Annotated in this window: 49 protein-coding genes (1 of these 49 only partly in view); 36 read left to right on the top strand and 13 right to left on the bottom strand. The window is 67.2% G+C overall.

The window, feature by feature from the left end; genetic code table 11:
* Positions 1 to 53: 53 nt before the first annotated feature.
* The gene (locus DIE22_RS12095; RefSeq protein ID WP_124501532.1) at positions 54 to 350 is read right to left on the bottom strand and encodes a hypothetical protein; all 297 of its coding nucleotides are present in this window, start codon (positions 348 to 350) and stop codon (positions 54 to 56) included.
* Between the two features lie 50 nt (positions 351 to 400).
* On the opposite strand from DIE22_RS12095, the gene DIE22_RS12090 reads away from it, so the two are divergent.
* The 13 genes from DIE22_RS12090 to DIE22_RS12030 all read left to right on the top strand — a co-directional run bounded on the left by DIE22_RS12090 (position 401) and on the right by DIE22_RS12030 (position 13,916).
* A complete protein-coding gene (locus tag DIE22_RS12090) occupies positions 401 to 1,477 on the top strand; it encodes a sugar transferase (RefSeq protein ID WP_124501531.1) in 1,077 nt (358 codons plus the stop codon).
* A 187-nt stretch (positions 1,478 to 1,664) separates the two neighbouring features.
* The gene (locus DIE22_RS12085) at positions 1,665 to 2,846 is read left to right on the top strand and encodes a polysaccharide biosynthesis/export family protein (protein ID WP_124501530.1); all 1,182 of its coding nucleotides are present in this window, start codon (positions 1,665 to 1,667) and stop codon (positions 2,844 to 2,846) included.
* Positions 2,843 to 3,277, top strand: a complete 435-nt coding sequence (locus tag DIE22_RS12080) for a low molecular weight protein-tyrosine-phosphatase (RefSeq protein ID WP_124501529.1) — start codon at positions 2,843 to 2,845, stop codon at positions 3,275 to 3,277. Before DIE22_RS12085 ends, DIE22_RS12080 begins: the two co-directional genes overlap by 4 nt.
* Before the next feature lie 53 nt (positions 3,278 to 3,330).
* Positions 3,331 to 5,568 (top strand): polysaccharide biosynthesis tyrosine autokinase, encoded by a 2,238-nt coding sequence (locus tag DIE22_RS12075; protein WP_124605177.1) that lies wholly within the window; start codon positions 3,331 to 3,333, stop codon positions 5,566 to 5,568.
* 66 nt (positions 5,569 to 5,634) lie between these two features.
* Positions 5,635 to 6,867: a lipopolysaccharide biosynthesis protein gene (locus DIE22_RS12070; RefSeq protein ID WP_124501527.1), complete on the top strand. Its 1,233-nt coding sequence runs from the start codon at positions 5,635 to 5,637 to the stop codon at positions 6,865 to 6,867.
* A 28-nt stretch (positions 6,868 to 6,895) separates the two neighbouring features.
* The gene (locus DIE22_RS12065; protein ID WP_124605176.1) at positions 6,896 to 8,095 is read left to right on the top strand and encodes a capsular biosynthesis protein; all 1,200 of its coding nucleotides are present in this window, start codon (positions 6,896 to 6,898) and stop codon (positions 8,093 to 8,095) included.
* A gap of 1 nt (position 8,096) precedes the next feature.
* A complete protein-coding gene (locus DIE22_RS12060) occupies positions 8,097 to 8,627 on the top strand; it encodes a serine O-acetyltransferase (RefSeq protein WP_124501525.1) in 531 nt (176 codons plus the stop codon).
* Positions 8,624 to 9,592, top strand: a complete 969-nt coding sequence (locus tag DIE22_RS12055) for a glycosyltransferase (RefSeq protein WP_124605175.1) — start codon at positions 8,624 to 8,626, stop codon at positions 9,590 to 9,592. The genes DIE22_RS12060 and DIE22_RS12055 overlap by 4 nt, the downstream gene beginning before the upstream one ends.
* A 54-nt stretch (positions 9,593 to 9,646) precedes the next feature.
* The gene (locus DIE22_RS12050; RefSeq protein WP_124605174.1) at positions 9,647 to 10,729 is read left to right on the top strand and encodes a glycosyltransferase family 4 protein; all 1,083 of its coding nucleotides are present in this window, start codon (positions 9,647 to 9,649) and stop codon (positions 10,727 to 10,729) included.
* A gap of 93 nt (positions 10,730 to 10,822) precedes the next feature.
* Entirely contained in the window at positions 10,823 to 11,668 is an 846-nt protein-coding gene (gene kdsA / locus DIE22_RS12045; protein WP_124605173.1) for a 3-deoxy-8-phosphooctulonate synthase, read from the top strand.
* Positions 11,665 to 12,216, top strand: coding sequence for an HAD family hydrolase (locus tag DIE22_RS12040; protein ID WP_124605172.1), 552 nt, complete (start codon positions 11,665 to 11,667; stop codon positions 12,214 to 12,216). Before kdsA ends, DIE22_RS12040 begins: the two co-directional genes overlap by 4 nt.
* Entirely contained in the window at positions 12,200 to 13,003 is an 804-nt protein-coding gene (gene kdsB, locus DIE22_RS12035; protein ID WP_124605171.1) for a 3-deoxy-manno-octulosonate cytidylyltransferase, read from the top strand. Before DIE22_RS12040 ends, kdsB begins: the two co-directional genes overlap by 17 nt.
* Positions 12,981 to 13,916, top strand: a complete 936-nt coding sequence (locus DIE22_RS12030; RefSeq protein ID WP_124501518.1) for an SIS domain-containing protein — start codon at positions 12,981 to 12,983, stop codon at positions 13,914 to 13,916. Before kdsB ends, DIE22_RS12030 begins: the two co-directional genes overlap by 23 nt.
* A gap of 63 nt (positions 13,917 to 13,979) precedes the next feature.
* On the opposite strand, the gene DIE22_RS12025 is transcribed toward DIE22_RS12030, so the two are convergent.
* From DIE22_RS12025 to galU, 4 genes are all read right to left on the bottom strand, one after another.
* Entirely contained in the window at positions 13,980 to 15,116 is a 1,137-nt protein-coding gene (locus DIE22_RS12025; RefSeq protein WP_185640604.1) for a sialidase family protein, read from the bottom strand.
* A 62-nt stretch (positions 15,117 to 15,178) separates the two neighbouring features.
* A complete protein-coding gene (locus tag DIE22_RS12020; RefSeq protein ID WP_124605169.1) occupies positions 15,179 to 16,372 on the bottom strand; it encodes a hypothetical protein in 1,194 nt (397 codons plus the stop codon).
* Between the two features lie 253 nt (positions 16,373 to 16,625).
* A complete protein-coding gene (locus DIE22_RS12015) occupies positions 16,626 to 17,213 on the bottom strand; it encodes a phosphatase PAP2 family protein (RefSeq protein ID WP_124605168.1) in 588 nt (195 codons plus the stop codon).
* A 25-nt stretch (positions 17,214 to 17,238) separates the two neighbouring features.
* On the bottom strand, positions 17,239 to 18,123 hold the full coding sequence (gene galU / locus DIE22_RS12010; RefSeq protein WP_124501514.1) for a UTP--glucose-1-phosphate uridylyltransferase GalU: 885 nt from the start codon (positions 18,121 to 18,123) through the stop codon (positions 17,239 to 17,241).
* A 353-nt stretch (positions 18,124 to 18,476) separates the two neighbouring features.
* On the opposite strand from galU, the gene DIE22_RS12005 reads away from it, so the two are divergent.
* Both DIE22_RS12005 and DIE22_RS12000 read left to right on the top strand, forming a co-directional pair.
* Complete coding sequence (locus DIE22_RS12005; RefSeq protein WP_124501513.1) at positions 18,477 to 18,710, top strand: flagellar transcriptional regulator FlhD; 234 nt, start codon at positions 18,477 to 18,479, stop codon at positions 18,708 to 18,710.
* Positions 18,711 to 18,827: 117 nt separating this feature from the next.
* Positions 18,828 to 19,136: an H-NS family nucleoid-associated regulatory protein gene (locus DIE22_RS12000; RefSeq protein WP_124501512.1), complete on the top strand. Its 309-nt coding sequence runs from the start codon at positions 18,828 to 18,830 to the stop codon at positions 19,134 to 19,136.
* A 17-nt stretch (positions 19,137 to 19,153) separates the two neighbouring features.
* On the opposite strand, the gene DIE22_RS11995 is transcribed toward DIE22_RS12000, so the two are convergent.
* Positions 19,154 to 20,227 (bottom strand): DNA topoisomerase IB, encoded by a 1,074-nt coding sequence (locus DIE22_RS11995; RefSeq protein ID WP_124605167.1) that lies wholly within the window; start codon positions 20,225 to 20,227, stop codon positions 19,154 to 19,156.
* 287 nt (positions 20,228 to 20,514) lie between these two features.
* On the opposite strand from DIE22_RS11995, the gene DIE22_RS11990 reads away from it, so the two are divergent.
* The 5 genes from DIE22_RS11990 to yjfF all read left to right on the top strand — a co-directional run bounded on the left by DIE22_RS11990 (position 20,515) and on the right by yjfF (position 26,600).
* Positions 20,515 to 21,597, top strand: a complete 1,083-nt coding sequence (locus DIE22_RS11990; RefSeq protein ID WP_185640602.1) for a serine hydrolase — start codon at positions 20,515 to 20,517, stop codon at positions 21,595 to 21,597.
* Between the two features lie 225 nt (positions 21,598 to 21,822).
* Positions 21,823 to 22,785 carry an ABC transporter substrate-binding protein gene (locus DIE22_RS11985; protein WP_124605166.1) on the top strand — a complete coding sequence of 321 codons (963 nt, stop codon included), beginning with the start codon at positions 21,823 to 21,825 and terminating at the stop codon, positions 22,783 to 22,785.
* A 178-nt stretch (positions 22,786 to 22,963) separates the two neighbouring features.
* Complete coding sequence (locus DIE22_RS11980) at positions 22,964 to 24,478, top strand: sugar ABC transporter ATP-binding protein (protein WP_124605165.1); 1,515 nt, start codon at positions 22,964 to 22,966, stop codon at positions 24,476 to 24,478.
* A complete protein-coding gene (locus tag DIE22_RS11975; RefSeq protein WP_124605164.1) occupies positions 24,475 to 25,515 on the top strand; it encodes an ABC transporter permease in 1,041 nt (346 codons plus the stop codon). Before DIE22_RS11980 ends, DIE22_RS11975 begins: the two co-directional genes overlap by 4 nt.
* A complete protein-coding gene (gene yjfF, locus DIE22_RS11970; protein ID WP_124501506.1) occupies positions 25,512 to 26,600 on the top strand; it encodes a galactofuranose ABC transporter, permease protein YjfF in 1,089 nt (362 codons plus the stop codon). Before DIE22_RS11975 ends, yjfF begins: the two co-directional genes overlap by 4 nt.
* A gap of 168 nt (positions 26,601 to 26,768) precedes the next feature.
* On the opposite strand, the gene DIE22_RS11965 is transcribed toward yjfF, so the two are convergent.
* Both DIE22_RS11965 and DIE22_RS11960 read right to left on the bottom strand, forming a co-directional pair.
* Positions 26,769 to 29,108 carry a sensor histidine kinase gene (locus DIE22_RS11965; protein WP_124605163.1) on the bottom strand — a complete coding sequence of 780 codons (2,340 nt, stop codon included), beginning with the start codon at positions 29,106 to 29,108 and terminating at the stop codon, positions 26,769 to 26,771.
* Positions 29,101 to 29,934: a response regulator gene (locus DIE22_RS11960; protein WP_124501543.1), complete on the bottom strand. Its 834-nt coding sequence runs from the start codon at positions 29,932 to 29,934 to the stop codon at positions 29,101 to 29,103. The genes DIE22_RS11965 and DIE22_RS11960 overlap by 8 nt, the downstream gene beginning before the upstream one ends.
* A gap of 1,469 nt (positions 29,935 to 31,403) precedes the next feature.
* Here DIE22_RS11960 and DIE22_RS11950 point away from each other — a divergent pair.
* Both DIE22_RS11950 and DIE22_RS11945 read left to right on the top strand, forming a co-directional pair.
* Positions 31,404 to 35,540, top strand: coding sequence for a YadA-like family protein (locus DIE22_RS11950; protein ID WP_124605162.1), 4,137 nt, complete (start codon positions 31,404 to 31,406; stop codon positions 35,538 to 35,540).
* Between the two features lie 124 nt (positions 35,541 to 35,664).
* Complete coding sequence (locus tag DIE22_RS11945; protein WP_124497317.1) at positions 35,665 to 36,327, top strand: OmpA family protein; 663 nt, start codon at positions 35,665 to 35,667, stop codon at positions 36,325 to 36,327.
* A 217-nt stretch (positions 36,328 to 36,544) separates the two neighbouring features.
* On the opposite strand, the gene DIE22_RS11940 is transcribed toward DIE22_RS11945, so the two are convergent.
* Complete coding sequence (locus DIE22_RS11940) at positions 36,545 to 36,733, bottom strand: hypothetical protein (RefSeq protein ID WP_124497318.1); 189 nt, start codon at positions 36,731 to 36,733, stop codon at positions 36,545 to 36,547.
* Between the two features lie 327 nt (positions 36,734 to 37,060).
* Here DIE22_RS11940 and DIE22_RS11935 point away from each other — a divergent pair, with 327 nt between their 5' ends.
* The 12 genes from DIE22_RS11935 (at position 37,061) to DIE22_RS11880 (ending at position 48,318) form a co-directional block, all read left to right on the top strand.
* Positions 37,061 to 37,276: a DUF3820 family protein gene (locus DIE22_RS11935; protein ID WP_124497459.1), complete on the top strand. Its 216-nt coding sequence runs from the start codon at positions 37,061 to 37,063 to the stop codon at positions 37,274 to 37,276.
* 232 nt (positions 37,277 to 37,508) lie between these two features.
* The gene (locus DIE22_RS11930) at positions 37,509 to 38,018 is read left to right on the top strand and encodes a DUF1269 domain-containing protein (protein WP_124497319.1); all 510 of its coding nucleotides are present in this window, start codon (positions 37,509 to 37,511) and stop codon (positions 38,016 to 38,018) included.
* A gap of 291 nt (positions 38,019 to 38,309) precedes the next feature.
* Complete coding sequence (locus DIE22_RS11925; protein WP_124497460.1) at positions 38,310 to 38,825, top strand: hypothetical protein; 516 nt, start codon at positions 38,310 to 38,312, stop codon at positions 38,823 to 38,825.
* A 348-nt stretch (positions 38,826 to 39,173) separates the two neighbouring features.
* Positions 39,174 to 40,322 (top strand): c-type cytochrome, encoded by a 1,149-nt coding sequence (locus DIE22_RS11920; RefSeq protein ID WP_124497320.1) that lies wholly within the window; start codon positions 39,174 to 39,176, stop codon positions 40,320 to 40,322.
* A 13-nt stretch (positions 40,323 to 40,335) separates the two neighbouring features.
* A complete protein-coding gene (ctaD, locus tag DIE22_RS11915; RefSeq protein ID WP_124605161.1) occupies positions 40,336 to 42,096 on the top strand; it encodes a cytochrome c oxidase subunit I in 1,761 nt (586 codons plus the stop codon).
* A complete protein-coding gene (locus DIE22_RS11910; RefSeq protein WP_124605160.1) occupies positions 42,093 to 42,704 on the top strand; it encodes a cytochrome c oxidase subunit 3 in 612 nt (203 codons plus the stop codon). Before ctaD ends, DIE22_RS11910 begins: the two co-directional genes overlap by 4 nt.
* Positions 42,701 to 43,420 carry a heme-copper oxidase subunit III family protein gene (locus DIE22_RS11905; RefSeq protein ID WP_124605159.1) on the top strand — a complete coding sequence of 240 codons (720 nt, stop codon included), beginning with the start codon at positions 42,701 to 42,703 and terminating at the stop codon, positions 43,418 to 43,420. Before DIE22_RS11910 ends, DIE22_RS11905 begins: the two co-directional genes overlap by 4 nt.
* An 8-nt stretch (positions 43,421 to 43,428) precedes the next feature.
* Positions 43,429 to 43,770 (top strand): cytochrome C oxidase subunit IV family protein, encoded by a 342-nt coding sequence (locus DIE22_RS11900; RefSeq protein WP_124605158.1) that lies wholly within the window; start codon positions 43,429 to 43,431, stop codon positions 43,768 to 43,770.
* Positions 43,771 to 43,928: 158 nt separating this feature from the next.
* On the top strand, positions 43,929 to 44,243 hold the full coding sequence (locus DIE22_RS11895; RefSeq protein WP_124497324.1) for a high-potential iron-sulfur protein: 315 nt from the start codon (positions 43,929 to 43,931) through the stop codon (positions 44,241 to 44,243).
* Positions 44,244 to 44,488: 245 nt separating this feature from the next.
* Positions 44,489 to 45,403 carry a LysR substrate-binding domain-containing protein gene (locus DIE22_RS11890; RefSeq protein ID WP_124605157.1) on the top strand — a complete coding sequence of 305 codons (915 nt, stop codon included), beginning with the start codon at positions 44,489 to 44,491 and terminating at the stop codon, positions 45,401 to 45,403.
* Positions 45,404 to 45,586: 183 nt separating this feature from the next.
* Positions 45,587 to 46,861 (top strand): dicarboxylate/amino acid:cation symporter, encoded by a 1,275-nt coding sequence (locus DIE22_RS11885; protein WP_124605156.1) that lies wholly within the window; start codon positions 45,587 to 45,589, stop codon positions 46,859 to 46,861.
* Positions 46,858 to 48,318, top strand: a complete 1,461-nt coding sequence (locus DIE22_RS11880) for an amino acid racemase (protein WP_409410186.1) — start codon at positions 46,858 to 46,860, stop codon at positions 48,316 to 48,318. The genes DIE22_RS11885 and DIE22_RS11880 overlap by 4 nt, the downstream gene beginning before the upstream one ends.
* Positions 48,319 to 48,402: 84 nt before the next feature.
* On the opposite strand, the gene DIE22_RS11875 is transcribed toward DIE22_RS11880, so the two are convergent.
* The 3 genes from DIE22_RS11875 to DIE22_RS11865 all read right to left on the bottom strand — a co-directional run bounded on the left by DIE22_RS11875 (position 48,403) and on the right by DIE22_RS11865 (position 50,752).
* Entirely contained in the window at positions 48,403 to 49,299 is an 897-nt protein-coding gene (locus DIE22_RS11875; protein WP_260426654.1) for a D-alanyl-D-alanine carboxypeptidase family protein, read from the bottom strand.
* A gap of 290 nt (positions 49,300 to 49,589) precedes the next feature.
* Entirely contained in the window at positions 49,590 to 50,333 is a 744-nt protein-coding gene (locus DIE22_RS11870; RefSeq protein ID WP_124497327.1) for an SDR family NAD(P)-dependent oxidoreductase, read from the bottom strand.
* A gap of 11 nt (positions 50,334 to 50,344) precedes the next feature.
* Positions 50,345 to 50,752 carry a DoxX family protein gene (locus DIE22_RS11865; RefSeq protein WP_124497328.1) on the bottom strand — a complete coding sequence of 136 codons (408 nt, stop codon included), beginning with the start codon at positions 50,750 to 50,752 and terminating at the stop codon, positions 50,345 to 50,347.
* A 105-nt stretch (positions 50,753 to 50,857) separates the two neighbouring features.
* Here DIE22_RS11865 and DIE22_RS11860 point away from each other — a divergent pair, with 105 nt between their 5' ends.
* Together DIE22_RS11860 and uvrA are read left to right on the top strand one after the other, a co-directional pair.
* The gene (locus tag DIE22_RS11860; protein WP_409364624.1) at positions 50,858 to 51,244 is read left to right on the top strand and encodes a winged helix-turn-helix transcriptional regulator; all 387 of its coding nucleotides are present in this window, start codon (positions 50,858 to 50,860) and stop codon (positions 51,242 to 51,244) included.
* 184 nt (positions 51,245 to 51,428) lie between these two features.
* Positions 51,429 to 57,323 (top strand): excinuclease ABC subunit UvrA, encoded by a 5,895-nt coding sequence (gene uvrA / locus DIE22_RS11855; protein ID WP_124605155.1) that lies wholly within the window; start codon positions 51,429 to 51,431, stop codon positions 57,321 to 57,323.
* 89 nt (positions 57,324 to 57,412) lie between these two features.
* On the opposite strand, the gene DIE22_RS11850 is transcribed toward uvrA, so the two are convergent.
* Positions 57,413 to 57,671, bottom strand: the 3' portion of a protein-coding gene (locus DIE22_RS11850) for an amino acid ABC transporter substrate-binding protein (RefSeq protein WP_124497331.1). 683 nt of this gene lie beyond the right edge of the window; 259 of the gene's 942 nt are visible here — the last part of the coding sequence; its start codon lies off the right edge, out of view — the gene reads right to left on this strand; the stop codon is at positions 57,413 to 57,415.

Raw genomic sequence — 57,671 nt, 5'->3', positions numbered from 1 at the left:
CGACGTGCCTCCCGAGCGATTGAAATTCGAGCATGAATCGCTACGTGCGCACGTTATTCGTGCATCGCATATGGATCGCTTGATTCGTGAAATCGATCGAATAATTCGCGTGCGAAATCGGCCTTGATTTGTTCCGCCATCAACAAGGCGAATTCGGACGCGGGCGATAAAAGCACGAGTCGCGACGAATATGATGCACTGCGGAAACGTTGAAACGACGGTTTCGCAACGAGCGCGCCGCGTGGAATGCGCATCGCATCCGGCCGGGATCGTGATGCTTCGGAGCCGCGGCAGGCCGCCGCGGCGAAATCGAGTGGACGACCGGGCGACATGCGTGGCAGACGTGACATGCCGCTGCACCGCGAACGGACGTTGGATGATGAATTAGGAGTTCATATCAATGAATTCGTTGATCAATCGAGCGACCGATATCGGACTGATCGTGCTGGGCGCGTTCATTCCCGCGTTGATCGGTGCCACCGGCGGTGCGCGCGGAACCCTGTTCGACGGTGCGCTCGTCGCCTTTGCCGCCGCGCTGGCGCTGTCGGTATTTCCCGCGTGCGGCATCTACGAGGCCGCGCGCACGCGCTCGGCGCTGCACGTGCTCGGCCGAACGGTGCTGGCCTGGATCGTCGTGCAGGGCATGAGCACCGCGCTGCTGTACGTGCTGCATCGTGCGCACGTGCTGTCGAGCGAGTGGTTCGTGTACTGGACGCTCGCGAGCGGGATCGGCCTGATCGCGTTCCGCGCGCTGACGCTCGCGATCTTCGGGATGATCGAGCGCGCGGGCGACCAGGTACGTGCGGCAGCCATCGCGCACGCGGACTTGCGCGGGCAGCGCGAGATCGGCCACCGGACGGTCGGACGCATCAAGCGGATGGTCAAGCGCAGCTTCGACCTGGTAGGCGCATCGTTGCTGCTGGTCATGCTGGCGCCGGTATTGCTGGGCATCGCATGGACTGTGCGGCGCGACGGCGGCCCGGCGATCTTCGGGCACGAGCGGGTCGGCCGCAACGGCCGGCGGTTCAAGTGCCTGAAATTCCGCTCGATGGTGACGAATGCCGATGCGGTGCTCAAGGCGCTGCTGGAGCGCGACGCCGACGCCCGCGCGGAATGGGATCGCGAATTCAAGCTGAAGAACGATGTCCGCATCACGCCGATCGGCCGCTTGCTCCGCAAGACGAGCCTCGACGAACTGCCGCAACTGCTGAACGTGCTGAAGGGCGACATGAGCCTGGTCGGGCCGCGCCCGATCGTCGAGGCCGAACTCGAGCGCTACGGCGTCGACGTGCGCTACTACCTGATGGCGAAACCCGGCATGACCGGGCTGTGGCAGGTCAGCGGCCGCAACGACACCGACTATTCGACGCGCGTATCGCTCGACGTGTCTTATGTGCGCGAATGGTCGCTGCGCCGCGACATCGGCATCTTGTTCCGGACGATCAACGTGGTGGTGCGCGGCTCGGGTGCGTATTAGCGGCTGCCGCGCGCCCGTGCGCCGCGAAGGATGCGCGGCGGCGGCGCGTGACGACGGCAGGCACGGCGGTATTCAGCAGCAGGCAGTGGCAGCAGGCATGTCCGGTCTCGACAGGGGTGCTGTACTCGCGGTCGACACGACGCGGGGCGACCGGCGCAATTTCAAATTAAAAAAGTGCGAGGTAGTAATGCAGAGGTTGCGTCAAATGGAGTCGGCGCGCGCGTGCGCGCCGCGCCGACCGTCGCGTGTCGGTCCGCTCGTGATGATCCTGCCGCTGTGTGCCTTGCTGGGCGCGTGCGGCATCGCGCCGGGCATGCGCATGCAGCAGCCGGCGTCGATTCCGCTACAAAGCGGTGCCACGCCGGCCGACAGCGCCGCGCTGCCGGTTCCGGTCACGAACATCGACCTGACGCTGATCCGGCGCATGCGCGATACCGAACGCAGTACGCGCGGCGAAGTCCGCGATATCGGCGTCGGCGCGCCGCCGGACGCGTACACCATCGGCCGCGGCGACGTGCTGCAGATCACCGTATGGGACCACCCCGAACTCGCGGCGGCGCTTGGCGCGCCGGCGCAGGCCGCGCCGCGCGCGGCGGATGCGCCGCCCGGTTTCGTCGTCGACCAGGACGGCACGCTGCAGTTTCCGTTTGCAGGCCGGCTGGCGGTCGCCGGACTGACGGCCGAGCAGGTGCAGACGCAGCTCACGCGCCGCCTCGACAAGACGTTCAGGAATCCGCAGGTCACCGTGCGCATCGCGTCGTTCCGCGCGAAGCAGGTGTACATCGAGGGCGAGGTGCATACGCCGGGCTCGCAGTCGGTGAACGACATCCCGATGACGCTGTATGACGCGATCGGCCGGGCCGGCGGCTTTTCGGCGGCGGCGGACCAGAGCCGCATCGTGCTGGTGCGCGACGGCGTCGAGCGACGGATCGACCTGACCGAGATGGCCGAGCAGGGGCGCAATCCGTCGAAGATCGTGCTGCGCAACGGCGACCTCGTGCGCGTGCTGCCGCGCGACGAGAGCGGCGTGTTCGTGATGGGCGAGGTCAACAAGCCCGTGACGGCGTTGCCGATGCGCAATGGCCGGTTGACGCTGAGCGAGGCGATCGCGCAGGCCGGCAGCCTGAACGCGAACACGGCCGATGCCGCGCAGCTCTATGTGGTGCGCGGGATGCAGGACGAGCAGCCGCAGGTGTATCACCTCGATGCGCGCTCGCCGGTCGCGATGGTGCTGGCGAATCAGTTCCAGCTGAAGCCGAAGGACGTCGTGTACGTCGACGGCAACGGGCTCGTCCGCTTCAGCCGCGTGCTCAGCCTGTTGCTGCCGGCCATCAACGCCGGCCTGACCGCGGCGATCGCGACCAAATGATGGAATCGATCCTGATCGTCTGCGAGGGCAACATCTGCCGCAGCCCGATGGCCGAAGCGATGCTGCGTCAGGCCATGCCCGGGCGGCGCGTCGCGTCCGCCGGCCTGAACGCGCTGGTCGGCATGCCGGCCGCGCCGTATGCGCAGGACGTCATGCGCATGCGCGGATTCGACGTGTCGACGCATCGCGCGCAGCAGATCGCCCGCTCGCTGTGTACCGATGCCGACCTGATCCTCGTGATGGACCGCCGGCAGCGCACGTCGCTCGAGAACCAGTTCCCGTTCGTTCGGGGACGCGTGTTCCGTCTCGGCGAGTACACGGATTTCGACGTGCACGACCCTTACCGCCAGCCCAGATTCGTGTTCGAACGCTGCGCGCGCCTGATCGAACTCGGTGTGACCGAGTGGTCGAAGCGCCTGCGCATCGTCTGAAGCGGCCGTTGGTCGATGCCCCACTGGAACCCAATACGCCTCATATCGTTGCCATGACCCAACCCTCCGCCCCGCAGCAGCACACCGCCGAAGACGGCAGCGAGACCGATTTCGTCGCGGTGCTCGACATCCTGCTGGAAAGCCGCTGGCTGATCGCGACCATCACGTGCGTGCTGCTGGCCGCTGGCCTTGCGTACGCGATTCTCGGCAAGCCGGTGTTCGAAGCCAACATCATGGTCCAGGTCGAGGACAGCCCTGACACGTCGGCCGCCAAGTCGTTGCTGGGCGATGTGTCGGCGCTGTTCGACGTCAAGTCGTCGGCGGCCGCCGAACAGCAGATCCTCGCGTCGCGACTGGTCGTCGAGCGCGCGGTCGACAAGCTCAACCTGTTCATCGACGCATCGCCGAAGCGCTTTCCGATGATCGGCGACTGGATCGCGCGCCACCGCGACGGCCTGTCCGATCCCGGCCTGGCCGGCTTCGGCGGCTACGCGTGGGGCCGCGAGCGCATCGACGTGCCGCGGTTCGACGTACCGCGCAAGAACGAAGGCGACGCGTTCACGCTGACGAGCCTCGGCGGCAAGCGCTATCGGCTCGAAGGCGGTGATCTCGACGCCGCGGTCGACGGCACCGTCGGCGAGCTCGAAACGTTCCGCTCGCCGCGCGGCCCGATCACGCTGCAGGTCGCGTCGATCGCCGCGAAGCCCGGCACCGCGTTCGTGCTGGTCCGAAACTCGCGGCTGAAGACGATCGAGGACATCCGCGACCGCCTCAACGTGCAGGAGCGCGTGAAGCAATCGGACGTCGTCGTCGCCAGCCTGCAGGATACCGATCCGAAATGGGTCAGCGACACGATGAACGAGATCGGCCGCCAGTACGTGCGGCAGAACATCGAGCGGAAATCGGCGGAGGCCGCGCAGTCGCTCGAATTCCTGACCGCGCAACTGCCGCAGCTCAAGCAGCAGCTGACCGATTCCGAAGCGCGCCTGACGAAGCTGCGCAACGAGCACGGCACGGTTGACCTCACCGAGGAAGCGAAGCTCGCGCTGGCCCAGACCGCCGACGCGAAGACGCGCCTGCTCGAGCTGCAGCAGAAGCGGCAGGAGCTGATGTCCCGCTTCACCGAACGGCACCCGAGCGTGGCCGTGATCGACGAGCAGATCGCCGCACTGAACGGCTATCGGAACACCGCCGAGCTGCAGATCCGCCGCCTGCCGGACCTGCAGCAGGAAGCCGTGCGGCTGATGCTCGACGTGAAGGTCAACACCGACCTCTACACGGCGCTGCTGAACAACATGCAGCAGCTGCAGCTCGTGCAGGCCGGCAAGGTCGGCAACGTGCGTCTCGTCGATACGGCGGCGGTGCCGGAAGTGGCGGTGCGCCCGAAGAAGGTGCTCGTCGCGCTGGCGTCGCTGCTGCTCGGGCTGCTCGCGGGATGCGGCACCGCGATCGTCCGCTCGATGCTGTTCCACGGCATCTCGGATCACAACGAGATCGAGCGCCGTCTCGGCCTCGCGGTGTACGCGACGGTCCCGATCAGCGAGCATCAGCACGACCTGGCCGAGGAAGCCGCGCGCAAGAGCGGCCACAAGTCGATCCTGTCGATCGACTTCCCGAACGAGCCGGCCGTCGAGTGCCTGCGCAGCCTGCGCACCGCGCTGCAGTTCGCGATGCTCGAGGCGAAGAACAACATCGTGCTGATCGCGGGTCCGGCGCCGGGTGTCGGCAAGACCTTCCTCTCGTCGAACCTCGCGGTCGTGATGGCGAGCGCCGGCAAGCGCGTGCTGCTGATCGACGGCGACATTCGCAAGGGCCGGCTGCACGACTATCTCGGCTTCCCGCGCGGCCACGGCTTCACCGAGCTGATCGCCGGCAGCGCGCGGTTGGAGGACGTGATTCACCGCGAGGTGGTCGACGGCCTCGACTTCATCTCGACCGGCACGATGCCGAAGAACCCCGCGGAACTGCTGCTGAACCGCAATCTCGCGGCGCTGGTCGGCGAGCTGTCGTCGCGTTACGACATCGTCGTGATCGACTCGGCGCCGGTGCTCGCGGTGCCGGATACCGGCATTCTCGGCGCGGTCGCCGGCACCGCGCTGCTCGTCACGATGGCGGGCAAGACGAAGCTCGGCGAGATCAGCGAATCCGCGAAGCGCTTCGCGCAGAACGGCGTCCGCCTGAACGGCGTCATCTTCAACGGTGTCAATCCGCGGCTTGGACAGTACGGGTACGGGTCGAAGTACGGCGGTTACCGCTACGTCGCCTACGAATACGGGGCGCAAGATGCGTGATGCGCGCAGCGCCGCCGGCGGCGGCCCGGCCCGTGCATCCGGCCGCACGCGGCGCACGGAGGCGAGATGATCAATCCGCGGGATTCGATCGTGTCGCTGGCCGGCGTCGTGGTCGGGCAGATCGCGCTGTTCGTCTGCATCTTCGTGATCGGACGACGCTTCGGGCCGGCGTCGCTCGGCCACTTCAACTACCTGCTCGCGCTGGCGACCTTCGCCGGCACGCTGCTCGCGTTCCGCTACGAACTCGCGTGCGTCGACGACGCGCCGGGCGAGTCGTTCAACGCGTTCGTCAACGTGACTGCGCTGAGCCTGGCCGTCGTCGCGGTGTTCGGGATCCTGATCGCCGTCGCCGGACGCGCGGATCTCCATCTTGTCGCCGTCTATGCGCTGGCGTCGTTCGTGCAACTGGCCGCCGGATCGTATCTGAACAGCCTCAGGCGCTACGGATGGATCGCGCTGTCGCGCGTGGCGGTCAACGGCGCGTTCCTCGCCGGCCTCATGCTGTCGCTTGCGTGCCCCGCGTGCGGGCAGGTCGACGTGTTTGCGCTGTACGCCTGGGTAACCGCGGCGGTCTCGATCGTGATGGCCGCTGCGATCCTGTTCTCCGGCTATCGGGCCGGGTATTCGTTCCGCCTGTCACGCGGGTTCTTCGTCAGGAATCGCCGCTTTGCGCTGTATATCCTGCCGTCGACGCTGTGCGCGTCGGTGTTGACCTACGCGCTGTCGATCGCGATTCCGCACTGGTTCGACGCGCAGAGCGCCGGCTACTTCGCGGCGGCTTACCGGCTCGGGTTCTTTCCGGTGTCGCTGATCGCGCAGAGCGTCGGCGGGGTGTTCCGCCGCGACGCGATCGGCGCGATGGCGCGACCGGACGCGGGCACGACCGTGCCGCGCGTGTACCGGACCTATGCGCGCGCGCTCGCGGGCCTCGCGGCCGTGTACATGGCCGGCGGGCTGCTGCTGTTCGCGCCGCTCGTCAACCTGTTCTTCGGCGAAAGCTGGCGCGGCTCGGTCGGGTTCTATCACAGCCTGATGCCGCTGTTCGCGCTCCAGCTGATCTACGTGCCGCTGTCGCAGATCTTCCTGGCGACGCGCGCGCAGCGCATCGATTTCCTGTTTCAGCTGACCTGCGGCGTGTGTCTTGCGGGCGCGCTGGGCATCGCGCGGCTGATGAACCTGTCGGCCCCCACGAGCGTGCAGGTTTTTTCCCTGACCGGCGCGGCGCTGATGGCGGCCGGTATCGCGCTGACGTACCGGGTCCTCGACACGAACCTGTCCCGGTCCCGGGCGCTGGCGTGAGATCGCCGATACGACGAACGAGCACACCATGATCCTGATAGTCATCGATTCCCTCGAGCGCTACTATTTCGCCACCCGCCTCGTGAACGCGGTGCGGCACGAGTACGAGTTCGCGTTCCTGACGAGCGAACCGGTCGCGCATCTCCGCCTGTTGCTGGGCGGCTTCCGGTCGGTGTACCTGAACCGGCTGATGCCGATCGACGTGCCCGACGGCCAGCCCACCGACCGCACGCCGTACCAGCTGTCGATCGAGGTGCTCAACGGGCAGATGACCGAGGCCCGTGCGAAGCGCGAGTCGGCGGCGATCTTTCATATCGCGTCGGAAGTCCTGCGCGGCCTGCGGGTCGAGCAGTGCGTGATGTGGAACGGGCAGCAGCTGGTGTGCCGCGCGGTGCGGCAGGCCTGCGCGGTGCACGGCGTCGCGACCCGCTTCATCGAGATCTCGAACCTGCCGGGCAAGCTGTTCGTCGATTCGCTGGGCGTCAATGCGCTGTCGACGATCAGCCGCGATCCCGAGGTCATCGATCGCCTGCCGCTGCCCGACGAGGACACGCATGCGCGCTGGCTGTCGGCCTACGAACGCTACAAGCGGATGCCGCTGCCGCAGGCCCGGACGTCGTTCGCGCGCAAGGCGATGTCGGCGACCAACTACCTGCTGAAGGCGGCCAGCCGTGGCGTCGGCCGCCGGCGCCTGGCGAGCGTGCGCGCGCGCAACGGGATGCCGGCGCCGCGACAGGCCAGCTACCTGCCGGCCGACACGCTGGCGACCTGCCGCTATGTGTTCCTGCCGCTGCAGGTGTCGGGCGACACGCAGATCAAGTTGCATTCCGACGTCGGCAATCTCGACGCGATCCGCCACGCGTTCGAGTTCGCCGCGAACGAGAGCGCCGACCTGTTCGTGAAGCTGCATCCCGCCGAGACCGATGCGGCCGAGATCGCCGCGATCGTGCGCCTGCAGGAGACCTATCACTTCGAGATCGTCACGTCGCCGACCACCGACCTGCTCCGGCATGCGTATGCGGTCGTCACGATCAATTCGACGGTCGGGCTCGAGGCGATGCTGTACGGCAAGCGCGTGGTGTCGCTCGGCCGCTGCTTCTACAAGGAATTCGACCGTGAGCGGCTGCTGAAGTACATCCATTCGTTCCTGGTCGACGGCATCGACTATTTCGGCGCCGCGCGCATTCCTGCCGATGCGGCCCGGCGCGTGTTCGCGAGGCGGCACTGACATGGCCGTCACGTTGCGACAGACCGCCGAGGCGATCGCCGAAGACTGCCGCCGCAATGCGTTCTTGAAGACGCGCAGCGTGGTGATCTTCTACCGCGTCGTGCATTACCTCGCGTGCCGGAGCTGGTTCACGCTGCTGGCCGGCGCGCCGCTCATCGTGCTCTACATCGTGCTGTGCGACTGGCTGATGGGCATCGAGATTCCGGTGAAGACGAAGATCGGCAAGGGGCTCGCGATCTATCACGGCACCGGCCTCGTGATCAACGGCTACGCGGTGATCGGCGATTACTGCACGCTGCGGCACGGCGTGACCATCGGCAACACCATCCAGAAGGACGGCACGATCGGCGGCGTACCGACGATCGGCGACCACGTCGAATTCGGCGTGCACAGCGTCGTGCTCGGCGCGGTTCGCGTCGGCGACCGCGCGCGGATCGGCGCCGGGGCCGTGGTGCTGCGCGACGTGCCCGACGGCCGCGTGGCCGTCGGCGTCCCGGCGCGCATTCTCGACAACGGGCAGGTACCGAAATGAAAGTGTTCATTCTGCATCCCGGCAAGGCGAACTATCCGGAGATCGCCGCCTACGGCCGTCGGCTGAGGACGCACGGGTTCGAGGTGTTCGACGGCGATCTCGATGCGTACATGCGCTTTCCCGATCGGGACGCCTGCATCCTGTGGTGCATCATGGGTTTCTATCGCGCGCTGCCGCCGGCGCGGTTCGTGATTCACGACTATCGGTCGCTGTCGGTCGGGCGGCTCGCGGCCGTCAAGGACCGCGTGAAGCGCGTGCTGAACGTCCGGCCCGACTTGCGGATCTTCCAGAACGAGCGGATGCGCGACGCGATGGCGTTCCGCGACGGCGTGCGCGCGTTGCTGCTGCCGATGGGCGTGCCGGACTGGATCTTCAATCCGGGCGACGGCGAAGCGACCGACAAGGGCAACGATGATGCCGCGCAAACACCGTCCGGGCGGTTCTGCTATATCGGCGAGATGAGCCGCGAGCGCGGCTTTCACAAGGTGCTGGCCGCCTACCGCGACGCGCGGCGCGACGAATCGGACACGCTCGTGCTGGTCGGTAATCCGGAGCCCGAAATCCGCGCGGCGTTCGTCGACACGCCGGGTATCCGCTTCGTCGGCCGCGTGCCGCAGCCCGACGCGCTGCGCATCGTCCGCGACAGCGAATACGCGGTGTGCTTCTTTCCGTATCACAGGCCGCATTGCTTCCAGACACCGACGAAGCTGCTCGAATACGCGTCGCTCGGCAAGAAGATCGTGTGCAACGACGCGCCGTCGAACGTGCGCACCGCGCACGAGCTCGGCATCCAGTGCCACGTCACCGGCGCGACGATCTTTGACGAACTGTTTCCGCTGTCGCGAATCCGCGCGACGCGCCCCGACCCGGCGGCGATGAAGTCGCTCGAATGGGGGCGCGTGATCGAGCGGTCGGGCGTGCTCGCGTATATCGATGCGGTCGCGGGGCGCGGGCCCGGTGTCTGACGACGTCATTCGCCGTCGGTGCGTGACGGCTCACCTCTCATGGAACGGATCCCGATGAAGATCGTCCACATAGTCGAATCCAGCGCCACGGGCACGTTGTCGATGGTGCGCCTGATCGCGAATCGCCTGGCTCGCGAAGGCCACGACGTCCATGTCATCTACTCGGTGCGGCCCGATACGCCGCCCGGTCTTGCCGCGATGTTCGACACGCGGGTATCGCTGCGCCACGTCCAGATGAAAGGCGCGGGCCTGTTGCGGACAGTGGGCCGGCTGCGCGCGGCGCTCAACGAGATCGGTCCGGATGTAGTGCACCTGCATTCGTCGTTCGCAGGCTTTCTTGGGCGGCTGTCGACGTTGTTCGCGCTGCCGAAAGCGGCGTTCTTCTACAGCCCGCACTGCATTTCCTTCATGCGTCGCGATATCTCGCGCCTGAAGCGCCTGGCGTTCGTCGGTCTCGAATGGGTCGCGTGCGTCCGGAGATGCCTTTACGTCGCGTGCTCGGAAAGCGAGGGCCGCGCGATCCGCGCGTGGCTTCGCCAGCCGGTGGTGGTGGTCGAGAACGCCGTGAGCGACGCGCCGTCGTCCGAGCGTTCGGGCGACGCCGAGCGACCGGCGGAAGGCCCGCCGTGCATCGTGACCGTCGGCGGCATCCGCGCGCAAAAGAATCCCGAGCTGTTCGCGCAGATCGCGCACGGCATGCGTGCGCGCGGCGCGCGCTTCGTGTGGATCGGCGACGGCGAGGCTGCGGAAAAGGCGCGGCTGGCCGCGGCCGGCGTCGAGGTCACCGGGTGGCTGCCGCACGACGAGGTCGCGCGGCGGCTCGAACGCGCGGACGTGTATCTGTCGACGTCGTCGTGGGAAGGCATGCCGGTGTCGGTCATCGAGGCGATGCTGGCCGGCCGGCCCGTCATCGTGTCCGACTGCGCCGGCAACGTGGACGTCGTGCGTCATCTGCAGACCGGCGTGATCTACGCGAGCGCGGCCGACGCGGTCGCGTGGCTGGCGCGTCTCACCGGCGACGACGCGCTGCGCCAGGAACTGGCCCGGCGGGCGAGCCGCGAGGCGCGGCAGCGCTTCGGCGAGGAGCGCTTGTTCGGGGAGCTCGCGCCGCTCTATGCTGCATGGGTGGCCCGCTGACGACAGCATCCGGCTGCGATCGACCGGCGCGATCGCGCGGCATCCGCTGCGGCGCCACGCGTACACCGCTGCCTCAATTTCGTGGAGAACTGTATGAATGTAACCATTACCCCGGACGTCACCGTCGGCAACAACCTGCCGTTCGTCCTGTTCGGCGGCCTCAACGTGCTCGAAAGCCTCGACTTCACGCTTGACGTCTGCAACGCGTTCGTCGATGTCACGCGCCGTCTCGGCATTCCGCTGGTGTTCAAGGCGTCCTTCGACAAGGCCAACCGCTCGTCGATCCACTCGTATCGCGGCGTGGGATTCGACAAAGGGCTCAGGATCTTCGACGAGGTGAAACGCCGGTTCGGCGTGCCCGTGATCACCGACGTGCACGAAGTATGGCAGGCCGAGCCGGTCTCGCAGGTCGTCGACGTGCTGCAGGTGCCGGCGTTCCTCGCGCGCCAGACGGACCTCGTGGTCGCGATCGCGCAGACCGGCAACGCGGTCAACATCAAGAAGCCGCAGTTCATGAGCCCGACGCAGATCGAGCACGTCGTGTCGAAGTGCCGCGAGGCCGGCAACGACAAGGTGATCCTGTGCGAACGCGGCTCGTCGTTCGGCTATGACAATCTCGTCGTCGACATGCTGGGGTTTCGCCAGATGCGCGATGCGACGGGCGACTGCCCGGTGATCTTCGACGTCACGCACAGCCTGCAGATGCGCGATCCGCGCGGTGCGGCGTCGGGCGGCCGGCGGCGCCAGGTGCTCGATCTCGCGCGCGCCGGGATGGCGGTCGGGCTGGCCGGGCTGTTCCTCGAAGCGCATCCGGATCCGGACCGCGCGCGCTGCGACGGCCCGAGCGCACTGCCGCTCGCGCTGCTCGACGCGTTCCTGCAGCAGGTGAAGGCGGTGGACGACCTGGTCAAGCGGCTCGAGCCGCTCGATATCCAGTGAGCGGCGCGACGTATCGCGGGCCCGTGCGCCTGGTGCTGTTCGACGTCGACGGCGTGCTGACCGACGGCTTGCTGCATGTGACGGCGGAAGGCGAGTTCATGAAGAGCTTTCACGCGCACGACGGCGTCGCGGTCGCGTTGCTGCGCGCGCATGGCATCCGCACCGGCATCCTGTCGGGCAAGCACAGCGGCGCGCTGGCGTGGCGCGCGAAGCAACTCGGCGTCGACGTGCTCGTGACCGGCTGCGACGACAAGGGCGCCGGCTACGCGAACATCAAGGCGCAACAGCAGCTCGACGATCACGAGATCGTGTATGTCGGCGACGACGTGAACGATCTCGCGGTCATTGAACGCGTTGGCGTGTCGTATGCACCGGCCGATGCGCATCGGCTCGTCCGCGCACGCGTCGACCATGTCGCGTGCACGGGCGGCGGCCGCGGCGTCGCGCGCGAGGTGGCCGAGCACCTGCTGACCGATGCCGGGCTGTCGCTCGACGATGCGTACCGGCCGTTGCTCGAACAATGGAGCGGTCATGATGTCGTTCAATAACGGCCGGCCGGTGCGCGTCGTGATTCCGGCCCGGTACGGTTCGACGCGGTTGCCGGGCAAGCCGCTCGTCGATCTGGACGGCGAACCGATGATCGTCCGCGTGCATGCGCGCGTGCGCCGCGCGCTGCCCGATGCCGACATCGTCGTCGCGATCGACGATGCACGCATTGCCGATGTGCTCGACGCGCGCGGCATCCGCTTCGCGATGACCGATACCGGCCATGCGTCCGGCACCGACCGCGCAGCCGAAGTCGCCCGCATGTTCGGCTGGCCCGGCACCGATGCGGTGCTCAACGTGCAGGGCGACGAACCGCTCGTGCCGACGGCGCTGCTGCGGGCATTCGCAGCCTTCTGCGGCGCGGCGCCGGACCTCGGTGTCGCGACGGTCGCCTGCCCGATCGGCGAAGTCGCGCTGCTCGACGAGCCGGCCATCGTCAAGGTCGTCGTCGATCGCCGTGGCCGTGCGCTGTATTTCTCGCGCGCGGCCATTCCGTTCTGCCGCGACGGGCGGCCGGCGGAGGCGGCCGGTTCGGACGGCCTGTTCCTGCGGCACATCGGCCTCTATGGCTACGCGAACGCGACCTTGCAGGCGCTGGCGAGCGCGGCGCCGTGCGAACTCGAGCAACTGGAGAAGCTCGAACAGTTGCGCGCACTCTGGCTCGGCATGCCGATCGACGTGATGCGCTGGCCCGATGCGCCGCCCGCCGGCATCGATACGCCCGACGACGTGGCGCGGGTCGTCTCCCTTCTCAAACGGCAAACCCATGATGCAACAGAACCATATTGAATCGGCCCGCCAGGTCTTCGAGATCGAGTCGCGGGCATTGGCCGGCGTGGCCGCGCGACTGGACGCGAATTTCGAAGGAGCGGTCGAGATCATCCTCGCCTCGAGCGGCCGCGTCGTCGTGTGCGGGATGGGCAAGTCCGGCATCGTCGGCAGGAAGATCGCCGCGACGCTGTCGAGCACCGGCACGCCCGCGTTCTTCATGCATCCGGGCGAGGCCTATCACGGCGACCTGGGAATGGTGACGCCGGACGATACGTTTCTCGCGATTTCGAATTCCGGCGAAACGGACGAGGTGATCAAGCTGATCCCGTTCCTGCGCAGCAACGGCAACGACCTGATCGCGCTGACCGGCAATCCCGCATCGACGCTCGCGAGCGCCGCGCGGGTCCATCTCGACATCGGCGTCGAACGCGAGGCGTGCCCGCTGCAGCTCGCGCCGACCGCGTCGACGACGGCGACGCTCGCGATGGGCGATGCGCTGGCGGTCACGCTGATGCGGGCGCGCGGCTTCCAGCCCGAACACTTCGCGCGCTTCCATCCGGGCGGCTCGCTCGGCCGCCGGCTGCTGTCCACGGTCGACGACGAAATGGCGCGCGGCAATCTGCCGTTCGTGACGGAGGCCACGTCGACGCTCGACGTGCTGGATGCGATGACGCGCGGGCGGCTCGGCCTTGCGATCGTGAAGCGCCACGCCGGCTGGGGCATCGTGACCGACGGCGACATTCGCCGCGCGATCGAGCGGCATGGCGACGGCGTATTGCGGCGCACGGCGGCCGACATGATGTCGATCGAGCCGTCGACGGTGCGGCCCGGCACGCGCGTCGAGGATGCGTTGCTGCTGATGCAGCAGCAGCGGATCGGTGCGTTGCTGGTGGTCGACGACGGGGATGTCGTCGGCGTGTTCAAGAAGTAGGGCGTTTGCGTCTCCCGCCGCGTCGCTCGACGCGCGGGAGGCGCGGCACGCCACCGGCGTGCGCTACTGCAGGCTTTGCGTCAGTGCGCTGGACGCGGTGTCCTGGCGGAACCGGCGCACGCGCAGGAATGTGATGAAATTCGAGTCGTGCTGGCTTGCCGCGCCGCCTTCCGGATCGTCGAACGCGACGCGCAGCACCGCGACGACGTCGCTGCCGTCGAATTGCCAGTCGACGTACTGGAAGCCGTGCCGTTTCGTGTCGGCGTGTTGCAGCAGGACGCGCCGCGCGGTCCACTGGCGGAGATCGGGCGACGACAGCAGCACCAGCGTGTTGCGGACGCGCTCGAGGTTCATCCGCCCGATGCTTTTCGGCACCGCGTTGGTGATCGTCCAGTATTGCTTCGACTGCGGGTCGAAGCGAATCGTGAATTTCTTGCCGGCGCCCGGCAGGTCGACGAAATCGCGCGCCGGGTCGAACGACAGCGTCCGGCCGTCGTCGCTCGTCGTCACCAGTGCGGCCTTTTCGGGGCCGTTCGCGGTGTTCACGCGCAGCATGACGGCAGGCGCGGCGCCTTGCTTGCCGACCACATTGCCTTCTTCCCACGACTGGAACTTGCCGTCGAGCCAGCGCTTGTCCGACGGCAGGTGTGCGGACACGCGCCAGTTGCGTGCATCGAGCAGGTCGCGATCGACGGGCGCGGACATCACCAGCGCACGCAGGTCGCCGTCCTCGACACTTTCATACGCGCGCCAGACGCGTCCGCGATCGACAAGGACCGGCACCGGCCCGGTGATGAAGCGCCCCGGATAAGGCAGCAGCCCGGTGGACGCGTCGACCGGCGTGGTCCACGACGCGCCGCCGTCGTCGGACCGGCGAATCGACGGCGTGCCCATCGAGCGGTTGGTGCCCATCAGGTACAGCGCGCCGTTCAGCACGAACAGCGACGACCAGTACTGGTCCGGCACGTCGCCGAGCCTGGACCAGGTCGCGCCCTTGTCGGGCGACGTGAACACGGACACCCGGTTCTGCGCCGAGGCGGCGCCGAACGTGTCGAAGCTCGCGACATAGTCGCCGTTCGGCAGCACGGCCAGCGACGGCGAGCCGAGATACACGCGCGTGGCGGCCCGGCTGTGCGCGATCACCTCGCCGGGCGGCGCGGGGATGGCTTCCGCATGTGCCGACATCGCCGCGCAGCCCATGCACAGCGCCGCGACGAGCGACCGTTTCAGCGCGCGTAACGTCGGCGCATGTCGGTGTGATGTCATGTCAGGTGCGCGAGCGGCTTGCCGCCGGACGCGTTCGGAATGGGACGGGCGACCGTGCGCCGGTGCGGCGCGTCCTGGTCGGCCAGCACGACGAACAGCAGGATGGTGAGCCAGAGCATGCCATAGAGCACGTGATACTTGAACAGCAGGATCGGTAGCAGATAGAGCAGATACTTGCGCCGGCCCTTGCGGCGGAACAGCATGACGAGGGTGCCGAAGAACACGACGAAGCCGGCGGCGCCCGCGGCGAACACGAGGTAGATGTAGAACGAGCTGTCGCGCACCTGATAGCCGCGCAGGTGCGTTTTCCCGACGTTGTTGCGCTCGTCCCAGAAGAGTCCGCCGCCGAACACGCCTTCGACGACGTCGCGCTCGGACAGTTCGGTCAGCACGAGCGTACGGCTGCCGACCGCATCGTAGTCGACCGACTGGTTCACCCGCTGGTCGTACACGCTGTAGAGCCACGGCACGCAGGCGAGCGCGACGGCGACGACAGCGATCCGGGTCCGCAGCCGCCCGCGCCCGGTGAGTATGTGCAGCCCGCACAGCGCCGCGCAGACGGCCATCGACGCGACCGAGAAGCTGAGCAGCGCGGTGGCGAACCCGACGACGGGCGCGAGCGTGATGCGCCGCTGCGACAGCAGCAGGATCACCGCGCTTGGAACGACCGTCATCGCGTAGAACGATGGTTCGGAATACAGGCCCAGCGCGCGGATCGAAATCAGGCTGTCGGTCAGCGCCTTGGTCGCGTAGAGCGCTTCGGAGTCGGCTTCGCGCACGTAGCTGTCGAAGTCGATGAAAGTGCCGGTCCCGAGGTAATAGACGAGCTGGAACGTGAAGAACGCGGCGTGGACGTAGATGAGCGTCTTGCATGCGGTGTCGAGCGATTCACGCGTGAGCACGCCGCCGGCGAACATCCAGTAGCTCAGCGCGATATACGTCTGGATCAGCACGAACTTGATGAAGAAGTTCACGTAGAAATCGCCGAACGCGGACAGGATGAACGCGAGGCAAGTGCTGATCAGCCAGTACGTGCAAACCGGGAACAGGTACCGCTGCCGGTTCATCAGTGTCGGCGCGCGCAGGAACGCGAGCGCGCAGAGCAGGACATACGCGGCAAAGGTTGCCCGCACGCTGAACGCGTTGAGCGAGAAGAACAGTACGCTGGCTGAAAATAGCAAGGTCGACATGCGGGCGCCCGATCGGAGACTCCGGATTCGCTGCGTGCCGGCCGTCCGGCGCCGCGCGGCGAGATGCCGTGCGATGCGGGGCAAGCCGCCAGTCGGGTAGGGCTGGCTTGCGCGGCGATTCGCACGCGGAACACGCGTCCGTCGTGCGGGACGAAGCGATTCCGGCGGTCAAGCATAGAGGGTTGGACGGCCGGGCGAGCCGGCTTGTCCGAATCGGGCGGGATTCTGTCATTTTTCGGCGGGGTCGGCGCAGTCACGGCTGCAGCGCGAACCGCCCGCACAAAAACGGCGAATACAGATCGATCGCCGCCTGAATCGGCGCATGCCGACCATACGCGACCGCCGACACGGCCAGCAGCGAGCCGGCGACGAGCGCGCGATACCGCGCGTCGACGCGCGGCGCGCCGTGCCGCCACACGAACGCCAGCGCGACCGTCGAGCCGACGACCCAGCCGGCGACGACTTCCGACGGCGTGTGCGCGTCGTCGAACACGCGTGCAACACCGATCAGCGCGCCGAGCGCGAGCCCGAGCGACAGCGACGCACTCGCCCGCAGTTGCGCGCCACCGCTCAGCGCAAGCACGCACGTCATCGGCCAGACCGCCGCCGCGAGCATCGTGTGCCCGCTGATCACGCGGAAATCAATCGCGCGGATCTGGATCCCGCAGCCGGCATACAGCATCTTGGTGGCGCCGACGAGCGCCATGCCGGCCGCGAGCATCAGCGCCCACGACGCCGCATGATGCCGCCCGGCCGTCGAGCGCGTGAGCCACGCAATGCACACGACGGCCAGCGGCAACGTCATCGCCGCGTCGCCGAGATCGCTGACGGCCGTCCACATGACCGGGTTCGCGACGGCCACCCGGTCAGGCGGCCAGCAGCGCCGACATGCGCGTGGCCAGATAGCTTTCGAAATCCGCGGCCACTTCCGGATGCCGCAGCGCGAACTCGACCGTCGCCTTCAGATACCCGAGCTTGCTGCCGCAATCGAAGCGCGTGCCGTCGTAGCGATGGGCGAGCACCTGCTCGTCCGACAGCAGCGACTGGATCGCGTCCGTCAGCTGCAGTTCGCCGCCGGAACCGGGCCGCAGCGCGCGCAGATGCTCGAACACCTTCGGCTTCAGCACGTAACGGCCCACCACGCCGAAATTCGACGGTGCCTTCGCCGGCTCCGGCTTCTCGACGATCCCGGACAGCTTGAACAGGTTGTCCTCCCAGCGCTTGCCGTCGATCACGCCATACGACTTCGATTCCTCGGGCGCGATTTCCTCCACGCCGATCACCGACGCGTGATAGTGATCGAACACGTTGATCATCTGCCGCAGCACGGGTGTCGGCCCGTCGAGCAGGTCATCGGCGAGGATCACCGCGAACGGCTGGTTGCCGACCAGCTTCTCCGCGCACAGCACGGCATGGCCGAGCCCCAGCGCTTCGGCCTGGCGCACGTAGAAGCAGTCGACGTGGCTCGGCTTGATGCTGCGAACCAGCGACAGCAGCTTTTCCTTGCCGCGCGCCTCGAGCTCCGCTTCGATCTCGTAGGACTTGTCGAAGTGATCCTCGATCGCGCGCTTGCTGCGGCCGGTCACGAAAATCATTTCGGTGATGCCGGCGTCGATCGCTTCCTCGACCGCATATTGAATCAGCGGCTTGTCCACCACCGGCAGCATTTCTTTCGGGCTGGCCTTGGTCGCAGGCAGAAATCGCGTGCCGAGACCGGCGACCGGAAATACGGCTTTCGTCACTTTCAACATGATTGTCGGATTCCATCCGTTCGGGGTCAGGCATCGACGATGCCGAGGAAGGCGACGACGCGCGCATGCAATCGTCGTTCGCCGCTGCCGTATCGTTCGCGCAAACGAATCCGCGCGCCGTCTGAAAATCGTATGGGCGTTCCGGTTTCGAGGGGTGACCGAATCTAGGCTGAATCCGACAGCGGCGAATTGTGACGAATTGCGAATCGCGAATTGCGCGCGCCGATTTCATGAATGTCGGATGCCGTCTAGGAATTGTCGGCATGACGCCGATTGCATGACTTAGATTCAGGCATTCATTACTGGACGGCCGGTCGCTGCACGCGCAAACCGCCGTCGGCTCAGGAGCGTTCATGACGGGGCAAGGCGATATCTTCGATGCAATCGCGGAATTCAACCGCGCGTATCTCGTGCTCGCGCAGCGCATGTTGCGTATCGACTACGAGCAGGGCAAGCGGCAATTGGGCATATCTGACGAAATTGCCGCATCGATTGACGCGTTGACGCTGAATCAGATCGACGAGCTGGCGGCCAGCGGCGAATTGGTGTGTGAATTCCGCGCCGAAAACGCGCCGGGCCGCGCGTGATCCGTTTTCCGATTTTCCCGAATGGGCGTCCGACTCACGGCCTTCAAGCGGATTGCGTGATGGCAATCCCGCGCCCATTCGGTCTTTTATCACGCCATGAAAATGTGGAGGAGTCGCATGTCCGGTTATCGCGAATTGAAGGCGCAAGCCGATGAATTGATGAAGCGCGTCGAGGAAGCCCGACTCGCCGAACTCGAGGCCGTCATCAACGAGATTCGCACCCGCGTTGCCGAATACGGCCTGACCGCCAGTCAGATCTTCGGCCGCCACGGCGGCACCGCAAGAACGACGTCGCGCAAGAGCGCATCGGCGCCCCGGTATCGCGATCCGAAGACCGGCGCGACGTGGAGCGGGCGCGGTCGCGAGCCGCGCTGGATCAAGGGCGGCCGTCGCGAGCGGTTCCTGATCGAGCGCAATCCCGTTTGATTCGAGCGGGTAACGGCTCAGCGGGGCGCGGAGGACGGCGGGCGGCGCCGCTCGCGCGCCGCCTGTTCGAGCAACACCGCGAACGCCGCCTCGTCCACGCGTAGCCCCCTCGGCGTGCGGCGCACCTCCGGCGCCGCGAGCACCCCGGCCTCGAACGTATCGAGCACCACCGGATGGATGTAGCAGCGCCGGCACACGGCCGGCGTGTTGCGCAAGATGTCGGCGACGGTCCGCACCGTTTCGACGATCTGCTTGCGCGCATGCGTGACGCCCTGATGCGGGAGGCGCCTCAACAGCGCGAGCGCCTGCACGCTGCCCGTCCACGTCCGGTAGTCCTTCGCGGTGAACGCCGCACCCGCCGCGTCGCGCAGATAGTCGTTCACGTCGGACGAGCCGACCGAATGGCGCGTGCCGTCGTCGTCCACATACTGGAACAGCTCGTGCCCGGGCAGCTCCGCGCAGCGCCGCACGATCCGGCCGACGCGCGGGTCGTCGACGGTCACGTCGTGTTCGATGCCGCTCTTGCCCGTGAAGCGCAGGCGCACCTGTCCCGGCCGGATCGTCACGTGGCGCTTGCGCAGCGTCGTCAGCCCGTACGACCCGTTCTCGCGTGCGTACTCGGCGTTGCCGATCCGCGCGAGCGTCGTGTCGAGCAGCCGGACGATCGTCGCGACGATCTTGTCGCGTGGCATCCCGGGCAGCGCCAGATCGCGTTTGACGCGCGCACGGATGCGCGGCAGCGCGCGGGCGAATGCCGCCATCCGCGCATACTTGTTCGCGTCGCGCGTCTCGCGCCACAGCGGGTGATAGCGATACTGCTTGCGCCCGCGCGCGTCGCGGCCGGTCGCCTGCAGATGGCCGCGCGGGTCCATGCAGATCCTGACGTCGGTGTACGCGGGCGGAATCGCAAGCGCATCGATGCGGGCGATTTCGTCGGCATCGCGGATCCGGGAGCCGTCCTGCGCGTAGTACGCGAAGCCGTTGCGCAGGCGTCGGCGCGTGTAGCCGGGACGCCGGTCGTCGACGTGGCGCAGCGGCACGGCTGAACGCGCGACGGCTTCGGCGTCACCGCAAAACGTACGCTTCATCATGCTGCGATGCACCGGTCGACCGAAGCATTCGCGCACGGCGTGCTGCGTTCCCGCACGGGGGCATCGTGGTTCTCCTCGTTGCAATCGGGCCGCGGCGATGCGCGAGCGGTCCTGCCGGCGCGGCAGCAAGATTCGTGCGCCGGCGACGGATTTTCCGCCGAGCCGCGTTGAACGGACATCGCAACGACACGACGAGGCCGACGATGCTGAAAATGGGGATGAATCCAGGATGCCGCGCGACATGCCGCCGATGGCGCGCGTCGCTCGCGCTGGCAACTGCCGGCGCCATGGCGCTGGCTACGGGCTGTGCGCCGCCGCCGCCGGCGAGACCGACGTCGCCGGATGCCGCCGAGGTTCGCGAGCAGGTGTTTCCGGCGGCCGACTGGGCACGGGCCGCCCCGGCCTCGCACGGCTTCTCGCAGGACGGGATCGACCGCGCCGTCGCGTATGCGCAGCGACAAGGCTCGACGTCCGGCATGATCGTCCACGGCGGAATGGTGATCGCGCAGTGGGGCGACGTCGCGCGCAAGTCGAACCTCCATTCGGCGCGCAAGAGCTTCCTGAGCGCGCTGGTCGGCATCGCGGTCGCGCGCGGGCAGATGCATCTGGATGACACGCTCGCGCAGCTCGGCATCGACGACACCGCGCCCGCGCTGTCGCCCGCCGAAAAACAGGCGACCGTACGGATGCTGCTGGAGGCGCGCTCGGGCGTGTATCACCCGGCGACGTACGAAACCGTCCGGATGAAGGCGCTGCGGCCGCCGCGCGGCAGTCACGCGCCGGGCACGTTCTGGTACTACAACAACTGGGATTTCAATACCGTCGGCGCGATCTACGAACGCAGCACCGGCACGCGCATTTTCGATGCGCTGCGGACGGAAATCGCGATTCCGGTCGGCATGCAGGACTATGCGCCGTCGGACGGGCGCTACGTGCCGGGCGGCACCGTCACGCGATATCCGGCCTACCCGTTCGACCTGAGCGCCCGCGACTTTGCCCGGTTCGCGCTGCTGTACCTGCACGACGGCTGCTGGCGCGACCGGCAGGTCGTGCCGGCCGGATGGGTCGCCGAATCGACGCGTCCGTATTCGGACACGCGCACGGGCGGATACGGCTACCTGTGGTGGACGAGCGCATCCGCGAGCGGCGCGCGCGGCCGCGACGCGATGCTGGCGCGGCCCGCGTTCTGGGCCGACGGCCATCTCGGCCAGTACGCGGTGGTCGTCCCGTCGCTCGACCTGGTGGTCGTGAGCCTTGTCGATGCGCGGCTGGCATCGAAGCGGATGGGCCAGACGAAGATGGAAACGCTGGTGACGCTGGTCGAGGCCGCGCACGCCGGCGAGCCAAGCGACGGTGCGCCACCCGCTTAGGTGTTTATACGTATGCCGATACCGATATCACTTCAATCCAATATTTCATTGGAAGGTTATCGGACTTGTTCCTAGACTGATCCGGGGTGCACAAACCGGGCCGGCCGCAAGCGCCGGCCGGCGCCGCCCTGAACCGCGCCCGCGCCACGCAGAACCACAACAGCGCAGCACGGCACCGCGCCGGGCCGGCGCCGCGGCATACAACGACACCATCGGAGACGGACCATGACATTCATCAGGAAGCTGGCGGCCGGCGCAATCGTCGCGGCGGCGGCGGTGCTGGCCACCGGCGCGCACGCGCAGCAAAAGCCGATCACGCTCGGGTTCTCGCAGGTCGGCGCGGAGAGCGCGTGGCGCACCGCGAACACCGTGTCGGTGAAGGGCGCCGCGAAGGACGCCGGCATCAACCTGAAATTCTCGGACGCGCAGCAAAAGCAGGAGAACCAGATCCGCGCGATCCGCTCGTTCATCGCGCAGAAGGTCGACGTGATCGCATTCTCGCCGGTCGTGGAGTCGGGCTGGGAGCCGGTGCTGACCGAAGCGAAGGCGGCGCATATTCCGGTGATCCTGACCGATCGCGGCGTCGACGTGAAGGATCCGTCGCTGTATGTGACGATGATCGGCTCCGACTTCCTCGAGGAAGGGCGGCGCGCCGGCCACTGGATGGAAGAGCGCTACAAGAGCGATCCCGGCCCGGTCAACATCGTCGAGCTGCAGGGCACGGTCGGCTCCGCGCCGGCCAACGATCGCCGCGCGGGCCTGCTGGAAGTGATCAAGAGCAATCCGAAGTTCAAGGTGATCGCGTCGCAAAGCGGCGATTTCACGCTCGCCGGCGGCAAGCAGGTGATGGAAGCGTTTGCGAAGACCTACGGCAAGCAGATCAACGTCGTCTATGCGCACAACGACGACATGGCGCTCGGCGCGATCCAGGCGATGGAGGAGGCCGGCATCAAGCCCGGCAAGGACGTGAGCGTCGTGTCGTTCGACGCGACCAAGGGCGGCTTCCAGGCGATGGTCGCCGGCAAGATCAACGTCGACGTCGAATGCAGCCCACTGCTCGGCCCGCAGCTGATGACCGCGGTGAAGGACGTGGTCGCCGGCAAGCCGCTGCCGAAGCGCATCGTCACGAACGAGACGGTGTTCCCGATGAGCGTCGCGGCGCAGGTGCTGCCGACCCGCAAGTACTGAGCGCCCCCAAACCTGTCGCGTCGCGCCAGGCCCCCCGAGGGGGCAATCCCCCAAGGGGACGTCCTGCGGGGCGGAAAACTTGGCGCGGCCCGGCGTTTTCTTGAGAGTCCCGACGGACACGGACGGCGGCGCGGCTGCCGCCGTCCTTCCGGCAACTGCTTCGAAGCGAGGGCGATCCATGACGAATCCGCCGGTGGTCGAGATGATCGGCATCGACAAGGCGTTTCCGGGTGTCCACGCGCTGCAGCGCGTGGACTTCCGGCTGTTTCCGGGCGAGATCCATGCGCTGATGGGCCAGAACGGCGCCGGAAAGTCGACGCTGATCAACGTGCTGACCGGCGTGCATGCGCACGACGCGGGCGAGATTCGCGTCGGCGGCGCGCCGGTGAATTTCGCCGCGCCGCGCGAGGCCGAGGCGGCCGGGATCCAGACGCTGTACCAGGAGGTGAACCTGTGCGCGAACCTGTCGGTCGCCGAGAACATCTTCGCGGGCCGGCAGCCGATGCGGCGCGGCACGATCGACTGGAAGACGATCCATGCGCGGGCGCGCGACGCGCTCGCCGAACTCGACCTGTCGCTCGACGTCACGCGCTCGCTCGACGCCTATCCGATCGCGGTGCAGCAGATGGTCGCGATCGCGCGGGCCGTGTCGGTCGACGCGCGCGTGCTGATTCTCGACGAGCCGACGTCGAGCCTCGACGACGGCGAGGTCGCGCGGCTCTTCGACGTGCTGCGCCGGCTGAAGGCGTCGGGCATCGCAATCCTGTTCGTCACGCATTTTCTCGAACAGACCTATGCGGTGTCGGACCGGATCACGGTGATGCGCAACGGCGAGCGCGAAGGCGAGTATCTCGCGCGCGACCTGCCGGTCGACCTGCTGGTCGCGAAGATGACCGGGCGCGAGCCGATGTCCGGCACGCTGCAGGCCGGCGCGGCGGCCGTGCAGCACGATGGCGGCGCGGCCGCGCCGTTCCTGTCGATGCGGCAGGTCGGCCGGCGCGGGATGATGAGCCCGCTCGACCTCGACGTGCGGCCCGGCGAAATCGTCGGGCTGGCCGGGCTGCTCGGGTCGGGGCGCACGGAAACCGCGCGGCTCGCATTCGCGGCCGAGCGCACCGACACCGGCGCGATCGAGATCGACGGCGCGCGCAAGCGGCTCGCGTCGCCGCATGACGCGGTGCGCAACGGAATCGCGTATTGCCCCGAGGATCGCAAGAAGGAGGGGATCGTGGCCGCGCTGTCGATCCGCGAGAACATCGTCCTCGCACTGCAGGCGCGGCGCGGCTGGTGGCGGCTGATCGGCCGCGCGCGCCAGCGCGAGCTCGCCGACACGTACATCGCGCGGCTCGGCATCAAGGCGCGCGACGCCGAGCAGCCGATCGGGCTGCTGTCGGGCGGCAACCAGCAGAAGGTGCTGCTCGCGCGCTGGCTCGCGACGGAACCGAAGCTGCTGATTCTCGACGAGCCGACCCGCGGCATCGACGTCGCCGCGAAATTCGACATCATGGAACGCGTGCTGACGCTGTGCGCGCAGGGGCTCGCGATCCTGTTCATCTCGTCGGAGATCAGCGAAGTCGTGCGCGTGAGCCACCGGATCGCGGTGCTGCGCGACCGGCGCAAGGTCGCCGAACTGAGCGGCGACGACGCGTCGGAGGAACAGGTGTACCAACTGATCGCGGGAGGCCGGTCATGATGCGGCTACGCACGTTGCTTCGTCATCCGCTCGTATGGCCAGTGCTGACGCTCGCGCTGCTGTTGGCGCTCGACGTCGCGCATCGGCCGGGCTTCCTGTCGATCTCGCTGCTCGACGGCCACCTGTTCGGCGCGCCGATCGATATCCTCAACCGCGCGGCGCCGCTCGTGATCGTGTCGCTCGGGATGACGCTCGTGATCGCGACGCGCGGGATCGACATCTCGGTCGGCGCGATCGTCGCGATCGCCGGCGCCGCCGCGGCGATCGTGCTCGACGGCGATCCGTCGCGGCTCGGCACGGCGCTGGCCGCCGCGCTCGGCGTCGGCGTGCTCGCGGGCGCGTGGAACGGCGTGCTCGTCGCGTTCGTCGGGATGCAGCCGATCATCGCGACGCTGATCCTGATGGTCGCCGGACGCGGCATCGCGCAGTTGCTGACCGGCGGGCAGATCATCCCGATCGGCGCGCCCGGCTACCTGGCACTCGGCGGCGGCTATCTCGCGGCCGTGCCGTGCTCGGTCTGGATCGCGATCGCGACGATCGCGGCGACCGCGCTGCTGGTGAACCGCACGGCGCTAGGCCTGTTCATCCGCGCGATCGGCGTGAACCCGGTCGCGACGCGGCTCGTCGGGCTGCGCGCGGGGGCGGTCGTGTTCGGCGTGTATCTGTGCTCCGGCGTGATGTCGGCGCTGGCGGGCATCCTCGCCAGCTCCAACGTGCGCAGCGCCGACGGCAACAACGCGGGGCTGCTGCTCGAGCTCGACGCGATCCTCGCGGTGACGCTCGGCGGCACGTCGCTGCTCGGCGGCCGCTTCAGCCTCGCCGGCTCCGTGCTCGGCGCGCTGATCATCCAGACGCTCACCTACACGACCTATTCGATCGGCGTGCCGCCGGAGGCGACGCTCGTCGTGAAGGCGATCGTCGTGATCGTCGTGACGCTGATCCAGTCGGACGCGGCGCGCGCGGGCGTGGTCCGGCATGCGTCGCGGCTGCTGCCTTCCGCGCGTTCGCGCGCCACCACCGGAGCCACGCCCCGATGAACCGATTCCTCGCACGGCTCGCCGACCCGCGCACGCTGCCGATCGTCGTGACGATCGTGCTGTTCGCCGCGCTGTTCGGCTTCGGATCCGTGATGTACACGGGCTTCTTCTCGATGCAGGTGTTGACCGGGCTGCTGGTCGACAACGCGTTCCTGCTGATCGTCGCGATCGGGATGACGTTCGTGATCGTGTCGGGCGGCATCGACCTGTCGGTCGGCTCTGTCGTTGCGTTGACAACGATCTTCTGCGCGATCGGCGCCGAGCGGCTGCACTGGCCCGTCTGGGCGATCGTGCCGCTGGTGCTCGTGTTCGGTGCGCTGTACGGCGCGGCGATGGGTGCGCTGATTCATTATTTCCGGCTGCAGCCGTTCATCGTCACGCTGGCCGGGATGTTTCTCGCGCGCGGCGCGTGCTTCCTGATCACGACGCAGTCGATCACGATCAACGAGCCGACGTTCCATGCGCTCGCGGGCATCAGCGTGCCGGTCGGCGGCGGAACGCTGAGCGCGGGCGCGCTGATCGCGCTCGCGACGCTGGCCGCCGCGATCTACGTCGCGCATTTCACGCGCTTCGGCCGCAACGTGTATGCGATCGGCGGCAACGAGCGCTCGGCGCTGCTGATGGGGCTGCCGGTCGCGCGCACGAAGGTCGGCGTGTATGCGCTGAGCGGCTTCTGTTCGGCGCTCGGCGGCGTGGTGTTCACGCTGTACGTGCTGTCCGGCTACGGGCTGCAGGCGCAGGGGATGGAGCTCGACGCGATCGCCGCGACCGTGATCGGCGGCACGCTGCTCACGGGCGGCGTGGGTTACGTGATCGGGTCGGTGTTCGGCGTCGGCATCCTCGGCACGATCCAGGTGCTGATCACGTTCGACGGCACACTGAGTTCGTGGTGGACGCGGATCGTGATCGGCGCGCTGCTGTGCGTGTTCTGCCTGCTGCAGCGGGTCATCGAGCGGCATGCGGCGCGGCGGCGCACCGGCGGCACCGGGCTCGATCCGCAGCGCAGGAAGCGCGATGCCCCACAGGTGAGGCCGGCGGCGCCGGGTGACGACGCGGCGCTGGTGTCGACGATGCGGCGGTCGTAACGATCTTCGCGTCAGGCGCGATTGCCTGCGCACCGGCGATGGATTGCACGGACCGGTGTCGTTGGCTTCACGGAGGCCGGCGCTGAACAGGCGGCGCGTCGCCACGCTGCAAGGTGCGGCTGACCGGTCCGCGACGATGGCGGTGCGGCGGCCGTGCGCCGGTGGCGATCACGCAGGCCCTGCCAGATCCGGCTGCGCATCGAACGACACGTCGGCGATGCCCGTGCGTTTCAGCGATTCGGCCAGCCGCTCGATCGCGTGCAGATCGAGCGCGTCGAGACGCTCCCGCATCGTCTGCACGAACGCGGCATGGCGCGGCGCGTGCGCATGCTGGCCAAGCCATTCCTCGATATCGGTGAGGCGGCCTTCGCTGGCGAGCACGGCCAGCTCGTCGAGCGCACCCGGGGGCGGGCAGCGCATCGCGTGTGCGTCGCTTTCCGGTTCCTCTTGCTCGACCGGCTCGACCGGCCGGACGAGCGCCGACGCCGGGATCAGCGCATGCCCGATCGCCGGCGCGACGATCTGGAACGTGAACGACGTGCCGACGCCCGGCTGGCTCGACACGGCCAGTTCGCCGTGCATCGCGCCGACGATCCGCTGCGCGATGAACAGGCCGAGCCCGGTGCCGCCATTCACCGCCTGCACCTGCTGATAGGCACGGAAGATGTCGGTCGTCTTGTCGATATCGATCCCGATCCCGGTATCGGCGACCTCGAACACGATGCGCCACGCGTCGGCTTCCGGATACGCGCCGACCGACAGCGTGACCGTGCCGTCGCGCGTAAACTTCGACGCGTTCGACAGCAGGTTGAGCAGCACCTGCTGCAGCCGGATACCGTCGATCGACAGCTTGCGTGGCAGCGGCGTCAGCGGCCGGTAGTCGAACCGGTTGTCCTGTTGCGCGCACAGCGCGAGCGCATAGTCGCCGATGTCGTTCAGCAGGCCGGGCAGGTCGGTCGCGTCCGGCGAAATGCCGAGCGGCTGCAGCTCGGCCTTCGTGTACTGCAGCAACTCGTCGATCAGCGTGAGCTGGTAGCGGATGCTGCGGTCGATCGAGCGGATCAGCCGGGCCTGGCTGCGTGTCGCGCTTTGCAGCAGCAGCTTCGCGTAGCCGTTGATCGTCGACAGCGGCGCGCGCAGGTCGTGGCTCACGTAGCCGAGCGTCTCGATCTTCTGCTGCATGTGCGTCTTCACCTGGTGCAGCGCGTCGTTGAGCGCGACCGTGCGTTTGGCGACCTCGTCGCGCAGGCGATCCTGTTCGGTGAGCTGCCACTGCGCGAGCCGCTTGCGCGCCTCGGTGCGTTGACGCCCGACGTGGTCGATCCACGCGGCCAGCACCAGCAGGTGCGTGGCGAGCCCGATGATCGCGATGACGGGATTCGGATAGAGGTCGGACTTCAGCCAGAGCAGCCACGGCGGCACCGCGCCCATGCCGTCGAGCATGCGCATCAGGATGTTGAAGCTCGCGACCGCGATCGCGATCAGCATCACGCGCGCGGTCGGTGTCCTGCGGATCAGGAACGTCAGCGCGAGGCCGATGTTGACGACCCCCAGCACGGTGTTCAGCCGCAGGCAGAACCAGGTGAAGGTGAGCAGGTCGCCGAATGCCGCCCCGATGATGCCTGCGCATTCGAGGCCCAGTATCGTCAGGTAGACCGCGCGCAGCGGAATCCGGGCCTTCTCGCGGCGCGCGACCGCCAGGATGAAGACGATGAACAGCGCGACCGCGAGGTACGCGAAGATCACCTCGCCGCGCGCGGACCATTCGCGTGCGCCGGGCCACAGGATCAACGTCGTATAGCCGCGATACGTTGCCTCGAACAGCGTCGTGCACAACGCGATGCCGGCCAGCACGTGAAATACGCCGCTGCGCGAGAAGAAGCCGATCAGCAACGCGCACCACATGAGTGCCAGGAGGCCGCCGAAAAAGCCGAAGTCCCACATCGCGGCACGCATTTCCTCCGCCTCCCAGGCGTCACGGGTGAACGCGGCGGGTGCGAGCCGCATTTCCTTGCGCGACGTGACGCGAATCAGGATCGGCACTTGCTCGCCGGGACGCAGCATCCTGTCGAGCTCCGGATAGCGGGAATGCGCGCGGACGGTGCCGCCCGCGCCTGCGTCGGCCGGGAAGCGGGCGACGGGCGTCCACGTGCCGTCGCGGTTCGCATAAAAGTCCGCGCGGTCGACACGTGCGTCACGAAGCGCCAGCACCAGCGCGCGCTCGACGCTGTCGCGGTTGACCAGCGTCGCGCCGATCCACCACGCCGAGCGGGAAAACGCGATGTTGAACGACGATTGCGCTGCCGTGGCGGCGCGGCGTTGCGGCTGCGCGAGTCGCGCGGCGGCGTGGTCGACGGACATCGTCGTGCCCGGATCCTCGATGATCGACACCGCGTCCAGGTGCGCGGCGACATCCGCCGCTTCGGCCCGGTGCGCCGCGCAGGCGACCATCAGCGCCACCACGAGCAGCAGGAGGGCGTGCCAGCCCGACGCGCGGCGCCTACGCATCGCGCGGGTGATCATGCGACGCGGGCAGTGCGTCGATCGTCGGACGCTGGCGCCGCCAGTCGGATGGCGTGATGCCGAACCGTTCGCGAAACGCCGTCGCGAAATTGCCGGGCGTCGAGAAGCCGATTTCCTCGGCGATGTCGCCGATCCCCATCGACGTTTCCGCGAGAAAGTGCTTCGCGGCGCGCAGCCGCGTGTCGCGCAGGTATTCGAACACGGTCTGGCCGAGATGGTCGCGGAATATGCGCGACAGCCGCTTTTCGTGCGTGCCGACCTGCCGCGCCAGTTCGTCGAGCGTCGGCGGATTGCGCAATTCGCGCAGCAGGATGTCGCTTGCCGCGCGCACCAGCGCGGCGTCGGGATGGTCGGGTAGTTCAGGCAGGTGCGCGAACGGCTGGCCGCGCCGCGCACGCTTCAGGTGATTGCGGATTCGTGCGATCACCTCGGCCGGTTCGAACGGCTTCACGATGTAGTCCAGTGCGCCGGTTTCGAGCCCCGCGATGCGATCCCCGAGATCGCCGGCAGCGGTCAGGATGATGACCGGAATGTTTTGCGTCGACGGTGTCGATGCCAGCAGCCGGCATGCGGCGAAACCGTCCATGCGCGGCATCCGGACGTCCATCAGGATCAGGTCGGGCGCGATGGCCTGCGCGCGGTGATAGGCCTGCAGGCCGTCGAAGGCGACGCTGATCCTGCATCGCGCCGAACGCAGGATCTCCGTGAGGAGCCGAAGGTCGTTCGGGCGGTCGTCTACGACAAGAATATGCGCGCCAACGAGATCCGGCGTGGCGCGGAGCGACGCCGGACTGGACGAACGGGATGACATGGTTGCGAACGCGTAGGGGAGGTAGGCCGGGTCAGACTCGATGCATCTATGTGCACGATTGTTGCAAAAAATTATATGTCGACAATACGGCCGGCGGTGAGGATTCCGTGCGATCCGTGTGGGCATGTTTGACAGCGGCCGGAACCTGCGTGATAACCCGGCTGCGGGAAAAAATGGAGTGGGAAAAAGTGCCGAATCCGATGCGGGATATCGGTCGTTGTTTCCGTTTTTTAATTCGCGTAAATTGAATTGGCCCGAACGATGACTCGGCGCGAAATGTGTCGCGCGCGCGGCGAATTACGGTATGGAAAGAAATCATTGGTTCGGTTTCTCAGTGATTTAAGTTTTATTCATACCCGGTTAAAAAATTCTTCACATTCAAGTGCAATTCCCTGCCGGCTTGTATGAATGTAAATATCGTCCGGCCGGGAAAACAATTTGTCCGCCCGGGAAAAGGTTTGATCGGGAGAATCCCGGCACACTAGGCCCGAGGCGGATGGAATCGGTTCTTCATCAGAAGCGGCTTCCATGCGATATTTATTTGTCGCAGTGGCATGTTTGAGTGTTCAATATTCAATGTGACATTGAGTGCTGACAATCTCAAATTCCGGGATTCCGGTGCTGCGGCGAGGGTCGGCACGAGGGCGGTGCAAGCTTCTCATCCTTCGGATTGTTTGATATACGAGATGAATTGAAGGATGTGGAAGCTGATGAGAGTGTGACACAGCGGTCAGCAGGAAATAGTCAAAGAAAGTCAGTCAATTAATTAGATGTAGGGGTCATCCGGCCAATTGCCGGAGATTCCGGGAATCCGGAATCTCCGGTGCGTGCCTGGATGGAAAGGGGTGAGTCAGTTCGCGTCGGTCGCCGGGCAGTTCGATCCCCCGGGTGGCGGTTGCGCGGCGCGCGCTCTCGAATCGGCGGCACGAAAAAAACATGAACATGAAAAGCGTGGCAGATCAAAGCACCGGATCGCTCGAACCGGTGTCGGCTGTCAGCGTCCGCGATCCCGCGGCGCATGCTTCAGCTCCGGGGTGTGTGGGGCGTCATCCCCCTCCCGAATGAAACAGGACCGCCGGCCTGCGGGGCAGGCCGGCATGCGTCCATTCGGCGTCTGAACGACGCTTTCTCATGAAATTCGAAGTCGCCGCCGGGCCGGCGCGACGGCGCTCGCGTGCGTCTGTTACGCGTGTGTCGCGCATCGTGCCGTCACCTGGCCCGCGATGCCGGTTTCCATGATTCGATCCATCGCGATCGGTGCTGCGCGTCGTGCCTGACGGACACGCGCGGCGCGCGGTCGTGTGATCGCGACGTGTGTCGCGAGTGTCGTGCAGGGCCGTTCGGAAGTTCAGTTAGGTATGCGAAGTGAGTAGCGGGGCGTCGTGGGACGGGCGTACACGGAGACAGTCTTCGCCCGACCGCGTTCGCTGTTGCGTCATCCAGCACATGAGAACCGAGGGAAAAACAAGATGAACAAGTCGTTCAAGTCGATCTGGAACGAAGCACTGGGGGCCTGGGTTGCGGCATCCGAGCTCGATCGTGCGCGCGGCAAGCGCGTGGCGTCGTCGAGAAACGCGGGCGTGCTTGCCGCGCACGCGGGTGCCGCCACGCGCATCGCGCCGCCGCCGGGGTTGTCGCCCCGGCGACTCGTCATGATGATGGCGGCCGCGTATCTCGGACTGTTTCAGGCGGGTGCGCACGCGCAGTATTCGGCGGGCGGCGGCTCCGCGACCGGCGGCGCCAGCTCGATCGCGATCGGCAACGGCTCGGTTGCCACGCAGGTGAATTCCACTGCGTTCGGCAACCTGTCCACCGCGACCGGCGTTTCAGCCACGGCGATCGGCCCGGGCGCGCACGCGATGGCCGATGGCGCGACGTCCATCGGCATCAACTCGCAGGCAACCGGCGTCAACAGCGTGGCAATGGGCGTGCAGGCGATCGGTTCAGGGGCTTACTCGGTTGCGCTCGGCAACCTGTCGAGCGCGACGCAAAGCGGCTCGGTGGCGCTCGGTAGCGGTGCGGCGGCGACCGGCGTGTCCGCGATCGGGCTCGGCAACAATGCGCTGGCTTCCGGTCAGTATGCGGCGGCGCTCGGTCTCGGGGCGAGCGCTTCCGGGGCCCAAAGCGTCTCTCTCGGCTATGCATCCAATGCCATCAGCACGGGGGCCGTCGCGCTCGGCAACCAGTCGACCAGCTCGGGCGCGGCAGGCGTTGCCGTGGGCAGCGGCGCACTGGCTTCCGGCAATTCGGGCGTGGCAATGGGCGTGAACAGCGGTGCGAAGGGGACGTCGTCGGTCGCCATCGGCTGGGGCGGCACGGCGGGCGTGCCCGGCTCGGGTACGCAATCGCTCGGCACCAGCTCGATCGCGCTGGGTTCGAACACGACGGCCGGCGCCGACAATGCGCAGGCGTACGGCCTGAACGCCAATGCATCGGGTCTCAGTTCGATCGCGATGGGCGTTCAGTCGACCGCGACGCAGCAGTTCGGTGTCGCGCTCGGGGATCTCGCGCTCGCGACAGGTATTTCGGGTACCGCACTCGGCGCCGGCGCGACTGCGTCGGCCATCAATGCGACGGCGATCGGTATCAACAGTGTTGCGGCGGCCGGCTCCACCGTGGCGATCGGGGCAAGCAATTCGGTCGCTGCTACCGCGGGTGCGGGCTCGATTGCCGGCGGCAACAACTCTCAGGTGCTGGGCGGCACCGGTGCGGTGGCACTCGGCGAAGGCCAGACCGTGAGCGGCAACGGCGCGGTCGCCATCGGCGACCCGAGCACCGCGATCGGCACCGGTGCGGTCACGCTGGGGTCGAACAACACCGCGAACGGCGACGGCGCGGTCGCGATCGGCAATTCGAACAATGCGCAGGGCACCGGCTCCCTCGCGCTCGGCAATACGTCGACGGCGGCAGCGGCGGGCGCGGTGGCGTTCGGCGCGTCGGCGGTGGCGACCCATGCCAACGACGTCGCGCTCGGGTCCGGTTCGGTGACGGCCGCGCCGAATCCGACCGCGACCGGGACGATCGGCGGCGTCACGTACAGCTTCAACGGCATCAATCCGACCAGCGTCGTCAGCGTCGGCGCGGTGGGCGCCGAGCGTCAGATCACCAACGTCGCGGCAGGGCGGATCAGTTCGACGAGCACGGATGCGATCAACGGCTCGCAGCTCGATGCGACCAACCAGGCGGTGACTTCGCTGTCGACGTCGACGTTGTCCAGCATCACGTCGTTGTCCACTGGCGTTTCGTCGTTGTCGACGGGGTTGTCGTCGACCAATAGTGCGGTCACGTCGCTGTCGACTTCGACGTCGACGGGGATCAGCTCACTGTCGACTGGATTGAGCTCGACGAACAGCGCGGTGACTTCGTTGTCGACGTCCACGTCGACGGGTTTGTCGTCGGCGAATAGTGCGATCACGTCGCTGTCGACCTCGACGTCGACCGGGATCAACTCGCTGTCGACTGGCTTGAGCTCGACGAACAGCACGGTCACGTCGCTGTCGACCTCGACGTCGACGGGGATCAACTCGCTGTCGACCGGCCTGAGCTCGACGAACAGCACGGTCACGTCGCTGTCGACTTCGACGTCGACGGGCATCAGCTCACTGTCGACCGGCCTGAGCTCGACGAATAGCACGGTCACGTCGCTGTCGACTTCCGCGTCGACGGGCATCAGCTCGCTGTCGACCGGCCTGAGTTCGACGAACAGCACGATCACGTCGCTGTCGACGTCGACTTCCACGGTGGTGGGCTCGCTGTCCACCGGCCTGAGCGCGACGAACAGCAACCTGACATCGCTGTCGACCGCCACGTCGACGGGCATCAGTTCGCTGTCGACGGGCCTGAGCTCGATCGTGAACAACAACACCAATCTCGGCAACAGCACGGCCGGCGCGATCGGCGGCGGCTCGACCTACGACCCGACGACCGGCACGATTTCGGCGCCGTCGTACGTGACGTACAACAGCGACGGCTCGACCACGATCAACAACAACGTCGGCTCGGCGATCGACAACATCAACGCGCACGGCATCAAGTATTTCCACGCGAACTCGACCGCGCCGGACAGCCAGGCGATCGGCGTCGACAGCGTGGCGATCGGGCCGAACGCGATCTCGCGCGTGGACGGCAGCATCGCGCTCGGTTCGGGCGCGGTGGCCGATCGCGCGACGGCGCCGTCGTCCGGCATCCTCCGCAACGGCACCGCGTCGATCCCGTTCAACACGACGGACCAGACGCTGCTCGGCGCGGTGTCGGTCGGCGACGCGACGAACAGGACGTATCGCCAGATCACCAACGTCGCGGACGGCACCGGCCAGCAGGATGCGGTGACGGTACGGCAGCTGGCAGGTGCATTGCAGTCGTTCGCGGTCACGGGCCAGAAGTACTTCCACGCGAATTCGACGGCGGCGGACTCGCTCGCCGTCGGCGCGGAATCGGTCGCGGTGGGGCCGACGACGGTCGTCAACGGCGACAACGGCGTGGGCATCGGCAACGGCGCGATCGTCGACCAGACCGCGCCCGGCGGCATCGCGATCGGGCAGGCGGCGAGCTCGGCGCAGGCCGACGCGATCGCGCTCGGCAGCGGCGCGACGGCAACCGGTGCGCAGTCCGTCGCGCAAGGCGCGAATGCGGTGGCGGTCAGCGTGGGCAGTGTCGCGCTGGGTTCCGGTGCGCACAGCAACGCGACCGATGCGCTCGCGCTCGGTGCCGGTGCATCGGCGACGTTCGCGAACAGCGTCGCACTGGGCGCGGGCTCGCTGACCACGGTCGGCGCGCTGACGAACTACGTCGCGTACGGCCTGAGCAGCCCGCAGTCGTCGGCCGGCGAAGTGAACGTCGGCAACCGGCAGATCACCGGCCTCGCCGCCGGCAAGAACGGCACGGACGCGGTGAACGTGTCGCAGCTCGACTCGGTCGCGAACCAGCTGACGACGCTGATCGACCAGCGTACGACCAACCTCGGCGGTTCTTACACGTCGAATCCGTCCGGCGGCAACGTGCCGCCGGGGCCGAGCGGTTCGAACTCGTCGGCGGGCGGATCGGGCGCGGTGGCATCCGGCTCGAACAGCACGGCGGTCGGCAACGCGTCGACGGCGTCCGGCAGCGGCTCGACCGCGATCGGCGTCGGGGCGACCTCGTCGGGCAGCAATTCGGCGGCGGTCGGCGCGGGCAGCAACGACGGCGGCCGCTCGAACGTCGTCGCGGTCGGCTCGGCGGATTCGGCGCGGCAGGTCGTCAACGTCGCCGCGGGCACGCAGGGCACGGATGCGGTGAACGTGAACCAGCTGAATGCGGTATCGAACCAGTTCACGCAATCGCTGAACACGGTCAACAACCAGCTCACGCAGATGCAGCAGCAGATCCAGCAGACCGATTCGATGGCACGCGAGGGGATCGCCGCAACCGCCGCGATGGCGTCGATCCCGCACATGGATCGCGACTCGAACTTCGCGATGGGTGTCGGCACGGCGACGTTCCAGGGTCAGAAGGCCATGGCGGTCGGCATGCAGGCGCGCATCACGGAGAACCTGAAGGCGACGCTGAACGGCGGCTTCGCCGGCAGCCAGCGCGTCGTCGGCGCGGGCATGCTGTATCAGTGGAAGTGATCGCGCGCAGCGGTTCGTTCCGGCACGCCGTGCCGGAGCGGACCGCGTCGACCGCAACGCACGCGCCTGCGGCTGCGCCATCGCGCCGCACGTGCGGCGCCCATCGCATTTTCGGAGTAATCAAGTGAAAAACATTCCTATTGCACTGCTGGCGTCCGTCGTTTCCCTCGCTGCCTGTTCGAGCGCGTCGGGGCCGACGTACAACGCATACGAGCTGCAGCCCCGCGACGGCATCCGGACCTTTCGCGTCGACTGCCACGGCATCCTCTCGAGCGCGAAGACCTGCATGAAGGTCGCGACGCGCATGTGCGGCAACGAGGCCGTGCGCGTGGTCGATTCCACGACGCCGTACCGCGACGGCGCCGATCCGCACTCGATGGTGTTCCAGTGTGGTGCGGCACCCGCGCCGGCTGCCGCGGCTGCCGCGGCCGCGCCCGCCCCGGTCGAGAAGGTGAGCCTGACCGGCGATGCCTACTTCGCGACCGACTCCGCCGTGCTGACGTCCGCGGCCACCGCCGCGCTCGACACGCTGCTGAACCAGCAAGGCGACAAGCATTTCGCGCGCGTGGACGTGGACGGCTATACCGACGCGACCGGCTCGGATGCGCACAACCAGGCGCTGTCGAAGCGCCGCGCCGATGCTGTCGCGGGGTATCTGCGCGAACACGGGCTGAAGGCGGAGGCGTTTGCCGCGACGGGGCATGGAGAAGCCAATCCGGCGGCATCGAACGATACCGCCGAGGGGCGGGCGCGCAATCGCCGGGTGGAAATTTCGCTGCGGAAGTGACAAGCAGCGACCGGGTTGCCGCAGGCGTGGCCGTCGAAACCGACCGGACGGCTCGCTTGCGGTAGCGGTGCCGTCCGGGGACGCAGGCCATCGACGCAGGCAACGCGTCACGCGGGGCGGGTGCGGTGTCGCCGTCGCCGTCATCGTCGCACGGACGACGATGCCGCACGGCGACTTGCGTCCGACACGCGGGCCATCATCCGCACCGGGCAGCGGATCAGTGCCTGATCACGCAGACGGCCACGATTTCGTATCCGGGGTCGGCATGCGTGTTTGCCGCTTTTTCCGCTTCCTCATACGAACCGAAGGACGTGGCATCTTCAATTGCCGGTGCCATACCGATGTCGCCGTCCTCGGCGGTGCAGAGGAACTGCTCACCGGTCTTCACGACGTAGATCGACATCATGATTCCCTCCATGGTTTGCAGGGGGAAATTCCAGTCTAGCAGGCAAGAAGGGGAGCGGCGGTTTTGCCGGGTCGTTTCCGTGAGGTCCCGCCGGAAGCATTCGCGTGTCGATTTTCCGTATGTCATTCCGACCGGCGCGTCGGTATTCGTCAGACTCGATCCGACGGTCGATACGACTCCCGCTGTCGACCGCGATCGGCTTCCCGATTCGGTCTTCCTTTCCATGCAGGGCCGGTTTCACGACCGTCGGTCGGCGCGGATCGGTGAGCACACGACAGGGGGGGCCGTGGCGCGCGTGCGGAGCGCAAATCCGTGCACAATACCGGCATGCGCGCCCCAGATCTTGAATGCCTTGTCACCGTCACCATGCCCTTCGGAAAATACAAGGGTCGACTCATTGCCGACCTGCCCGGGCCTTACCTCAACTGGCTGGCTCGCGAAGGGTTCCCGCGCGGCGAAATCGGCCGACAGCTCGCGCTGATGCACGAGATCGACCATAACGGCCTGAGGAGCCTGCTGGAGCCGCTGCGCAACCGCGGATAGCGCGAACCAGCCGCCATTGACGGCGGCGGCCGCTCTTCGAGCGCACATGTCACGCGGGTTGAACGATCGCACCGCACCCGGGCGGGAACCCGACGTTCGACGAAATCCACGCACATTGCGGCGCCAACGCTCGCAACGCTCGTATACGCGCGGGTATCGCACGGCCGATGCTGACATAGAATAGAAAAGGCTCTGTTCCGGATGAGCCGACCGCAAAAAGAGGGGTGCCAACATGAGACGCCTTTATTTTCTCGTACCCGATACGCAGATGGCGAAGGCGATCGTCGATGACTTGCTGCGCGCGCGCATCATCTGGCGCCATATACACGTTCTCGCCGATCACAGCGTCACACTTGATCAGTTACCCGAAGCGTCTCTGCTGCAAAGCAGCGATGTCGTGCACGCGCTCGAGCGCGGCGTCGCACTCGGCGGCGCGACGGGCGCGCTCATCGGTCTCGTCGCGCTGGTCTTCCCCCCTGCGGAGCTCGTGATTGCGGGCGGCGCCGTCGTCGCATTGACGATGGCGGGAGCGGGCTTCGGGGCGTGGACGGCCGCGATGATCGGCATCGCCGAGCCGAATGGGCGACTCGCGCGCTTTCGTGACGCCATCCGGGAAGGCCAGATCCTGATCATGGCCGACGTGCCGGCACTGCGAGAGCAGGAAATCGAGCAGATGGTCGCCCAGCATTTTCCCAAGGCGGACCTGGAGGGTGGCGAGCCCACGACGCCGATCTTCCCCTGACACGCGAAAACCCGCTTGCATGAATACCTGCGCACATCGACGCAATTCGCCGAACGCGGCCCTTTTGCCTCACCCGGTGAGCGAGGAGGGAAACGCCGCGCGCCAACGGCTTGCCTGTGCCGATGTCGGATTGCACGCAAAACGCGCCGTGGCGCAATGCGGCGCACCGGCTCGTGTCTTGCGCCGGCCCCGTGTCCGGCCATTCCGAATCGCACACGGGGCGTACATTTCGACGCGAAGGGCGTGTTCTGAACTTGAGTGCTGAAGCTGAACCGTCAGCAAGGAGGTCATATGGAGCTGCACATGCAATCCCACCATTGGGAACGGCGCACGCCGGACTGGATCTCCGCTGCCGTGGCCGGTCTTGCGGGCGGTGCGCTGGTGATCGTGCTGGAATTCTTCTGGTCGACGCTGGTGCTCGGTGAAAGCCCGTGGCGACCGACGCACAAGATCGCGGCGATGGTGATGGGCCGAGGCGCGCTCAGCCAGATGTCGCAATTCAGCCTCGAAATCGTGGCGATGGCGCTGCTGCTGCACTACGTGCTCGGCGCGATCATGGGGATGATGCTCGCCGCGATCATGGCGCCTTTCCGCTTCGATTCGAGCGTGGGCATGGAGGCCGTGATCGGGCTGGCGTTCGGCATCGTCGCGTATGTGTGGAACTTCCATGTGATGACGGCCGTGTTCCCATGGTTCATCTCGGAGCGCGGTTCCGGCCCCTTGCTGGCAAACCTGCTGTTCGGCGTGGTTGCCGCCGTCGCCTACGGCAGGCTGGAGCGATGGCGCAGGCTGAGCAGGGGGGACTGACGCGTCGCCTTTTTTCCCGCCGCGCCGGCCCTGAATACCCGGCGGCCCCGGGCGACGGCCGCCTCGGCAACCCATGCCGGGGGCGGCCGTTTTGCATGGCATCGCCGCATGCGTCGCCGCCATGCGCGCGGGTACACGGCGCACGCTTCCCCGTGGCGCTGCCTTGCACGTTGCAGGGGAGCGGACTACCTTTGCTTTAGAGCCGTCGTGTGCAATGCGTCGCGAAGCGGTCCCGGCCGCGGTGCCGGCGCAGGCGATACGAACGATACGCAATGCGGCGATGCGGCACGACGACGCCAGCAGCGTCGGGTCGGCGGCTCGAGCGCGTGACACGCAGCGAGGCGGCCTATGGCCCTTGCGATTGCTCTGGTCCTGATCATCGTATTGGCGGTGGGGTTTCACTTTGCCAGTCCATGGTGGATCACGCCGATCGCGTCGAACTGGGTGCGCATGGACGACATGCTGACGATCACGCTCGTCATCACCGGCGCCTTCTTCATCGGGATCAACCTGTTCCTCGTGATCGCACTGGTGCGCTACCGCCACCGCAGCGGTCATCGCGCCGCCTACGAGCCGCACAATAGGCGGCTGGAATGGTGGCTGATCGGCCTGACCTCGGTCGGCGTGGCTGCATTGCTGGCACCGGGGCTGTTCGTCTACGCGGACTACATACGGCCGCCGCCCAAGGTGCTGCAGATGGAAGTGCTCGGCCAGCAATGGCAATGGCGCTTCCGCTTTGCCGGGCCGGGCGGCAAGCTGGGTACGACGGACGTGCGCTACATCAGCAACGACAACCCGTTCGGCCTGAATCCCGCCGACCCCAACGGCCGCGACAACCACCTGATCGACGCGTCGGAGGTGCACTTGCCGCTCAACCGGCCGGTCCAGGTCCTGACACGTTCGCGCGACGTGCTGCACGACTTCTACGTCCCGCCGTTTCGTGCGCGCATGAACATGGTGCCCGGCATGGTGACCACCTTCTGGTTCACGCCGACCAAGGCAGGGCGTTACGACATCCTGTGCGCGCAGCTCTGCGGTATCGGGCACGCCAGCATGCGCGGCGTGGTGGTGGTGGAAGACGAGGCGTCGTTCTCGCGCTGGCTCGCGCGGCAGCCGACGTTCGCGCAGCGCCAGCAGGCCGGCGTGCAGGCCGCACCCGCCGCCGCGGGCGGCAGCGGCCAGGCGCTTGCCGAGCTGGGCAGGACGCTCGCGGCGGCCAAGGGCTGCCTCGCCTGCCATACCGTGGACGGCACGCCGCGCGTGGGCCCCACCTGGAAGGGCCTGTACGGCAAGACCGAAACGATGGCCGACGGCAGCACCGCGAAGGTGGACGACGCCTACCTGCGCGCGTTCATCAGCAACCCGACGGCCCGCGTCGTGAAGGGCTTCTCGCCGATCATGCCGCACTTCGACCTGAGCGATCAGGAACTGACCGCGCTGGTGGCCTATATCAAGGCGCAAGGCGGGCCGGACGCCGGCAGCGCGGCCCAGCGCTAGCGGAGCAGATGCCATGACGTACGCGCACCCCGACCACGCCCCGCGCAGCTTCTGGACCCGCTATGTCTGGAGCCAGGACCACAAGGTCATCGCCGTGCAGTATGCGCTGACGGCCATCGCCATCGGCCTGGTCGGCATGGTGCTGTCGGACCTGATGCGGCTGCAGCTCGGCTTCCCGGGCAAGTTCGCCTTCATCGACGCCAACCACTACTACCAGTTCGTCACCATGCACGGGATGATCATGGTGATCTACCTGCTGACGGCGCTGTTCCTGGGCGGCTTCGGCAACTACCTGATCCCGCTGATGCTGGGCGCGCGCGACATGGTGTTCCCGTTTCTCAACATGCTGAGCTACTGGGTCTACCTGCTGGCCGTGCTGGTGCTGACGGCGAGCTTCTTCGTGCCGGGCGGGCCGACCGGCGCGGGCTGGACGCTGTATCCGCCACAGGCCATCCTGCCGGGCACGCCGGGCGTGCAATGGGGCATCGTGCTGATGCTGGTGTCGCTGGCGATCTTCATCGTCGCGGCGACGATGGGCGGCCTGAACTACGTCACCACCACGCTGCAGGCGCGCACGCGCGGCATGACGCTCATGCGCATGCCGCTCACGGTGTGGGGAATCTTCATCGCGACCATCATGGCGCTGCTGGCGTTTCCGGCGCTGTTCGTGTCGGCGGTGATGATGCTGCTCGACAGGACGCTCGGCACCAGCTTCTTCGTGCCGGCCGTGGTGTCGATGGGGCAGACGCTCAAGCACGTCGGCGGCAGCCCGCTGCTGTTCCAGCACCTGTTCTGGTTCTTCGGGCATCCCGAGGTCTACATCGTCGCGCTGCCGGCCTTCGGCATCGCGTCGGACCTCATCAGCACGCACGCGCGCAAGAGCATCTTCGGCTACAGGATGATGGTGTGGGCGATCGTCATCATCGGCGCGTTGAGCTTCGTGGTCTGGGCCCACCACATGTTCGTCGCCGGCATGAATCCGTACTTCGGCTTCTTCTTCGCCACCACCACGCTCATCATCGCCGTGCCGACCGCGCTCAAGGTCTACAACTGGGTGCTGACGCTGTGGCGCGGCGATATCCACCTGACCGTGCCGATGCTGTTCGCGATCGGCTTCGTCAGCACCTTCGTGCTGGGCGGGCTGACCGGGCTCTACCTCGGCAACGTGAGCGTGGACATTCCGCTGTCGAACACGTACTTCGTGGTCGCGCACTTCCATATGGTGATGGCCGTGTCGCCGATCCTGGTGGTGTTCGGCGGCCTTTACCACTGGTATCCGAAGGTGACGGGCCGCCTGCTCGACGACACGCTCGGGCGCGCGCATTTCTGGATCACCTTCGTCGGCACCTATGCGATCTACTTCCCGATGCACTATCTCGGCGTCCTGGGCATGCCGCGACGGTATTACGCGTACGAGGGCTACAGCTTCATTCCGCATTCGGCGCAGACGCTCAACGCGTTCATCACCGTCGTTGCGCTGATCGTCGCGGCGGCGCAGCTGCTGTTCCTGTTCAACCTGGCGTGGAGCCTCGCGCGCGGCAAGCGTGCCGACGGCAACCCGTGGCGGGCCACCACGCTGGAATGGCAGACGCCGCAAACGCCGCCGGCGCACGGCAACTGGGGCGCCGCGCTGCCGGTGGTCTACCGCTGGGCCTACGAATACAGTCCGCCGGGGCAGGAGGAAGACTTCGTCCCGCAAAACCAGCCGCCCGCAACGGCGCCCGAGCCCGCGCCGACGCAGCCGACCCTTCACCCCGGCGAGGCACGCGAATGACCACGCTGCCGCGCCCCCTCGTTCCCGACGCGCGACCCCTCTCGCCGAATGCGGGCCGCACGGGCCTGATCGTCTTCATGGCGGTGGCCACGACCTTGTTTTCACTGCTGCTGCTCGCCTATGGCATGCGCATGCGCGAGCCCGACTGGCAGCCGATCCCGCATCCGGTGCTGCTCTGGTGGAACACCGGTGCGCTGGTGCTGGCAAGCATGGCCATGCAGCGTGCCCGGCGGATCGGCTTGCACCGCGCGGCGTGGCTGATATCCGGCGGGGTGCTGGCGGCGCTGTTCGTGATCGGGCAACTGACCGCCTGGCGCATGCTGTCCGCGGCCGGGCAGACCATTACCGTCAATCCTTCCAACAGCTTCCTCTACCTGCTCACCGGCCTGCACGGGTTGCATGTGCTGGGCGGGCTGGTGGCCTGGGGCATCACGATCGCGCGTCTGCGGCGCGCTGACCCGTTCCGGGCCCAGCGTGCCATTGCGCTGTGCGCGATCTATTGGCATTTTCTGCTGGCTGTCTGGCTCGCGCTGCTGGCTGCGATGTGGTGGATCACCCCCGCGATCGTCGCCGCCCTGTGCGGGCCGCTGTATGGAGCCGCGCCATGACTTCGCCCACGCTCCCCTCCGAACCCGCCGGCGAACCGGCCGACATCGCGCCGACCGGCGCCGGCCCCGACGGCTGGCGCGGCATCGTCACCGACTGGTCGGCCGACCGCGAAGCGTTCAAGGTGCCGTGGGGCAAGGCGATGATGTGGATCTTCCTGCTGTCGGACACCTTCGTCTTCAGCAGCTTCCTGATCGGCTACATGTCGGTGCGCATGTCGACCACGGCGCCGTGGCCCGACACGTCCAAGGTGTTCGGGCTGACCGTGGGCGGCGTGGAAGTGCCGCTGCTGCTGATTGCCATCATGACGTTCATCCTGATCAGCAGCAGCGGCACCATGGCGATGGCCGTCAACTTCGGCTACCGGCGCAACGCAAGGCCCGCCGCGGCGCTGTTGCTGGCGACCGCGCTGCTGGGCGCGACCTTCGTGTCGCTGCAGGCCTTCGAATGGAGCAACCTGATCTTCCGAGAAGGCATCCGTCCGTGGGGCAACCCGATGGGCGCGGCACAGTTCGGCGCGTGCTTTTTCATGATCACCGGGTTTCACGGCTTTCACGTGACCTGCGGCGTGATCTACCTGCTGCTGATCGCACGCAGGATCCTGCTGCCGGGGTTCGCCGACCACGGCAACTTCCAGATCGTCGAGATTGCCGGCCTGTACTGGCACTTCGTCGACCTGGTGTGGGTGTTCATCTTCGCGCTGTTCTATTTGTGGTGAGGCAGGCCATGGAACACACCGATCCCGCCGATCGACCCGACGCCGCGCACGGCCAGCAGCATCCGATCGGCATCTACCTGAAGATCTGGGGCCTGCTGTTCGTCCTGAGCACGTTGTCGTACTTGGTGGACTATTTCCACGTGCAGGGCCTGCTGCGCTGGGTGCTGATCGTCGTGCTCATGATCGCCAAGGCCGGGCTGATCGTGTCGATTTTCATGCACATGATGTGGGAGCGGCTGGCGCTGGTGTACGCGATCCTGGTGCCGCCTCTGTGCCTGCTGGTGCTGATGGTGCTGATGGCCGCCGAAGCGCATCACACGTTCGGCATGCGGGCGCTCTTCTTCCACTGATCCCGTCGCCGGCCGTGCGTCGGCCGACGGGCGTTGCGCATCACGATGGGCACGATACGTGCGCCATCGACGGACGCCGTTTCGGGACGGACGGCGTCACGTCATCGGGGACGACGCTTCCCGGACATCCGTTCACGCAAACCTGAAGGGAGGACCCCATGAGATTTTCACGCCGACGCTTTATTGCAGCCACTACCGTTTTCGCCTCCGCGCTGGCCGTTGGACGTCGCGCGGCCGCGGCGGATGCCGGTGCCGTGCAGGAATCCGATGCAAACGCCCAGGCCCTCGGCTACAAGACGGACGCCAGCCGGGTCGACCATGCGAAGTTCCCGAAATTTCAGGCGGGCGAGGCCTGCGCGAATTGCCAGTTCTTCCAGGGCAAGACCGGCGCCGCGATGGCGCCGTGCACCATTTTCGGCGGCAAGCAGGTCAATGCAAAAGGCTGGTGCAGCGCCTATGCGAAAAAGGCGTAGCGAGCAGGGACGACGTGGCGGCCGTGTTGCCGAAACGTCGTTGTCGACGGGGTTGCCGGCGGCGAATATCGTCCCGTCGACGACGATACCGCACGACGACATTCGGATCGGTGCATGGGCACCGTGGCGAACGCCGACGCGATGCGCCGGATCGAGCACATACAATGTGAGCGTCCGCCGGCCCGTGCGTCGCCCTGATCTGGGTGACGCACAGGCCGATCCACCCGCGACCCGCCAAGGCCAACATGGAAATCAAATGGATCGAGGATTTCCTCGCGCTCGCTCAATATCAAAGCTTTTCCCGTGCGGCCGAATTTCGCAACGTCACGCAGTCGGGCTTCAGCCGTCGCATCCAGTCGCTCGAGCAGTGGATCGGCGCCGAACTGATCGACCGCAGCAGTTTTCCGCCGGTGCTGACGCCGGCGGGCCGCCTGTTTCGCGAGACGGCCGAGGACGTGCTCAGCCGCCTGTTCGACACGCGCGCCATCATCCGCACCGAGCAGCGGATCGCCGGCAAGAGCCTGCAGATCGCCGCGGGCCACACGATCGCGCTCAGCTTCCTGCCGGCCTGGCTCAAGGCGCTCGCGCCGCATTTCGGCGAAGTGCGGGCGCGCGTCATTCCAACCAACGTCCATGACTCGATCCTGATGCTCGTGAACGGCAACTGCGAGCTCATGTTCGCCTATCACCATCCGGAGCTGCCGCTCCATCTCGACCCGGCGAAGTACGAGCACCTGACCGTGGGCCTCGACACGTTGATGCCGGCGTGCCGGCCGAACCGGCGCTCGGCGCCCGCGTTTCGCCTGCCCGGCACGAGGCAGAATCCGCTGCCGCTGATCTCCTATACGGAAACCAGCTACTTCGGGCGATGTCTCGCGCTGCTGCTCGGTCGTGCGTCGGACACGCCGGTGTTGCAACTGCACTACGAGTCCGACATGGCCGAAGTGCTGAAAAAGCTCGTGATGGAAGGCGAGGGCATTGCGTGGCTGCCCCGCAGCGCGATCGCCGCCGAACTGGCGGCCGGCGAACTCGTACCGGCCGGGCCGGCGGCGTGGAACCTGGAAGTCGAGCTGCGCGTGTATCGCGACGTGTCGAATCGCAGCGAATTCCTCGACACGCTCTGGCAGCATCTGCGCGCCGAGCCTGCCCGGCTCGGGTAAGTCAGGGTTTTCCCGCCTTATGCGAGGTTCGCATACCGCCATGTTGCACCGGCATCACGGTTTTTTCGACCGTCCCTACCATTCGTTCCAACGGCACATGTGACGCGTGACCGGCGTCGCGGGGCCTTCTTCGCAGCGCTCGCCGCGTTCCGGCGGCCGGGTGCCACCCAAGGACGAATGGACATGAAAAATCGCCTTACCCTGAGCATTGCAATCGGCATGACCCTCGGTGTCGTCGCCGGTTATGCGTGCCACACGAACATAGCGGACCCGGCCGCGCTCAAAGCGGTCGCCGGCTACTTCTCGATCGTCACCGACATCTTCCTGCGCCTGATCAAGATGATCATTGCGCCGCTGGTGTTCGTGACGCTCGTGTCCGGCCTGGCCGGCATGGACAGCGGCGAAGACGTCGGCCGCATCGGCGTGCGTTCGATCGGATGGTTCATCTGTGCGTCGCTGATTTCGTTGAGCCTGGGCCTCGTGATGGCCAATGCGCTGCAGCCGGGCGCCGGGCTGAACCTCACGGAAGCCGCCGGCGAGGTCAACACCGGACTCAATACCGCCGCGCTGAACGCACGGGACGTGATCACGCATGCGTTCCCGACCAGCCTGCTCGACGCGATGGCGCGCAACGACATCCTGCAGATCCTGGTGTTCTCGGTCTTTCTCGGCATCGCGCTGAGTGCGCTGAAGCACGACAAGCGGGTCGGCGTCGTGATCCAGTCGATCGACGGCATGGTGCCGGTGATGCTGCGTCTGACGAACTACGTGATGCGCGCGGCGCCGCTCGGCGTATTCGGTGCGATCGCTTCGTCGGTCACGCTGCGCGGGCTCGACGTGATCTACACGTATGGAAAGCTGGTCGGCTCGTTCTATCTCGGGCTGCTGGTCCTGTGGGCGATGCTGATCGGCGCCGGCTACGTGTTTCTCGGGCGGCGAGTCGTCAGCCTGCTGAAGGCCGTGCGCGAACCCGCGCTGATCGCTTTCTCGACCGCGAGCAGCGAGGCGGCCTATCCGCGCCTGACCGAGCAGCTCGAGCAGTTCGGCGTCGACAAGAAAGTGGCGGGCTTCACGCTGCCGCTGGGATACGCGTTCAACCTCGATGGTTCGATGATGTATCAGGCGTTTGCCGCGATCTTCATCGCGCAGGCGTTCGGCGTGCACATGCCGCTGTCGCAGCAGGTCTTCATGCTGCTGGTGCTGATGTTGAGCAGCAAGGGCATGGCGAGCGTGCCGCGCGGCTCGGTGGTCGTGGTCGCGGCGGTCGCGCCGATGTTCCATCTGCCGGCGGCCGGCGTCGCGATGGTCCTGGCGATCGACCAGATCCTCGACATGGGCCGCACGATGACGAACGTGATCGGCAACAGCGTGGCGACGGCGGTGATCGCGAAGTGGGAGAGCCGGCGTGCGGCGAAGCAGGAAGGCGCCGTATTCGACCAGCCGGAGCTGAATGCATGATGCGCACGGATAGCGTGAATGCCCGGCGGAAGTTCGGCGTGATCGGCGGTCTCGGGCCGCTGGGCAGCGCCGACGTGTTCTTCAAGATGGTGAAGGCCACGCCTGCTTCGTCCGACGAGGAGCACGTCGAGATGATTTTCGAGCAATATCCGTTCAAGGGCTCGGGGGCGGGCAGTGCGGCGACCATCGAACGCAAGCTGTACGTGTTCGACATGATCCGGGCGTTCGAGCAGCGTGGCGTGACGACGGTCGTGCTGCCGTGCTTCCTGAGTCATACGTTCATCGACGAGCTGAAGGCGAATACGCGTCTGCCGATCGTGGATATCGTCGAAGCCGTTCGCAGCCACGTGCGGCGCAAGCATCCCGGCGCGACGCGCATCGGCGTGCTGGCTTCGGACTACGTGCGGGACAAGCGGCTCTTCGATGCGTATTTCGCGCCGCCGCAATTCGAAGTCGTCTATCCGCGGTCGCACGAAGGTATCGATCCCGTGACCGAAGCCGTCTACGGAGCCGACGGCATCAAGCGCGGCAATCTTCGCGGCCGGCCGGTCGAGCTGTTGCGCCGCGCATGCGAGGACCTCGCCGATCAGGGCGTGCAGGTCATCGTCCCCGGGCTGACCGAGATCGCGCTGGTCGCGGACGAAATCGGCCCGCAGCGCGTGCCGCTCGTGGATTCGAACCTGGCGTATGCGCAGTACGCGCTGACCGGGCAGCCGGGTTCGCGCGCGGCGACGTTCAAGATCGGCGTGGTCGGCGGCGTGGGCCCGGCCGCGACGGTCGATTTCCTGGACAAGATCGTGCGCAACACGCCGGCGTCGCGCGATCAGGACCATATCAAGCTGCTGGTCGAACAGAATCCGCAGATTCCCGATCGCACCGAGAACCTGGTGGGCACCGGCGCGGATCCGACGATCTCCCTGTACGCGACCTGCAAGAAGCTCGAGGACGGCGATGCCGACGTCATCGCGATTCCGTGCAACACGGCGCATGCGTTCGTCGAGCGGATTCAGCCTTACCTCGGCATTCCGATCGTCAACATGCTGACCGTGACCGCCGCTCATCTGCGCGACACCTGTCCGGCGCTGCGGGAGGTCGGCGTGCTGGCGACGTCGGGCACGATCGAAAGCGGCGTTTACAAGAGGGCGCTGGAGTCGCAAGGACTTCGGCAAGTGGTGCTGGCACCGGCGTTGCAGGCGCGCGTGATGGAAGCGATCTACGGGGAGCGGGGCGTGAAGGCCGGCTTCACGGCCGGGCAGTGCGAGGACGATATCGGCGCTGCCATCGAGGCGCTGATTGCCGAGGGGGTGAGCGTGATCGTGCTCGGATGCACGGAACTGCCGATCCTGCTGCCTGGCGGCGAATATGTCGCGCGGAACGGGGGGCGGGCGACGCTGGTCGATCCGACCGACGTGCTCGCCCGCACGTGCATTGCGTATGCGACGGCGGGTGGCGGTTGAGTCGGTATCTGTTTGGGGCGGGCGTCGATGATCAGGTTGACGCCCGTCGGGTTCGAGGCGCGGTTCAGGCGCCTCGGCATGGCATCAGGTTCTGCCTGCGTCGCCGGCGCCCGGCGCGGCCGGGCGCGTGACGAAATGGCGTCCCGACGAGGGCGCCGCTGCGTCATCCCTGTACGAGGAAAATGCGTAGTTCAGCAACCGGGCCGCCCCCGATATTCTTGCTGCGGCAGTGGGCGCGCCCAGGACCACCGCGAACACGCGTCGCTTGATCGCGGGGGCTTCCTGCGGTCGGCTCGCGGTCGCGACGATGCAATAGCCGGCGGCCGCGGTGTGTCCCGTCTTCAGGCCGTCCACGGACGGATCCATGCCAAGCAGCCAGTTCTTGTTGCGCTTCTCGAATTTTCCGTAGGAAAAGTGCTGTCTGGACGAGTACCCGTAGTATTCCGGGAAGTCCCGCGTGAGACGGAGTGCCAGCGTGGCCAGATCGCGAGCGGTCGAATGGTTGCCTGGCGTCGTGATGCCCGACGGCGTGGTGAAACGCGTGTGCTGCATGCCGATCTGACGCGCGGTGTCGTTCATCAATTGCTCGAAGCCGGACAGCGAGCCGCCGACCCGCTCGGCCAGCACCAGCGCCGCATCGTTCGCCGACGCGACGATCAGGCCCTGGACCAGGCTCCTGATCGTGACGCGCTGTCCGGGGACGAGATACATCCGGGCTTCGTCACTGCCGACTTCCGCCACATCGGACGTGCGGACCGTAACCTTTTCGTCCCAGCCCAGGGTTCCGTCGCGCAGCGCACGAAGAGCGATGTACGCGGTCATGAGCTTGGTGAGCGACGCGGGTTGACGCACCGCGTCCGCGTTGTGCTCGGCCAGAATCTGTTCGGACGCGCCGTCGACGACGAGCCATGACACGGCTTGAATGTTCGGCGGTGCGGGCACGGGCGCGGCTTCGGCCACTGCTGTCAAACAGGTGGTCATGACAGTCAGCAAGAGGGGTAAGCGGCGGAGTGGATGAAATCGTCGTGTCGTATGCCGAGTAACCTGCATGGGAATGTGAGTCGTGACGGGTAGGGCTGATCGGGTGTCGAGCGGATGTGTCGACGGGGAAGCGTCTGGCGTGACGTATCGCGACAGGATTCGCGGACGCCGATCATAAGCGACGACGCGGCGCACGCGATGCCGTGTCGGCATCGCATGATGCGTGTGCGGCATACGACCTCGAACGCGCGGGCCGTACACCGTGGCGACACGCGCCCGCCGAGCGTCGCTTAGCGTGCGCTGTCGATGATCGAGCCGCCGTCCGGCGTGAGGCTGTAACCCGTCAGGAACCGGGCGTCCTTGCTGGCGAGGAACAGGACGACCGGTGCGATGTCGTCGTCGGGTGTACCGAAACGACCCAGCGGGTTGGTCGGTGGCGGCACGTTGGCGTTTTCGTCCCACGTCTGCGCCAACGGCAACACGTTATTGACCGTGATCCGGTCGGCGGCCCATTCGCGCGCGGCGGTTCTCGTCAGCGCACGCACCGCTTCCTTCGCCATGTTGTACGGACCGTACCCCGCGAGACCCATGACGCCGGCCATCGAGCCGAAGTTGATCACGCGGCCTTCGCCGCTCGCTTTCAGGTGCGGATAGGCCGCCTGCATCATCCTCAGGTACGCGATGGGCCCGAGATCGAAGTTGCGTTGCAGTTTGTCCACCGACAATTCGGCGATCGACGAGAACGGCGCGGACGGATCGAATGCATTGTTCACGAGTATGTCGATGCCGCCGCACGTCGTGGCGACCTTGTCGACGGCCGCGTTGATCTGGTCGGCGCTGCCGAGATCGCAAGGGACGCCGAGTGCACGGCCGCCGGCGGCCTCGATGTCGGCGACGACCGCATCGACGTTGGCCGGCGTGAGCGACACGACCGCTACCGTTGCGCCTTCGGCGGCGAACCGTTTCGCGGTGGCGCGTCCGATTCCCCGGCCGGCGCCCGTTACGATGGCAATTTTTCCGCTGAGTCGGGCCATGATGTTCTCCTTTAGCTGACGGTCGCGTGACGCATCGTCGCGACGACGCCGTACGGCGACGGGATGTCGCGCGCTGCGTTCTGCGTGGTGAATGAAACGACGAGACAGACGAGGGCGACCGCTGCAGGCAGTGCGCCTTGTGGCTTGCGAACACCGATGTGCGCCAGTCCGGAAAGCAGCAGGTGATAGAAGATGCCCGCGTACGCGAGATCGCTGAGCGGTACGCCGACACGGGTCAGGATGGCCGCTACGGCGCCGATCTTCGCGACGGTCAGGAGCGGCACGAGATACGCGGGATAGCCGAATCCGACGAGGATTTTGCAGACCCGCTCCCGCTTGACGATGTAGAGCGTCGCGGACGCGAGATAGAGCAGCGACAGCAAGGCGGTGCTGACCCAGTATGCGAAATTTTCGGCCATTTGTTGCGGGTTCCTGAGTTTCGTCGCTATCGACTTGGTGCAAGAATGTCGTCTAAGATGAACGCCCGCAAGTAGGATGATTTTCTGTCTGCTGGTATGGAAAAGATGACTAAAGACGCCGACGAAGTGAACATGCACGACGAAATGCGGCGCGCGTTCGCGCTGCTTTCCGGCAAGTGGAAGCTGGAGATCATGTGGCTGCTCAACCAGCGCGTCTATCGGTTCGGAGAACTACGAAAAGCGATTCCCGGCATCACGCAGCACATGCTGACGGCGCAGTTGCGCGAGCTGGAAGCGGACGGCTTGATTACCCGCACGGTGTTCGCGGAAGTGCCGCCGCGCGTCGAATACGCGATCACCGCGAAGGCGCGTGGCCTCGGGCCGACGATGGAGGCGTTGACGGCGTGGTGGAACGAATACGGGCGAACCGTGCCGGCCAGGCCGCCGGGGCGTGGACGCAGGGCAAGTCCCGCCAAGGCGAAGCCGGAGTGATCTGGCGCGTATTCCCGCATTCGCGCCCGTTCATGGAAAACTGTATGAATATACAGTATAGTATCCGTCGAACTCGAGCGGCACGGGCATGACCCGTGCGGCACGTGCGCCGCGCCTGCGGGCATCCGCCGCAAGCGTTCCGGCACCGTGAATTCCGGCTAACTCATTCAGACGGGCAGGCAAATTGTCATCCAGCAATCTGATCCGCATTCGCGGAGCGCGTCAGCACAACCTCAAGAACCTCGATCTCGACCTGCGCACCGGCGAAATGACGGTCGTCACCGGCCCGTCGGGCTCCGGCAAGTCGAGCCTCGTGTTCGACACGCTGTACGCGGAAGGCCAGCGGCGCTATGTCGAGACGTTCAGCGCGTATGCGCGGCAGTTCCTCGACCGGATGGACCGCCCGCAGGTCGAGCGCGTCGACGGCGTGCCGCCCGCGATCGCGATCGACCAGACCAACCCGGTCCGCAGTTCGCGCTCGACCGTCGGCACGATGACCGAGCTCAACGATCACCTGAAGCTGCTGTACGCGCGCGCGGCCGAGCTGTTCGACCGCCAGACCGCGCGGCAGGTGCGGCATGACACGCCCGAGACGATCTACGCGGAACTCGTCGAGCGCACGCGCGCCGACGACCCGCGCGTCGTCGTCACGTTCCCGGTTGAGCTGCCGGAAAGCGCATCCGAGGACGAGGTCGCGCAGTGGCTGTCCGCGAGCGGCTACACGCGCGTGCAGGCGCAGCGCGAAGTCGCGTCGCCCACCGGCCCGCGCAAGCTGCTCGACGTGGTGGCCGACCGCTTCCGCGTGCAGCAGGCGGACAAGGTGCGCGTGGTCGAGGCGATCGAGGCGTCGCTGAAGCGCGGCGGCGGGCGCGTGAACGTGTACGTGCTTGCACCGGAGGCAGAAAACGCGCTCGCCGAGCCGCAGGTCTGGCGTTTCTCCACCGGCCTGCACGACCCCGACAGCGACCTGCGCTACGCGGAGCCGCAGGCGGCGCTGTTCTCGTTCAACTCGGCATACGGCGCATGCGAAACCTGCCGCGGCTTCGGCCGCGTGATCGGCGTCGATCTCGGCCTCGTGATCCCCGACGCGCGCAAGACGCTGCGCGGCGGCGCGATCAAGCCGATGCAGACACCCGCATGGAAGGAATGCCAGGACGACCTGATGCGCTACGCGGCCAAGGCCGGCATCCCGCGCGACACGCCGTGGTCGGACCTGACGGACGCCGAGCGCGACTGGGTGATCAACGGCTCGCCGGACTGGAACGGCAAGTGGCAGAGCCAGTGGTACGGCGTCAAACGCTTCTTCGGCTACCTCGAATCGAAAGCGTACAAGATGCATATCCGCGTGCTGCTGTCGAAGTACCGCAGCTACACGCCGTGCGACGTCTGCGGCGGCGCGCGCCTGAAGACGGAATCGCTGCAGTGGCGGCTCGGCTCGAAGGCGAACGCCGACGCGGTGCTCGCGCCCGCCGAGCGTTTCATGCCGCGCGGCGTCGACTGGACGCGCACGCAACTCGAGGCGCTGCCGGGCCTGACGGTGCACGACCTGATGCTGCTGCCGATCGAGCGCATCCGCCGCTTCTTCGACGCAGTCAGCCTGCCGAGCGCGCTGCTCGACGATGCGCTGAAGCTGCTGCTCGCCGAGGTGCGCACGCGCCTGAAATACCTGTGCGACGTGGGGCTCGGCTACCTGACGCTCGACCGGCAGAGCCGCACGCTGTCGGGCGGCGAAGTTCAGCGGATCAACCTGACCACGGCGCTCGGCACGTCGCTCACGAAAACGCTGTTCGTGCTCGACGAGCCCAGCATCGGGCTGCATCCGCGCGACCTCACGCGGATCGTCGAGGCGATGCAGCGGCTGCGCGACGCGGGCAATACGCTGGTCGTCGTCGAGCACGATCCGTCGGTGATGCTCGCGGCCGACCGGCTGATCGACATGGGCCCGGGTCCCGGCGAGCGCGGCGGCACGATCGTCTACGACGGCACGCCGGGCGACATCCGCTCCGCGCCTACGCTGACGGGCGAGTATCTCGGCGGCCGCAAGCACGTCGCGCATGCGTCGAACTGGGCGCGCCGTCCGGTCGACGCGAACACGCCGCGCATCGTGCTCGAAGGCGCGACCGAGCACAACCTGCGCGACGTGACGGTCGAGATTCCGCTGCAGCGGCTCGTGTGCGTGACGGGCGTGTCGGGTTCCGGCAAGTCGACGCTGCTGCAGGACGTGCTCTATCCGGCGATGGCGCGCCACCACGGCAAGGCGACCGAGTCGCCGGGCGCGTTCCGCAACCTCGCGGGCGCCGACCAGGTCGGCGACGTCGTGTTCGTCGACCAGTCGCCGATCGGCAAGACCACGCGTTCGAACCCGGCCAGCTATGTCGGCGCGTTCGACGAGATCCGCAAGCTGTTCGCGAAGGCGCCGCTCGCGCTGCAACGCGGTTACGGCGCCGGCACGTTCAGCTTCAACTCGGGCGATGGCCGTTGCCCGACCTGCGGCGGCTCGGGCTTCGAGCACATCGAGATGCAGTTCCTGAGCGACGTCTACCTGCGTTGCCCGGACTGCGACGGCAGCCGCTACCGCGCCGAGATTCTCGAAGTGCGCATCGAGCGCGGCGGCCGCGCGCTGAACATCGCCGACGTGCTCGATCTGACCGTCAGCGAGGCGGCCGCGTTCTTTGCCGCCGACGCCGAGGTGCTGCGCGTGCTGCAGCCGATCGTCGACGTCGGCCTCGAATACGTGAAGCTCGGCCAGCCGGTGCCGACGTTGTCCGGCGGCGAAGCGCAGCGGCTGAAGCTGGCCGGCTTCCTCGCCGAATCGGCGGCGGCCGCCGGCGGGCGACGGGTCGCCAGCGAAGAGGCGCGCATCGCGCGCGCGAAGCTGTTCATGTTCGACGAGCCGACCACCGGGCTGCACTTCGACGACATCGCGAAGCTGATGCAGGCGTTCGGCACGCTGCTCGCGGCCGGCCATTCGCTGATCGTGATCGAGCACAACCTCGACGTGATCCGCGCGGCCGACTGGCTGATCGATCTCGGCCCGGAAGGCGGCGACGGCGGCGGCCTCGTGCTGTGCGCGGGCACGCCCGACGACGTGAAGGCCTGCGCGGCATCGCATACCGGCGTCGCGCTGCTGCAGTACGACCGCGCGATGGACGGCGAGGCCGCGCTCGCGGACGAAGGCGTGCCGCTGCAGGCGGTGCTGAACGCCGCCCGCGAGCGGCGCGCGATCGAGGGCGAGGACGTCGTGCGGATCGTCAATGCACGCGAGCACAACCTGAAGGCGCTCGACGTCGACATCCCGCACGGCAAGTTCAACGTGATCACCGGCGTGTCGGGTTCCGGCAAGTCGACGCTCGCGTTCGACATCCTGTTCCACGAAGGCCAGCGCCGCTACCTCGAATCGCTGAACGCGTATGCGCGCTCGATCGTGCAGCCGGCCGGGCGGCCGGAAGTCGACGCGGTGTACGGCATTCCGCCGACGGTGGCGATCGAGCAGCGCCTGTCGCGCGGCGGCCGCAAGAGCACGGTCGCGACCACCTCCGAGGTCTGGCACTTCCTGCGGCTGCTGTATGTGAAGCTCGGCCTGCAGCATTGCATCCACGACGGCACGCCGGTCACGTCGCAAACCGTCGAGTCGATCGCCGCACAACTGCTGCGCGACCATCGCGGCGAGCACGTCGGGCTGCTCGCACCGCTCGTCGTCAACCGCAAGGGCGTGTATACCGACCTCGCGAAGTGGGCGAAGGCGCGCGGCAGCACGCATCTGCGCGTCGACGGCGAGTTCGTCACGGTCGATCCGTGGCCGAAGCTCGATCGCTTCCGCGAGCACACGATCGAGCTGCCGGTGGCCGACATCGTCGTGTCACCGGACAACGAGGCCGAGTTGCGGCGGCGGCTCGACGAGACGCTCGAGCTCGGCAAGGGCGTGATGCATCTGCTCGCGCCGCTCGACGGGCTGCACCACGCGATGCAGAACGATCATTCGACCGCACGCGTCGGCGAGGTCAAGGTGCTGTCGGTCAAGCGTGCGTGCCCGGTGTGCGGCACGAGCTATCCGGAACTCGATCCGCGGATGTTCTCGTACAACAGCAAGCACGGCTGGTGCACGACCTGCGTCGGCACCGGCGTCACGCTCACGCGCGAACAGCGCGCGGCGTACGACGATACGGTGCTCGCCGGGGACGATCGCGGCCGCGAGCAGACGCTGCCGTCGGACGAGCAGGAGCCGGAAGGCGTCGGCAACGAGCCGTGCCCGGATTGCGGCGGCACGCGCCTGAACCCGTCCGCGCGTGCGGTCACGTTCGACGCACGTCCGATCGTCGAGGTCGCGCAGTGGACGGTGTCCGATACGCGCCGCTGGATCGATGCGCTGGAGCTGACCGGCCGCGACGCGCAGATCGCGCGCGACATCGTCAGCGAGATCGGCAGCCGCCTCGCGTTTCTCGAGGAGGTCGGGCTCGGCTACCTGAGCCTCGATCGCGCGGCGCCGAGCCTGTCGGGCGGCGAAGCGCAACGCATCCGGCTCGCCGCGCAGCTCGGCAGCAACCTGCAGGGCGTGTGCTACGTGCTCGACGAGCCGACGATCGGCCTGCATCCGCGCGACAACCAGATCCTGCTGGACGCGCTGCGCAAGCTCGGCGACAAGGGCAACACGCTCGTCGTCGTCGAGCATGACGAGGACACGATTCGCCGCGCCGATCACATCATCGACGTCGGCCCGGGCGCCGGCAAGCGCGGCGGCACGCTGGTCGCCGAGGGCGCGGTCGCCGATCTGGCCGCGCAGCCGGATTCGGTGACGGGGCGCCTGCTCGCGCAACCGATGACGCACCCGCTGCAACCGCGCCGCGCGGTGAGCCTGCCGGGCAGGAAGGGCGCACCGGCGGTGCCGGAAGCCTGGCTGACCGTGCATGGCGCCAGGCTGCACAACCTGCGCGACGTCACTGTCGGCATTCCGCTTGCGCGGCTCGTCGCGGTGACGGGGGTGAGCGGCTCCGGCAAGTCGACGCTCGCGCGCGACGTGCTGATGACAAACCTGCTCGACGCGGTCGGCCGCTCGGTGCTGTCGTCGCCGGCCACGCGGCGCGCGCGCAAGGCCGCGCAGCAGGACGCGCCGGCCGCCAACCGCCGCTCGAGCGTGCTCGCGCGCAGCGCACCGCGGCCGTCGCTGAACGTCACGCATGCGTGGCAGGGCTGCGAGTTGCTGAGCGGCTGGGAGCGGATCGACCGCGTGCTCGAAGTCGACCAGACGCCGATCGGCAAGACGCCGCGTTCGTGTCCGGCCACCTACATCGGCGTGTGGGACACGATCCGCAAGCTGTTCGCCGATACGCTGGAAGCGCGTGCGCGCGGCTACACGGCGTCGCGCTTCTCGTTCAACACCGGCGACGGGCGCTGCCCCGCGTGCGAAGGGCAAGGCGTGCGCACGATCGGGATGAGCTTCCTGCCCGACGTGAAGGTGCCGTGCGATGTGTGCCACGGGCAGCGCTTCAATCCGGAGACGCTCGCGGTCACGTGGCGCGGCCGGAACATCGGCGACGTGCTGACGATGGAGATCGACGAAGCGGTCGAGTTCTTCGCGCCGATTACGAACATCGCGCATCCGCTGCAGCTGATGAAGGACGTCGGCCTCGGCTACCTGACGCTCGGCCAGCCGTCGCCGACGCTGTCCGGCGGCGAGGCGCAGCGGATCAAGCTCGTCACCGAGCTCACGAAGGTGCGCGACGACATCACGCGGCGCGGCCAGAAGGCGCCGCACACGCTGTACGTGCTCGACGAGCCGACGGTCGGCCTGCACATGGCCGACGTCGCGAAGCTGATCCGCGTGCTGCACCGGCTGGTCGATGGAGGCCATAGCGTCGTCGTGATCGAGCACGATCTCGACGTGATCGCCGAAGCCGACTGGATCATCGATCTCGGCCCGGAAGGCGGCGTGGGCGGTGGCACGATCGTCGCGGCGGCGCCGCCGGAAGGGCTTGTGCAGGTGAGGGCGAGCCATACCGGGCACGCGCTGAAGCCCGTGCTGGCGCGCACGGCCGCGGCGGGCGATGAAGCGGTGAGCCAGGGAGAAGCGCGGGTCGGTTGAACGCGGTGCTTCCGGTGAGCGGCCCCGGTGCCTGGTCAGGCACCGGGGCCGCTTTGACATTCGTCCGTGCGATCAGCCAGCCACCGCACTCATTCGCCCTTGACGCCGATCGTCTCGATGATGGTCTCCAGTTGCGGGCTCATCGGCAGGTTCAGACTCTTGCCCGACGGCAGCGGACGCAGGAACCAGCGCTTGTACTGACGCGTGATCTCGCCGTCGACGGCCAGCTCCTCGAACGTGCTCTTCACGACCTGCGCGAGCTGCGGATCGTCCTTGCGGAACATGATGCCGTACGGGTCGTATGACAGGAAATCGCCAACCACGTCGTACTGCCCGCCCTTGCCCGCA

It is taken from the genome of Burkholderia sp. Bp9142, assembly GCF_003853415.1.
GTDB lineage: Bacteria > Pseudomonadota > Gammaproteobacteria > Burkholderiales > Burkholderiaceae > Burkholderia.
This window is presented reverse-complemented; position numbering and strand designations above follow the sequence as displayed.

Bases quoted from the DNA above. Each gene is read 5' to 3' on its own strand.
- DIE22_RS11975 (WP_124605164.1), top strand. From the start codon at position 24,475: ATGATGCGGCTACGCACGTTGCTTCGTCATCCGCTCGTATGGCCAGTG.
- kdsA (WP_124605173.1), top strand. From the start codon at position 10,823: ATGAATGTAACCATTACCCCGGACGTCACCGTCGGCAACAACCTGCCG.
- DIE22_RS11935 (WP_124497459.1), top strand. From the start codon at position 37,061: ATGCGCGCCCCAGATCTTGAATGCCTTGTCACCGTCACCATGCCCTTC.
- DIE22_RS12055 (WP_124605175.1), top strand. From the start codon at position 8,624: ATGAAAGTGTTCATTCTGCATCCCGGCAAGGCGAACTATCCGGAGATC.
- DIE22_RS12050 (WP_124605174.1), top strand. From the start codon at position 9,647: ATGAAGATCGTCCACATAGTCGAATCCAGCGCCACGGGCACGTTGTCG.
- DIE22_RS12030 (WP_124501518.1), top strand. From the start codon at position 12,981: ATGATGCAACAGAACCATATTGAATCGGCCCGCCAGGTCTTCGAGATC.
- DIE22_RS11880 (WP_409410186.1), top strand. From the start codon at position 46,858: ATGATGCGCACGGATAGCGTGAATGCCCGGCGGAAGTTCGGCGTGATC.
- DIE22_RS12070 (WP_124501527.1), top strand. From the start codon at position 5,635: ATGATCAATCCGCGGGATTCGATCGTGTCGCTGGCCGGCGTCGTGGTC.
- DIE22_RS11940 (WP_124497318.1), bottom strand. From the start codon at position 36,733: ATGATGTCGATCTACGTCGTGAAGACCGGTGAGCAGTTCCTCTGCACC.
- DIE22_RS12080 (WP_124501529.1), top strand. From the start codon at position 2,843: ATGATGGAATCGATCCTGATCGTCTGCGAGGGCAACATCTGCCGCAGC.
- DIE22_RS11985 (WP_124605166.1), top strand. From the start codon at position 21,823: ATGACATTCATCAGGAAGCTGGCGGCCGGCGCAATCGTCGCGGCGGCG.
- DIE22_RS11995 (WP_124605167.1), bottom strand. From the start codon at position 20,227: ATGATGAAGCGTACGTTTTGCGGTGACGCCGAAGCCGTCGCGCGTTCA.
- DIE22_RS11870 (WP_124497327.1), bottom strand. From the start codon at position 50,333: ATGGCCCGACTCAGCGGAAAAATTGCCATCGTAACGGGCGCCGGCCGG.
- DIE22_RS11990 (WP_185640602.1), top strand. From the start codon at position 20,515: ATGGCGCTGGCTACGGGCTGTGCGCCGCCGCCGCCGGCGAGACCGACG.
- DIE22_RS11950 (WP_124605162.1), top strand. From the start codon at position 31,404: ATGAACAAGTCGTTCAAGTCGATCTGGAACGAAGCACTGGGGGCCTGG.
- DIE22_RS12090 (WP_124501531.1), top strand. From the start codon at position 401: ATGAATTCGTTGATCAATCGAGCGACCGATATCGGACTGATCGTGCTG.
- DIE22_RS12075 (WP_124605177.1), top strand. From the start codon at position 3,331: ATGACCCAACCCTCCGCCCCGCAGCAGCACACCGCCGAAGACGGCAGC.
- DIE22_RS11925 (WP_124497460.1), top strand. From the start codon at position 38,310: ATGGAGCTGCACATGCAATCCCACCATTGGGAACGGCGCACGCCGGAC.
- DIE22_RS12025 (WP_185640604.1), bottom strand. From the start codon at position 15,116: ATGGGCTGCGCGGCGATGTCGGCACATGCGGAAGCCATCCCCGCGCCG.
- kdsB (WP_124605171.1), top strand. From the start codon at position 12,200: ATGATGTCGTTCAATAACGGCCGGCCGGTGCGCGTCGTGATTCCGGCC.
- DIE22_RS11920 (WP_124497320.1), top strand. From the start codon at position 39,174: ATGGCCCTTGCGATTGCTCTGGTCCTGATCATCGTATTGGCGGTGGGG.
- DIE22_RS11885 (WP_124605156.1), top strand. From the start codon at position 45,587: ATGAAAAATCGCCTTACCCTGAGCATTGCAATCGGCATGACCCTCGGT.
- galU (WP_124501514.1), bottom strand. From the start codon at position 18,123: ATGTTGAAAGTGACGAAAGCCGTATTTCCGGTCGCCGGTCTCGGCACG.
- DIE22_RS12000 (WP_124501512.1), top strand. From the start codon at position 18,828: ATGTCCGGTTATCGCGAATTGAAGGCGCAAGCCGATGAATTGATGAAG.
- DIE22_RS11980 (WP_124605165.1), top strand. From the start codon at position 22,964: ATGACGAATCCGCCGGTGGTCGAGATGATCGGCATCGACAAGGCGTTT.
- DIE22_RS11900 (WP_124605158.1), top strand. From the start codon at position 43,429: ATGGAACACACCGATCCCGCCGATCGACCCGACGCCGCGCACGGCCAG.
- DIE22_RS11865 (WP_124497328.1), bottom strand. From the start codon at position 50,752: ATGGCCGAAAATTTCGCATACTGGGTCAGCACCGCCTTGCTGTCGCTG.
- DIE22_RS12020 (WP_124605169.1), bottom strand. From the start codon at position 16,372: ATGTCGACCTTGCTATTTTCAGCCAGCGTACTGTTCTTCTCGCTCAAC.
- DIE22_RS12060 (WP_124501525.1), top strand. From the start codon at position 8,097: ATGGCCGTCACGTTGCGACAGACCGCCGAGGCGATCGCCGAAGACTGC.
- DIE22_RS12005 (WP_124501513.1), top strand. From the start codon at position 18,477: ATGACGGGGCAAGGCGATATCTTCGATGCAATCGCGGAATTCAACCGC.
- yjfF (WP_124501506.1), top strand. From the start codon at position 25,512: ATGAACCGATTCCTCGCACGGCTCGCCGACCCGCGCACGCTGCCGATC.
- DIE22_RS11890 (WP_124605157.1), top strand. From the start codon at position 44,489: ATGGAAATCAAATGGATCGAGGATTTCCTCGCGCTCGCTCAATATCAA.
- DIE22_RS12085 (WP_124501530.1), top strand. From the start codon at position 1,665: ATGCAGAGGTTGCGTCAAATGGAGTCGGCGCGCGCGTGCGCGCCGCGC.
- DIE22_RS12015 (WP_124605168.1), bottom strand. From the start codon at position 17,213: ATGTGGACGGCCGTCAGCGATCTCGGCGACGCGGCGATGACGTTGCCG.
- DIE22_RS11875 (WP_260426654.1), bottom strand. From the start codon at position 49,299: ATGACCACCTGTTTGACAGCAGTGGCCGAAGCCGCGCCCGTGCCCGCA.
- DIE22_RS11960 (WP_124501543.1), bottom strand. From the start codon at position 29,934: ATGTCATCCCGTTCGTCCAGTCCGGCGTCGCTCCGCGCCACGCCGGAT.
- DIE22_RS11965 (WP_124605163.1), bottom strand. From the start codon at position 29,108: ATGCGTAGGCGCCGCGCGTCGGGCTGGCACGCCCTCCTGCTGCTCGTG.
- DIE22_RS11930 (WP_124497319.1), top strand. From the start codon at position 37,509: ATGAGACGCCTTTATTTTCTCGTACCCGATACGCAGATGGCGAAGGCG.
- DIE22_RS11905 (WP_124605159.1), top strand. From the start codon at position 42,701: ATGACTTCGCCCACGCTCCCCTCCGAACCCGCCGGCGAACCGGCCGAC.
- DIE22_RS11895 (WP_124497324.1), top strand. From the start codon at position 43,929: ATGAGATTTTCACGCCGACGCTTTATTGCAGCCACTACCGTTTTCGCC.
- DIE22_RS12065 (WP_124605176.1), top strand. From the start codon at position 6,896: ATGATCCTGATAGTCATCGATTCCCTCGAGCGCTACTATTTCGCCACC.
- DIE22_RS12095 (WP_124501532.1), bottom strand. From the start codon at position 350: ATGTCACGTCTGCCACGCATGTCGCCCGGTCGTCCACTCGATTTCGCC.
- DIE22_RS11910 (WP_124605160.1), top strand. From the start codon at position 42,093: ATGACCACGCTGCCGCGCCCCCTCGTTCCCGACGCGCGACCCCTCTCG.
- ctaD (WP_124605161.1), top strand. From the start codon at position 40,336: ATGACGTACGCGCACCCCGACCACGCCCCGCGCAGCTTCTGGACCCGC.
- DIE22_RS11860 (WP_409364624.1), top strand. From the start codon at position 50,858: ATGACTAAAGACGCCGACGAAGTGAACATGCACGACGAAATGCGGCGC.